General features: G+C 46.4%; 50 protein-coding genes, 1 pseudogene, 1 riboswitch and 1 other annotated feature (1 of these 53 running past the window's edge). Of the genes and pseudogenes, 19 read left to right on the forward strand and 32 right to left on the reverse strand.

Features of this window, described 5'->3' with window-relative positions; genetic code table 11:
- Positions 1-2,398: the 5' portion of a leucine--tRNA ligase gene (gene leuS, locus COP04_RS15760; protein ID WP_100489724.1), read on the reverse strand. Its footprint begins 26 nt before the window's first position; 2,398 of the gene's 2,424 nt are visible here — the first part of the coding sequence; the start codon lies at positions 2,396-2,398; its stop codon lies beyond the left edge, outside the window.
- Between the two features lie 74 nt (positions 2,399-2,472).
- Positions 2,473-2,710, reverse strand: a binding site (T-box leader).
- 173 nt (positions 2,711-2,883) lie between these two features.
- Here leuS and mnmL point away from each other — a divergent pair.
- Positions 2,884-3,834 (forward strand): tRNA modification radical SAM protein MnmL/YtqA, encoded by a 951-nt coding sequence (mnmL, locus tag COP04_RS15765; RefSeq protein WP_100488897.1) that lies wholly within the window; start codon positions 2,884-2,886, stop codon positions 3,832-3,834.
- A gap of 78 nt (positions 3,835-3,912) precedes the next feature.
- On the opposite strand, the gene COP04_RS15770 is transcribed toward mnmL, so the two are convergent.
- Entirely contained in the window at positions 3,913-4,980 is a 1,068-nt protein-coding gene (locus COP04_RS15770) for a tetraprenyl-beta-curcumene synthase family protein (protein ID WP_100488898.1), read from the reverse strand.
- A gap of 239 nt (positions 4,981-5,219) precedes the next feature.
- A complete protein-coding gene (gene metK, locus COP04_RS15775; protein WP_100488899.1) occupies positions 5,220-6,446 on the reverse strand; it encodes a methionine adenosyltransferase in 1,227 nt (408 codons plus the stop codon).
- 226 nt (positions 6,447-6,672) lie between these two features.
- Positions 6,673-6,780: riboswitch (SAM riboswitch) on the reverse strand.
- A 204-nt stretch (positions 6,781-6,984) separates the two neighbouring features.
- On the opposite strand from metK, the gene pckA reads away from it, so the two are divergent.
- Positions 6,985-8,565: a phosphoenolpyruvate carboxykinase (ATP) gene (gene pckA / locus COP04_RS15780; protein WP_100488900.1), complete on the forward strand. Its 1,581-nt coding sequence runs from the start codon at positions 6,985-6,987 to the stop codon at positions 8,563-8,565.
- Positions 8,566-8,620: 55 nt separating this feature from the next.
- Here the strand turns inward: pckA and ytkD are convergent, their stop codons facing one another.
- The 3 genes from ytkD to COP04_RS15800 form a co-directional block, all read right to left on the reverse strand.
- The gene (gene ytkD, locus COP04_RS15785) at positions 8,621-9,130 is read right to left on the reverse strand and encodes an RNA deprotection pyrophosphohydrolase (RefSeq protein ID WP_338062854.1); all 510 of its coding nucleotides are present in this window, start codon (positions 9,128-9,130) and stop codon (positions 8,621-8,623) included.
- A 639-nt stretch (positions 9,131-9,769) separates the two neighbouring features.
- Positions 9,770-10,564, reverse strand: coding sequence for a teichoic acids export ABC transporter ATP-binding subunit TagH (tagH, locus tag COP04_RS15795; RefSeq protein WP_100488902.1), 795 nt, complete (start codon positions 10,562-10,564; stop codon positions 9,770-9,772).
- 15 nt (positions 10,565-10,579) lie between these two features.
- Positions 10,580-11,401, reverse strand: coding sequence for an ABC transporter permease (locus COP04_RS15800; RefSeq protein WP_100488903.1), 822 nt, complete (start codon positions 11,399-11,401; stop codon positions 10,580-10,582).
- A 273-nt stretch (positions 11,402-11,674) separates the two neighbouring features.
- Between COP04_RS15800 and COP04_RS15805 the strand changes: the two genes are divergently transcribed.
- The 8 genes from COP04_RS15805 to COP04_RS20345 all read left to right on the forward strand — a co-directional run bounded on the left by COP04_RS15805 (position 11,675) and on the right by COP04_RS20345 (position 17,946).
- On the forward strand, positions 11,675-11,926 hold the full coding sequence (locus COP04_RS15805; protein WP_157800342.1) for a hypothetical protein: 252 nt from the start codon (positions 11,675-11,677) through the stop codon (positions 11,924-11,926).
- A 14-nt stretch (positions 11,927-11,940) separates the two neighbouring features.
- The gene (locus COP04_RS15810) at positions 11,941-13,461 is read left to right on the forward strand and encodes a spore germination protein (protein ID WP_100488905.1); all 1,521 of its coding nucleotides are present in this window, start codon (positions 11,941-11,943) and stop codon (positions 13,459-13,461) included.
- A gap of 33 nt (positions 13,462-13,494) precedes the next feature.
- Positions 13,495-14,607 (forward strand): GerAB/ArcD/ProY family transporter, encoded by a 1,113-nt coding sequence (locus COP04_RS15815; protein WP_157800343.1) that lies wholly within the window; start codon positions 13,495-13,497, stop codon positions 14,605-14,607.
- Positions 14,604-15,713 (forward strand): Ger(x)C family spore germination protein, encoded by a 1,110-nt coding sequence (locus COP04_RS15820; protein ID WP_100488907.1) that lies wholly within the window; start codon positions 14,604-14,606, stop codon positions 15,711-15,713. The genes COP04_RS15815 and COP04_RS15820 overlap by 4 nt, the downstream gene beginning before the upstream one ends.
- 92 nt (positions 15,714-15,805) lie before the next feature.
- Positions 15,806-15,988: a cold-shock protein gene (locus tag COP04_RS15825; RefSeq protein WP_100488908.1), complete on the forward strand. Its 183-nt coding sequence runs from the start codon at positions 15,806-15,808 to the stop codon at positions 15,986-15,988.
- A 265-nt stretch (positions 15,989-16,253) separates the two neighbouring features.
- Positions 16,254-16,808 (forward strand): ribonuclease FAU-1 family protein, encoded by a 555-nt coding sequence (locus COP04_RS15830; RefSeq protein ID WP_100488909.1) that lies wholly within the window; start codon positions 16,254-16,256, stop codon positions 16,806-16,808.
- A gap of 14 nt (positions 16,809-16,822) precedes the next feature.
- Positions 16,823-17,296 (forward strand): GNAT family N-acetyltransferase, encoded by a 474-nt coding sequence (locus COP04_RS15835; RefSeq protein WP_157800344.1) that lies wholly within the window; start codon positions 16,823-16,825, stop codon positions 17,294-17,296.
- A gap of 455 nt (positions 17,297-17,751) precedes the next feature.
- Positions 17,752-17,946, forward strand: a complete 195-nt coding sequence (locus COP04_RS20345; RefSeq protein ID WP_239984900.1) for a hypothetical protein — start codon at positions 17,752-17,754, stop codon at positions 17,944-17,946.
- Between the two features lie 183 nt (positions 17,947-18,129).
- Here COP04_RS20345 and COP04_RS15845 read toward each other — a convergent pair whose 3' ends face one another.
- The 11 genes and pseudogenes from COP04_RS15845 to COP04_RS15895 form a co-directional block, all read right to left on the reverse strand.
- Positions 18,130-19,449, reverse strand: a complete 1,320-nt coding sequence (locus COP04_RS15845) for a (Fe-S)-binding protein (protein WP_193437484.1) — start codon at positions 19,447-19,449, stop codon at positions 18,130-18,132.
- The gene (gene glcD / locus COP04_RS15850) at positions 19,449-20,882 is read right to left on the reverse strand and encodes a glycolate oxidase subunit GlcD (RefSeq protein WP_100488912.1); all 1,434 of its coding nucleotides are present in this window, start codon (positions 20,880-20,882) and stop codon (positions 19,449-19,451) included. Before glcD ends, COP04_RS15845 begins: the two co-directional genes overlap by 1 nt.
- A gap of 315 nt (positions 20,883-21,197) precedes the next feature.
- Positions 21,198-21,407 (reverse strand): copper chaperone CopZ, encoded by a 210-nt coding sequence (gene copZ / locus COP04_RS15855; RefSeq protein WP_100488913.1) that lies wholly within the window; start codon positions 21,405-21,407, stop codon positions 21,198-21,200.
- 27 nt (positions 21,408-21,434) lie between these two features.
- Positions 21,435-23,865: pseudogene (locus COP04_RS15860) on the reverse strand (heavy metal translocating P-type ATPase).
- 30 nt (positions 23,866-23,895) lie between these two features.
- Positions 23,896-24,192: a metal-sensing transcriptional repressor gene (locus COP04_RS15865; protein WP_239985003.1), complete on the reverse strand. Its 297-nt coding sequence runs from the start codon at positions 24,190-24,192 to the stop codon at positions 23,896-23,898.
- 290 nt (positions 24,193-24,482) lie between these two features.
- Positions 24,483-25,952 carry an aspartate ammonia-lyase gene (gene aspA / locus COP04_RS15870; protein ID WP_100488915.1) on the reverse strand — a complete coding sequence of 490 codons (1,470 nt, stop codon included), beginning with the start codon at positions 25,950-25,952 and terminating at the stop codon, positions 24,483-24,485.
- Between the two features lie 292 nt (positions 25,953-26,244).
- The gene (locus COP04_RS15875; RefSeq protein ID WP_100488916.1) at positions 26,245-27,939 is read right to left on the reverse strand and encodes a glycerol-3-phosphate dehydrogenase/oxidase; all 1,695 of its coding nucleotides are present in this window, start codon (positions 27,937-27,939) and stop codon (positions 26,245-26,247) included.
- Positions 27,940-28,116: 177 nt separating this feature from the next.
- Positions 28,117-29,646, reverse strand: a complete 1,530-nt coding sequence (glpK, locus tag COP04_RS15880; protein ID WP_100488917.1) for a glycerol kinase GlpK — start codon at positions 29,644-29,646, stop codon at positions 28,117-28,119.
- Between the two features lie 31 nt (positions 29,647-29,677).
- Positions 29,678-30,514, reverse strand: coding sequence for an MIP/aquaporin family protein (locus COP04_RS15885; protein WP_100489726.1), 837 nt, complete (start codon positions 30,512-30,514; stop codon positions 29,678-29,680).
- A gap of 263 nt (positions 30,515-30,777) precedes the next feature.
- Positions 30,778-31,341, reverse strand: a complete 564-nt coding sequence (locus COP04_RS15890) for a glycerol-3-phosphate responsive antiterminator (protein WP_100488918.1) — start codon at positions 31,339-31,341, stop codon at positions 30,778-30,780.
- A 694-nt stretch (positions 31,342-32,035) separates the two neighbouring features.
- Positions 32,036-32,599, reverse strand: a complete 564-nt coding sequence (locus tag COP04_RS15895) for a GDSL-type esterase/lipase family protein (RefSeq protein ID WP_100489727.1) — start codon at positions 32,597-32,599, stop codon at positions 32,036-32,038.
- A 259-nt stretch (positions 32,600-32,858) separates the two neighbouring features.
- Between COP04_RS15895 and COP04_RS15900 the strand changes: the two genes are divergently transcribed.
- The 3 genes from COP04_RS15900 (at position 32,859) to COP04_RS15910 (ending at position 36,051) form a co-directional block, all read left to right on the forward strand.
- A complete protein-coding gene (locus tag COP04_RS15900) occupies positions 32,859-33,653 on the forward strand; it encodes a COG4705 family protein (RefSeq protein WP_100488919.1) in 795 nt (264 codons plus the stop codon).
- 331 nt (positions 33,654-33,984) lie between these two features.
- Positions 33,985-34,995, forward strand: coding sequence for an aldo/keto reductase (locus COP04_RS15905; RefSeq protein WP_100488920.1), 1,011 nt, complete (start codon positions 33,985-33,987; stop codon positions 34,993-34,995).
- A 153-nt stretch (positions 34,996-35,148) separates the two neighbouring features.
- On the forward strand, positions 35,149-36,051 hold the full coding sequence (locus COP04_RS15910) for a YitT family protein (protein ID WP_100488921.1): 903 nt from the start codon (positions 35,149-35,151) through the stop codon (positions 36,049-36,051).
- A gap of 50 nt (positions 36,052-36,101) precedes the next feature.
- Here COP04_RS15910 and COP04_RS15915 read toward each other — a convergent pair whose 3' ends face one another.
- Complete coding sequence (locus tag COP04_RS15915; protein WP_100488922.1) at positions 36,102-37,322, reverse strand: multidrug efflux MFS transporter; 1,221 nt, start codon at positions 37,320-37,322, stop codon at positions 36,102-36,104.
- 205 nt (positions 37,323-37,527) lie between these two features.
- Here COP04_RS15915 and COP04_RS15920 point away from each other — a divergent pair, with 205 nt between their 5' ends.
- Positions 37,528-38,442 carry a LysR family transcriptional regulator gene (locus COP04_RS15920; RefSeq protein ID WP_100488923.1) on the forward strand — a complete coding sequence of 305 codons (915 nt, stop codon included), beginning with the start codon at positions 37,528-37,530 and terminating at the stop codon, positions 38,440-38,442.
- On the opposite strand, the gene COP04_RS15925 is transcribed toward COP04_RS15920, so the two are convergent.
- The 5 genes from COP04_RS15925 to liaF form a co-directional block, all read right to left on the reverse strand.
- Positions 38,439-39,140, reverse strand: coding sequence for a TerC family protein (locus COP04_RS15925; protein ID WP_100488924.1), 702 nt, complete (start codon positions 39,138-39,140; stop codon positions 38,439-38,441). The genes COP04_RS15920 and COP04_RS15925 overlap by 4 nt on opposite strands.
- Positions 39,141-39,209: 69 nt before the next feature.
- On the reverse strand, positions 39,210-39,887 hold the full coding sequence (locus tag COP04_RS15930) for a YjbE family putative metal transport protein (RefSeq protein WP_100488925.1): 678 nt from the start codon (positions 39,885-39,887) through the stop codon (positions 39,210-39,212).
- Between the two features lie 263 nt (positions 39,888-40,150).
- Positions 40,151-40,807 carry a response regulator gene (locus COP04_RS15935; RefSeq protein ID WP_100488926.1) on the reverse strand — a complete coding sequence of 219 codons (657 nt, stop codon included), beginning with the start codon at positions 40,805-40,807 and terminating at the stop codon, positions 40,151-40,153.
- Positions 40,794-41,843 (reverse strand): sensor histidine kinase, encoded by a 1,050-nt coding sequence (locus COP04_RS15940; RefSeq protein WP_162297114.1) that lies wholly within the window; start codon positions 41,841-41,843, stop codon positions 40,794-40,796. The genes COP04_RS15935 and COP04_RS15940 overlap by 14 nt, the downstream gene beginning before the upstream one ends.
- A gap of 5 nt (positions 41,844-41,848) precedes the next feature.
- On the reverse strand, positions 41,849-42,658 hold the full coding sequence (gene liaF / locus COP04_RS15945) for a cell wall-active antibiotics response protein LiaF (RefSeq protein ID WP_100488928.1): 810 nt from the start codon (positions 42,656-42,658) through the stop codon (positions 41,849-41,851).
- 252 nt (positions 42,659-42,910) lie between these two features.
- On the opposite strand from liaF, the gene COP04_RS15950 reads away from it, so the two are divergent.
- Entirely contained in the window at positions 42,911-43,345 is a 435-nt protein-coding gene (locus tag COP04_RS15950) for a ferritin-like domain-containing protein (RefSeq protein ID WP_100488929.1), read from the forward strand.
- Between the two features lie 85 nt (positions 43,346-43,430).
- On the opposite strand, the gene COP04_RS15955 is transcribed toward COP04_RS15950, so the two are convergent.
- Together COP04_RS15955 and COP04_RS15960 are read right to left on the reverse strand one after the other, a co-directional pair.
- The gene (locus COP04_RS15955; protein WP_100488930.1) at positions 43,431-44,660 is read right to left on the reverse strand and encodes an ABC transporter permease; all 1,230 of its coding nucleotides are present in this window, start codon (positions 44,658-44,660) and stop codon (positions 43,431-43,433) included.
- Entirely contained in the window at positions 44,648-45,400 is a 753-nt protein-coding gene (locus tag COP04_RS15960; RefSeq protein WP_100488931.1) for an ABC transporter ATP-binding protein, read from the reverse strand. The genes COP04_RS15955 and COP04_RS15960 overlap by 13 nt, the downstream gene beginning before the upstream one ends.
- Positions 45,401-45,702: 302 nt before the next feature.
- On the opposite strand from COP04_RS15960, the gene COP04_RS15965 reads away from it, so the two are divergent.
- From COP04_RS15965 to COP04_RS15975, 3 genes are all read left to right on the forward strand, one after another.
- Positions 45,703-46,137, forward strand: coding sequence for an HIT family protein (locus COP04_RS15965; RefSeq protein ID WP_100488932.1), 435 nt, complete (start codon positions 45,703-45,705; stop codon positions 46,135-46,137).
- 260 nt (positions 46,138-46,397) lie between these two features.
- Positions 46,398-46,943 carry a tryptophan transporter gene (locus COP04_RS15970; protein WP_100488933.1) on the forward strand — a complete coding sequence of 182 codons (546 nt, stop codon included), beginning with the start codon at positions 46,398-46,400 and terminating at the stop codon, positions 46,941-46,943.
- A gap of 241 nt (positions 46,944-47,184) precedes the next feature.
- Positions 47,185-47,589, forward strand: a complete 405-nt coding sequence (locus COP04_RS15975) for a YtxH domain-containing protein (RefSeq protein ID WP_100488934.1) — start codon at positions 47,185-47,187, stop codon at positions 47,587-47,589.
- Positions 47,590-47,789: 200 nt separating this feature from the next.
- Here the strand turns inward: COP04_RS15975 and COP04_RS15980 are convergent, their stop codons facing one another.
- Positions 47,790-49,022, reverse strand: coding sequence for an aminopeptidase (locus COP04_RS15980; protein ID WP_100488935.1), 1,233 nt, complete (start codon positions 49,020-49,022; stop codon positions 47,790-47,792).
- Positions 49,023-49,164: 142 nt separating this feature from the next.
- Positions 49,165-49,776: a YpmS family protein gene (locus tag COP04_RS15985; protein ID WP_100488936.1), complete on the reverse strand. Its 612-nt coding sequence runs from the start codon at positions 49,774-49,776 to the stop codon at positions 49,165-49,167.
- A gap of 339 nt (positions 49,777-50,115) precedes the next feature.
- On the opposite strand from COP04_RS15985, the gene COP04_RS15990 reads away from it, so the two are divergent.
- Positions 50,116-51,000: a peptidylprolyl isomerase gene (locus COP04_RS15990; protein WP_100488937.1), complete on the forward strand. Its 885-nt coding sequence runs from the start codon at positions 50,116-50,118 to the stop codon at positions 50,998-51,000.
- Positions 51,001-51,147: 147 nt separating this feature from the next.
- Here the strand turns inward: COP04_RS15990 and COP04_RS15995 are convergent, their stop codons facing one another.
- From COP04_RS15995 to COP04_RS16015, 5 genes are all read right to left on the reverse strand, one after another.
- Positions 51,148-51,441 carry a sporulation YhaL family protein gene (locus COP04_RS15995; RefSeq protein ID WP_100488938.1) on the reverse strand — a complete coding sequence of 98 codons (294 nt, stop codon included), beginning with the start codon at positions 51,439-51,441 and terminating at the stop codon, positions 51,148-51,150.
- Between the two features lie 90 nt (positions 51,442-51,531).
- Entirely contained in the window at positions 51,532-52,512 is a 981-nt protein-coding gene (gene yhaM, locus COP04_RS16000) for a 3'-5' exoribonuclease YhaM (RefSeq protein WP_100489728.1), read from the reverse strand.
- 117 nt (positions 52,513-52,629) lie between these two features.
- Positions 52,630-54,024: a HAMP domain-containing sensor histidine kinase gene (locus COP04_RS16005; RefSeq protein WP_100488939.1), complete on the reverse strand. Its 1,395-nt coding sequence runs from the start codon at positions 54,022-54,024 to the stop codon at positions 52,630-52,632.
- Positions 54,024-54,701: a response regulator transcription factor gene (locus tag COP04_RS16010; protein ID WP_100488940.1), complete on the reverse strand. Its 678-nt coding sequence runs from the start codon at positions 54,699-54,701 to the stop codon at positions 54,024-54,026. Before COP04_RS16010 ends, COP04_RS16005 begins: the two co-directional genes overlap by 1 nt.
- Positions 54,702-54,831: 130 nt before the next feature.
- The gene (locus tag COP04_RS16015; protein ID WP_100488941.1) at positions 54,832-57,639 is read right to left on the reverse strand and encodes an ATP-binding protein; all 2,808 of its coding nucleotides are present in this window, start codon (positions 57,637-57,639) and stop codon (positions 54,832-54,834) included.
- Positions 57,640-57,671: the final 32 nt, after the last annotated feature.

Genomic DNA, 57,671 nt, shown 5'->3' on the forward strand with positions numbered 1-57,671 from the left:
TATCCGGAACAGCAATGACTTTCCGAACTGTTTTTCCTTCAAGCCGTTCAATTACATTCTGCTCACTCATGGCCTTTTTCTCCAGACTGTCTCTTGATGTGCCCTTTTCGACCATCAGTCTGGCCCGGATTTTGCCGTTGATCTGGACAATGACTTCAATTTGTTTTTCAGCCAGTTTGCTTGCGTCATAGACCGGCCATGATGATTTTTCCACAGACTGTTGATGGCCGAGCAGCGACCAGATTTCTTCACTGATATGCGGTGCAACCGGTGAAAGCATCTGAATGAATCCTTCCGCCATTGCTGCAGGAATCTGCTCTTGTTTATAAGCCTCATTAATAAAAGTCATCAGCTGTGCAATACCCGTATTATAGTGCATGATCTCGAAATCTGCGGTGACCTTCTTGACAGTCTGATGGTACACTTTTTCAAATTCTGTGTCCGGCTGTGCATCGGGCGTTATTGATCCAGAAAGCTTCCCGTCCGCAGTGACAAACAGCCGCCAGATACGGTCCAGGAACTTGCGCGATCCGTCGATGCCTTTTTCTGACCAAGGTATTGCCGCGTCAATCGGTCCCATAAACATTTCGTAGAGCCTGAGTGTATCTGCTCCGTGTGAAGCGACAATGTCGTCCGGATTGACAACATTTCCTTTGGATTTGCTCATCTTTTCATGATTGTTGCCGAGAATCATACCCTGGTTCACCAACTTGTGGAACGGTTCCTTAGTCGGGACAATACCGAGATCGTATAGAGCTTTATGCCAGAAACGCGCATAGAGAAGATGGAGCACGGCGTGTTCGGCACCGCCGACATAAAGATCGACCGGCATCCACTTTTTCAGTTTTTCCGGATCGGCTAACTCTTTCTTGTTATGCGGATCAATATAGCGGAGGAAGTACCAGCTGCTGCCTGCCCATTGTGGCATCGTGTTGGTTTCCCTGCGTCCTTTCATGCCGGTTAGCGGGTCGACCACGTTAATCCAGTCCGTATCGTTGGCCAGCGGTGATTCGCCGGTACCTGAAGGCTTTATATTTTTTGTCTTCGGCAGGCGCAGAGGCAGTTCGTCCTCCGGTACGGCTTTCATTGTTCCATCTTCCATATGGATGATCGGAATCGGTTCACCCCAGTAGCGCTGACGGCTGAACAGCCAGTCGCGCAGCCGATAAGTCACTTTCCTTTTTCCGACTTTGTGTTCTTCCAGCCAGTCAACCATTTTCGAGATCGCTGCCTGTTTGCCAAGGCCGTCCAGGAATCCGGAATTAACATGTTTGCCGTCTCCGGTGTAAGCTTCTTTTGACGGATCGCCTCCTGAGACAACTTCAATAATTGGCAGTTCAAACTTCTGTGCAAATTCATAGTCACGGTCATCATGGCCCGGTACTGCCATGATTGCACCGGATCCGTAAGTGATCAGCACATAATCGGCGATCCAGACTGGAATCTTGCGGCCATTAACGGGATTGACCGCATAAGCGCCGGTAAATGCGCCCGTTTTTGTTTTATTGAGATCCGTCCGTTCAAGATCGCTCTTAGCAGCAACTTTCTTGCGGTAAGCATCGACAGCCTCTTGTTGTTCCTGAGTCACAATTTTATCAACAAGTTTGTGTTCCGGTGCAAGAACCATATAAGTAGCACCGAACAGTGTATCCGGCCGTGTCGTGAATACGGTTACCGATTCTTCAGTATGTCCGGCAACTTTAAAGACAACTTCGGCACCTTCAGAACGGCCGATCCAGTTGCGCTGCATCTCTTTGATGCTTTCCGGCCAGTCCAGTTCATCCAGATCTTTCAGCAGACAGTCGGCATAAGCCGTGATCTTCAGCATCCATTGTTTCATCGGCTTGCGGATTACAGGAAATCCTCCGCGCTCGCTTTTTCCGTCAATAACTTCCTCATTGGCAAGCACCGTTCCGAGCGCCGGGCACCAGTTGACCGGCACTTCGGCCTCATAAGCCAGACCTTTTTTATACAGCTGAAGGAAGATCCATTGGGTCCACTTGTAATACTCCGGGTCTGTCGTGTTAATCTCACGGTTCCAGTCGTATGAAAAGCCAAGCGATTTGATCTGTCGCTTAAAGGTCTGAACGTTCTGTTCTGTAAACTGAGCGGGATCGTGCCCTGTGTCCAGCGCATACTGCTCAGCGGGCAGCCCGAAAGCGTCCCAGCCTATCGGGTGCAGCACTTCAAATCCTTGCATCCGTTTCATCCGGGCAAGAATGTCCGTCGCTGTATACCCTTCCGGATGGCCGACATGAAGACCCTTCCCGGATGGATAAGGAAACATATCCAGCACGTAGTACTTCGGTTTATTTGAATCCTCATTCGTTTTAAATGTTTGATGATCGTCCCAGTATTTCTGCCATTTCGCTTCGATTTTATGATGATCGAAAGCCAGTCCCATGGCGAATGCCCCCTTTGAACACACTCTTCAAAATAATTAAAATAAAACCTCCCGCCCTTAACAGATCTGTCAGGGACGAGAGGTTGTTTACAATTTTCCCGCGGTACCACCCAAATTAGCCCGTGTTCCGCAATGAATGCGGACCCGTTGCTCGCTTGATCCCATAACGCGGGAGACGGCGGAACCATCCAGTCAAAGATGTCCTGCAGCTCAGGGGCGAGTTCACTTTTTTCCACTACTAGCTTGCACCTTCCGCCAGCTCTCTGCAATAGGTCCGAAGCTACTGTTCCCCGTCATTGCCCTTTTATTATCAAATAGGTCATTTAATTCATTTTATGTAATCTCCCGGTACATGTCAATATCAAGAGTATTCAGGCCAAAAAATCCGCCTATCCTATGAATCAATTTGTCCGGAAACTTTAAGTTTTTCCTTAACTCTGTTAGAATTTTTGTTAGATTACTGAAAGGGGCTCAGTCACATGCCCGACAGAAAGTGGCCATCCATCTATGGGCCGGACAAACGCTACTATTCATGGAATGCTTATCTAAGAAACCAGTTTGGAGAAAAAGTTTTCAAAGTGCCTCTCGACGGCGGATTTGACTGTCCGAACCGTGATGGAAAAGTGGCCTATGGCGGCTGCACGTTTTGCAGCCAGAAGGGGTCGGGGGATTTTGCCGGCGACCGCCGCGACGATCTCGTGACACAGTTTAATACTGTCAAAGAGCGAATGCTGAAAAAATGGCCGCATGCGAATAAATATATCGGCTTTTTCCAGGCTTTTACGAATACCTATGCACCGGTTGATGTGCTTCAGGAATGTTTTGAAGTCATTCTAGAGCAGGAGGGGGTTGTCGGACTTTCCATCGCAACACGTCCGGACTGCCTGCCGGACGACGTGGTTGACTATCTGGCAGATCTGAACACCCGGACCTTCCTCTGGATAGAACTTGGCCTGCAGACAGTACATGACCGGACAGGCCGCCTGATCAACCGGGCGCATGATTACCACTGTTTCGTTGAAGGTGTCGAAAAGCTGCGGGCACGCCATATTCCGGTCTGCGTCCATATTATTGACGGACTGCCGCAGGAAACCCCTGAGATGATGATGGAAACGGCACAGGCGGTTGCGGCGCTTGACGTTCAGGGTATTAAGATCCATCTTCTTCATCTGTTGAAAAAAACAGCAATGGTCAAGCAGTATGAAAAGGGAATGCTTAAATTTCTCGATTTCAAAACCTACGTGAATCTTGTCTGCGATCAGCTGGAAATTTTGCCACCGCAGATGATTATTCACCGGCTGACCGGTGACGGCCCCGCCGATCTGATGATCGGTCCGATGTGGAGCCTGAACAAATGGGAAGTCCTTGATGCGATCGATGATGAACTGAAACGCCGCAATAGCTGGCAGGGGAATTTATATCACGCATGAAGAGCCGGATGCACCCGCACCCGGCTTCTTCTTGGAATCGCGCATATTTTCCATTCACAACTCATCAAAATTTATTGGTCAGACACTCGGGCGCACTCTCCGGTAGAACCAGCTGGCAGTGAAAAAAAACATGCCGCAGCCACCAGAACGACGGATCATTTTTCTAGCCATAATCCGCACATTGCGCTGCCTGGCGACTTTTTTATCCGCGAGATAAGTACCAAGCAGGCCCCGATTGATCATTTTATGAAAATTGCGGTCAGGCATTCCGGAAATCGCCGTATCAGCTTCATCCATAAAGTGATCGAAGCGCTTCATCATTTCTTCTTCACTTCCGTAAAAGGCACAAAAGTTAAGATCGCCTTCGTCAATATCCTCCTGCTGGTCCACAAAATAATCCATCAGAATATGCAGGCCCTGCACCCATGGAAAATAGCTGCTTCTGATCATCCCGGCCAGTTCCTTCATCCCACGCCTTTCTGAAGCTGCGTAGGAAACAAGACAAAAAATGCCAAGAGTGGATCCGGAACAGGCGGCAAACTCATACCAGCTCATCGCCGGAAGCCTGTCTCTGTATTTTTCGAACCAGGCAACGAGCATAGGTACACGCTGATCTTTTTCAACATGTTTATATACCTGCAGATCACAATAGTATCCGGCCAGTTCCTGCAAATAGGGACTTATTTCTTTAAACGTTTGCAAATGTGAGAGAAGCGACTGGCAGGTTGTGACGAGATCCTGTAGATAGCCTCCATCAGATGTCACTTCACGCAATCTGTAATAATCGGAGTATTCCGTCCCGGGTGTCAGGGCATCCAGCATCGACTGATGCAGGCAGCGGAAATCTTTCGGGTCAAGAGAGCCGCTGCGGTCGCACAGGTTATCCAGATAATCGCTGATTGTCTGGTAGGCGACGATGAATGAAATCACTTCTGTCCTTCGATCACCTGCAAGAAGGCTGTAAATCGCACCACCTTCACAGTGAAATGTTTTCGCCTTAATGCTTGCAAGTGCCTGGTTGCGCAATTCCGGATCAGGAATTTTCTCTGCCTTCTGTTTCCAGTTTTCGAGTTCGCTATGTACACCGGGAAGTACTTTTCTGGAAACTTGAACGATCAGTTTTAATGGTTCGGATGGTACGGCCATAAAATCCGTCCTCTCTTATGTCAATACGACGCTACATCCTACAAACATTCGCTGCGTCTGACTGCAGTCTGCCTGCGCCAGCCCATTCTTAAAACTGTTTCTTACCGGGCCTCTCTTTCATTATACTCATATTGTCCAAAAAAAGTTTTCATCTTCTGTTCTAACCATCCTGATCCGAGAAAAAGCGCAAAAAACCCTCCACCAATTCAATTGATGGAGGGGTACAATGTCAAAAATTCTCAATTCTGACCGGCCTGGATTCCGGAGAGGATCTGCTGCTTCAATAATTCTGCTTTATCTGTTTTTTCCCACGGCAAATCAATATCAGTGCGTCCGAAATGACCGTAAGCCGCCGTCTGGCGATAAATCGGGCGACGCAGATCCAGCATCTTGATAATGCCTGCCGGACGAAGATCAAAATTGTTCCGGATCAGATTCACCAACTGCTCTTCCGTCGCTTTTCCAGTCTCGAATGTATCCACCGAAATAGAAACCGGCTGCGCTACGCCGATCGCATAGGCGAGCTGAACTTCGCATTTATCAGCCAGACCGGCCGCGACAATATTTTTCGCAACATAACGTGCGGCGTATGATGCCGAGCGGTCCACTTTTGTCGCATCTTTCCCTGAAAAAGCACCCCCGCCGTGCCTGGCGTATCCGCCGTAAGTGTCAACGATAATTTTTCGCCCGGTCAATCCGGCATCACCCTGTGGCCCGCCAATGACGAATCGGCCTGTCGGGTTTATGAAGAATTTTGTATTTTCATCAATCAGATTTTCAGGAACTGAAGGATTAATCACATACTGATGCACATCTTTCTTGATTTGTTCCTCGGATACGTCGGGATCATGCTGCGTGGATACAACAATCGTATCAATTCTGGCCGGATGTCCCTCTTCATCATATTCAACGGTGACCTGGGTTTTTCCGTCAGGGCGGAGATAGGTCAGTTCACGATTTTTCCGGACATCGGCCAGGCGCTTCGCCAGCTTATGTGCAAGGGAAATCGGCAGCGGCATGAGTTCCGGCGTTTCATTAACGGCGAAACCGAACATCAGCCCCTGATCTCCGGCCCCGATTGCCTCAATCTGATCGTCTGTCATTTTGCCTTCGCGCGCTTCGAGTGCCTGATTAACACCTTGAGCGATATCTGCTGACTGTTCTTCGATCGAGGTCAGAATTGCACAGTTTGACGCATCAAATCCGTACTTCGCATCATTATAGCCAATCTCCTTGATTGTCTGGCGGACAACCTTTGGAATATCAACATAAGTCGATGTAGATATTTCACCAGTGACAAGAACAAGTCCAGTATTTACCGCTGTCTCACAGGCAACCCTCGCGTTGGGATCGCCCCGCAGAATTTCATCAAGGATTGCATCTGAGATCTGGTCGCAAATCTTGTCCGGATGTCCCTCTGTCACCGATTCAGAGGTAAACAGCCGTCTTGAATACTTTTTCGTCATTTCACATTCACCCAGCCTTTCGAACATTATATGAGGTTAATTAAAGATTCGTCAAACGATGATCCACTACCGGTTCGCTGACGGTTTTACTTCGGAAACGCGGCGCCCGGCTAAAGATGCGCGAATCCCGAGGCAAGTTAACGGTACCCGATCCCTCTTCTTTTTGTTTTCAAGGCATGAAAAAAGCCCAGTCCTAATAAGGATAAGGCTAACTCTCTAAATGCGCCTCTTATTATCAGAAGAACAGAAAGTTCCTCTGCAGGTTAGCACCGTGCCATATCGGCCGGTTGCCGGGTTTCATCGGGCCTGTCCCTCCGCCTACTCGGAATAAGAGCAGCCGTATTATAAATCCTATGATAAAGCAGGGATATAAAAGTGTCAACTGATAGTCAGATTCTCGGAACCTCATAAGCATTATTTAATATATTGTACTATGAGAAAAAATTCACAAAAAGTCTTCCCCTGTTAGAAAAATATAATTTCAGTGTGCTATACTTAAGTTGTCAAATGGAATTCCAAATAGGAAGGGATGTTAGTGATGAATACAACCATCTCAAAAACGCCCATCTCTGAACTGTTGAAAGCAAGGAATACGTTTGTAAATTTATCTGCGGCGACGCTTATTGAGAAAGCGTTTTCTAAAAATGAAGGCGTTTTAACGGACAAAGGATCTCTGGCTGTGACGACTGGAAAATATACCGGCCGGTCACCGCTGGACAAATTTTTTGTAAAGGATGAGACGACGACAGACAAAATTGACTGGACGCGCAATCAGGCAGTCAGTGAATCGGTATTCGAAGGCCTTTTTCAAAAAGTTGTCCACTATTTAACCGAAAGGGAGGCTCGTTTTGTCTTTAAAGGTTTTGCCGGTGCGGATACGAAACATCGTCTGCCCATACAGATTATCAATGAGTACGCCTGGCAGAATCTCTTCTGCCGCCAGCTGTTTATCTCACCGACTGCAGACGAACTGAAGAACCATCATGCAAACTTTACCGTTCTTGCGGCTCCTGGCTTTAAAGCTGATCCGGCGACAGACGGCACCCGCTCGGAAGCATTTATTATCGTATCGATCACACACCGGACCATTTTGATCGGTGGGACGGAATATGGCGGTGAAATCAAAAAGTCAATTTTCTCAGTGATGAACTATCTGTTGCCGCAGGAAGGCATTATGTCGATGCATTGCTCCGCCAATCAGGGAAAAAACGGGAATGTTGCTCTTTTCTTCGGGCTGTCCGGAACCGGCAAGACAACATTATCCAATGTGCCTGACCGCGATCTGATCGGTGACGACGAACACGGATGGTCAGCGGACGGCATATTTAACATTGAAGGCGGCTGCTATGCCAAAACCATACGTCTCTCTCCAAAAAAAGAACCGCAGATCTATGACAGCATCCAATTCGGAACTGTGCTCGAGAATGTCATCGTCTTCCCCGACCGGTGCCCGGATTACGACAACGGCTCGCTGACAGAAAATACTCGCGCGGCTTATTCACTAAATAATGTGTCAAATGCACTGATCCCAAGTGTCGGCGGACATCCGACTGCCATAATCTTTCTGACAGCCGATGCGTTCGGTGTGCTACCGCCGATCAGCCTGCTGACACCGGAACAGGCAATGTATCAGTTCCTTTCCGGCTATACAAGCAAACTGGCCGGCACTGAACGCGGCGTTACTGATCCGGAAGCAACTTTCTCAACCTGCTTCGGTGCACCGTTCATGCCCTTGCCGGCGTCAGTGTATGCAGAGTTGCTAGGGAAGCAAATCAAGGCGCACAGCGTAAGCGCTTACTTGGTTAATACCGGATGGACCGGCGGACCATACGGAACGGGGAAAAGAATGGAGCTGGCCTACACGCGGCAAATGATACAGGCTGCCCTTGACGGGACGTTCACCCATGCAGAAACAACGACGGATCCTATTTTCGGGCTCCACATCCCAAAAACATGCCCGGGCATCCCTGACAATGTACTGATGCCATGGAAAACATGGAGCAATGCGTCCGAATATGATCGCTTTGCCCGCCAGCTCGCCCGGAAGTTCAAGGACAATTTCAGACATTTTCCGGAAGCTTCCGAAGACATCCGCTCGGCAGGTCCTGTTGCCAACTGATATAGACTGTTAACAATAATCCAGCACCGCCCCCGATCACCACGGAGACGGTGCTTTATTCTGTCAGATTTTCTATTCTGTGCTGGACAAGCCGGTGCATGCGGATGGCCTCTATTGCGCTGGTCAGCACACGGTCTTTCATCAGAAAACTATACCTTTTATCCGCCTGTACTTTCTCTGGAAGCCTGCTAATAAATACAGGACCTTTTGTCTCCAGATAATTATTTTTCAGATCAATCCGGTCAATTTCAGCATAGTAGATATTCTTAACAATTTGTTCATTCCTGCTGCTCACTTCATACTGGCCGACAAGAATCAGCCTCGCCACATGTCCGCCTGTTTCCTCAAAAACTTCTCTCTTCGCGGCGTCTTCAGCCGTTTCATTCAACTCAACTTTGCCGCCCGGAAATTCAAAACCGCGCCTGGAATGCATGGTCAGCAGCCACTGCTTATGAAAATGGCAGACCACCCACACATGTTTCGGGCAGCTTGAAAAGGGCATGCCCTGCAGAGAAAGTTTTACCAGATTGCCGTAATAGTCATAAAATGTTTCGATATCACTCAAATCTCAAACCTCCCCAACGTGCTGAGATTCCCCCCCTTGGAGATCACATCCACAGCATCGTCTCAGGCAAATACAAATGCCTGAGTTTATTTTAACACTTCTCCGGCCCGAACAAATTTTTCTAGCCAATATCTTTTCCCCGCCACTCCCGAAAATGCTTCCATTCATACTCAAGTTCGGACAGTGTCCATGTACTTAGCCTCGATGGATTATCGATTGCCTGATTATCTTTCAGGAGTTTAATCAAATGAGCTTTGCGTTTTTCCACTGCTGTTCTCAATAGGTTAATCCGATTCATCATCAATGCGGGACAGCGCCAAGTAATCGCTTACATTAAAAGGCGGCCAAACATCCCTTCCTCCCTTCTGAAACATTCTTTTTTGTTAAGCCAGTCATTGAGTGCAGTATGCACGAATTTTCAATAGTCTAATCAAAAGTTGTTAATCTTACTTTACTATACAATACAACAAAAGTGCGGAAAAGGATTCAAATAATTTAAAAAATGGAACTTTGGTCTGATGGAATTTTAGAAAGAGCTAAGGGAATTCAGCAAGGCGCCTGAATCCGCGTTTCCTTCTCTCTCAGCAATAAAACAAAACGGCCGCCATGGCCGCTCAGTCACTTGCATAGGATTGATTGTCAGGCGTTGACAGTACGTCTCTGCCGTATGTTCTCCTGAAAGGCTGCTTTTTCCTCTTTGGACATTTTCTTGTAGTCGCTGATAAACGCTTCGTACTTAGGCATAATTTCTTCCATGCTGCCATAGCCCTCGACCTGTCCGTACTGAATCCAAAGCGCTTTTTCACAGAACTTCTTCATCTGGCTGATGGAGTGGCTGATAAAAAAGATCGTCTTTCCTTCTTCCTTAAACTCGTTCATTTTATCCAGGCATTTATCGGCAAAAGTTTGATCACCGACGGATAGAGCCTCATCAATGATCAGAATATCCGGGTCAATATGAATGGAGATGGCAAAACCAAGTCTTGAACGCATTCCGCTCGAATATGTTTTGACTGGCTGATCGATAAAATCGCCGATATCCGCAAATTCAATGATATCAGGAGCTAATTCCTTGATTTTATTCTTATTGAACCCGAGCATCAGACACTTCAGCTCGATATTCTCCCTGCCGGTCAGTTCTCCCTTCAGACCCGAAGCAATGGCGATTAGCGCCGTTTCGCCCTCAACCGTTACCGATCCTGATGTGGGAGGTACGACACCCGCAATAATGTTGGACAATGTCGATTTTCCGGAACCGTTAACGCCGATTATTCCGACAACATCGCCTTTGTACGCGTCAAAACTGATATCCTCAATCGCATAAAACGATTTTCCATAACTTTTGGGAGAAATAAGGTCGAGAATTTTCTCAGAGTTTTTGCTATACATTTTATATTTTTTCGTGATGTGGCTTACGACGACTGATTTTTCCATAATGGCTTATCCACCTTACAAATAGTCTACGAAATGGTCTCTGAATTTCAGATGAACCACTGAGCCGAAAATAAACATTAGAATAACGACACCCCAAAAGTAAACCGTATATTTGAGATGCTCAATACCGTACCACGATACGCCGAGCAGTGACGCCCGGTATCCCTCGACGAGGTAGTACATCGGATTGAGAATCATAATATGCTGAACAACGGCAGGCAAGTTATACGGAGCCCACAGAAACGGTGTCAGATAGATCATCATCCGCATCAGTGAAATCAGCACTTGCTGCAAATCGCGGACAATGGTTGTAAAAGTCGACGTAATCAGTGACACGGACACTAGAAATGCCAGCGCCGCAAACATGAAATAGGGCAGCTGAATCATATAGATGCTGATCTTATATTGGGTAAACTGCAAAATCACAACGACGATCCCCGTCAGCATTAGATGCTGATAGAATTTTTCGAAGATGACATAACTCGGAATCGTACTCATTGGAAAATTCATTTTGGCAATAAACCAGATCCGTGAATAAATGGATCTTCCGCCTTCCATGACCGCCGAGTTGAGAAAAAACCAGAGAAAAATTCCCGAAATCAGCCAGATAACGTAAGGGACCGCGTCGCCGTTTCCCACGTATACTCTGGTGCTTCGATGCAAAATATAACCAAAAACAAACCAATAAATAAAAATCTGAATCGTTGGGTTAAGGATCACCCACAGCATACCTAAATAGTTGTTGTTATTCTCACTTTTCAGTTCGTAGAGCGACAGCCGCCTGATCAGATAAAAGTTGCTTAGTTGCTCCCTGATCACTTTCCAAGCAGATTTCATATTTTAATCCTTCCAAACATCCCAATAATGAGTGCCTTTTCAAAATAGGCCGAGAAAACTTCCATCAAATACTTTAACACAGCTTCGTCAAAAAAGAAAACCGTACTGAAGTTTTACCTGAACCTATTATAACAATGGGTTCCAGCTCCTGAATCTTGCAGAAACCAGGAATATTGGCCGATCGTATGATTCATATTTTTCGGGGCAGACTATCAACGGTTATCTGAATGCTTAAACCTTTCTCTTATTGAGGGTTTGTTCGAAGTACCCTCAATGACAAATTTACCGATTACCCCGGAGGAACGAACCTTGCTCAGCGTTCTGCTCTTTCTCAGCTATTTTCTGCTCTTATTTATATTTTTCGTCTGTGTGCTGCTTCGTATGGACATGTTTTCCAAAATAATGCTGTTTCTCTTAATAAGCTGGTCCAGCATCGTTCCCTTCCTTGTTGTGTTCCTTGAAGAGAGAAAAGATGAAACGAAAAAGAATCAGCTGCCTGGAAAGCAGCAAAAAAAGCCATCCTGAATCGAGGAAACGCCATGTTCTGGTACAAAAAAAAGAATCAGTCAATGAAAGAGGAGCAGAGTGCGGCACCTAAAACGATACAAGAGCTGTTTCTTCAGCTGAAAGATAATCCGGATTTTTCCCATTATCAGCATGATCAGGGATCTTTCCAATGCTGGATATCCTTTTTTAATTCACTCGTTAATTTGGAATCGGTCCATCGCGATGTACTCCCATTTCTTTATGATTCACAGATCCACAGTTTTTCTGATGTTCAGGAACGGATCCCTGTGGAAAAGGTGAGCCACGCGTCGGACCTCTACACCATCCAGTCAAAACTGATGGAGGGCTGCATCGTCGTCCAAGAGAAAGAAAGCAGCCTGAACTGCCTGATTGTCCCTACTGTTTCACGCGAAGGGCGACAGATTGAAAAACCTGAAATCGAGACAAGCGTCATCGGTCCGAAAGAAGCATTTGTTGAAGCAATCGATACAAATATCAGTTTACTGAGGAAGCGCATACCGATTCCCCAGTTTACGGTTGAACAGTTCCGGATTGGCAAAATCTCCAACACGCGTGTTTGTCTGGCCTACATTAAAGGCATTGCCAGCGAAGAAAATGTGAACACAGCCAGGCAGCGGCTGCAAAATCTTGAAATAGACCATCTCATTGATGCATCAACGCTCTCCCAGTTGATCTCAGATAACGCGAGATCTCCTTTCCCTCAATTTATTGATACAGAGCGTCCGGATCGCACGATTGCCGGACTATTTGAGGGAAAGATCACCGCTCTCGTTGATGGATCACCAAGCGCTTTGATTTTGCCGACATCATTAATCGAGTTTTTTCTTGCCTTCGATGATTATTTCATCGTCTGGCATTTCGCTACTTTCTATCGGTTGATGCGCCTGTTCGCCGTCGCCTTTTCCGTTTTCTCTTCAGCACTTTACGTCGCCGTGCTGACTTATCATTATCAATTAATTCCGACAGACTTGCTCGGCTCGCTGATCACATCCAGAAGCGTCGTCCCATTTTCTCCAGTGGCCGAAGCACTGGTTCTTGAAATCATGATTGAGCTTCTCCGGGAAGCGGGTGCCCGCCTGCCGACAAAAGTCGGCCAGACGATCGGTATCGTTGGCGGTATTGTCCTCGGAACGGCTTCTGTGCAGGCGGGGCTGACAAGCAATGTGCTGCTGATCATCGTTGCCATGTCCGCCCTGGCAGCCTTTACCACGCCGAATTACCGGATGGGCACAACCATTCGATTTCTGAGATTTCCATTCATTCTGGCGGCAAGCCTGTGGGGGCTGCTTGGTATCGCGCTTTGTTTTACTTTCTTTGTCTGTCACCTGTTAAGGCTTAGCTCACTGGGCAGGCCATATATCGAGCCTATTTTTCCACTCAGAGTTACTGATCTTAAAGACTCCTTTGTACGTTTTCCCTATTCGCTTCAGTCTGAGCGCCCGATGCTGCTCAGGCCCGAAGACACCGGACGTTTCAATAAAAAAAGAGTCCAAAAGAAAAAGGGTAAACCAAGCAATGATATTGATGAATAATCACGGATGAGTTGCTGCCAGGAGGTGGCCGTTTTGGAAAACGTAAAGATTGATGAAACACGCCAGGTCTCACCAGTTAATACCCTTTTTCTAGTTCTCGGCATGCAAATTGGAATCAGTATTCTGTCATTTCAGCGCGTTGCCGCCCAGAATTCGGGCTACGACAACTGGGTAAGTGTCGCACTGATGGGACTTAGCACTTTGGGTGTGATGTGGATCGTCCTCCGCCTCCTTCATAATGAAGAGAGCTATGGGCAGCCGGAACTTTTTTCCATGCAAAAACGCTTTTTCGGACGCTGGATCGGCACACTTTTAAATATCTATGTGATGAGCTACCAGTTTAGTGTGATTGTCATCTTTATGAGAGGTTATATAGAAATCATCCAGGTATGGATCTTTCCTCGCCTAGGCACGCTGAGCTTTGCCGCCATATTCAGTATCATCATCTGGTACACCGTCATGGGCGGCTTCAGAGCAATCACAGGAACCTTTTTCCTGAGCTTTGTCTATCTTGTACCATTGCATCTTCTCAACATTTTGGCGATCGGTAACGCGCATTTTTCCAACCTTCTTCCAATGTTTGAGCATTCGATAGGTGATCTCGCTCAGACATTTATGAAAATGGGGCCTTGCTTTATAGGCTTTGAAACGATCCTTTATTTTTACCCATTTATCAAGCGCCCGCAGCAGGCCGGAAAATGGTGCTATTTCGGGCTGCTGACCACGACCGCCCTGTACCTGACGTTATCGCTCGTTGCTACTGTTAATTTCAGCCCGGGCGAGCTGAAAACAGAAGTGTGGCCGGCCCTTTCATTCTGGAAAAGTATTCATTTTCCGCTGGTCGACCGGTTAGAATATATCGGTATTGTTTACTGGCTTTGCGTGCTTATTCCGAATGTCTCGCTTGGCGCCTGGATTGTCTCGCGGGGCATCAAAATTTCCATACCTTTGATCCGGCAGAAATATGCTCTTGTCTTTGTCATGTTGATGATCACCCTTTCCTGTGCCCTGATCCGGGACCGCCAGCAGTTTGACTGGATCAGCCATTGGATAGCAAATATCGGCCTGTTCTGCATGTACGTCTATATCCCTTTTCTGCTGTTCTGGCAGTGGCTGCTCAAAAAAAAGGGGGCAAAAAAGGATTGAAGATTAAAAGGTGCAGCATGATGCTGAGCTTTCTGCTTCTCAGCGGCTGCGTAGAGACAGATGTTATTGACGACATCCTGATGGCTGAGTCGGAAGGCTATGACTACATTGGAAACGATAAAGTAGTGGGAACGATTACGATGCCGAACTATGCTGAAGGCGGAGTCAGCGGTTCCGGTGGTGGCGGCCTACCATCGACAGCCGCGATGATGAATTCGGCAAGCACCATCACGTACGACGGAAGATCCCTTGTTGAAGTACTTCAGAAAGAGGGCCAGAAAACGATCACCGCCGGCAAATTGAGACTGATGCTTTTCAATCAGGCATACTTGCAGCATGGTCTTAACAAAGTGCTTCATTTCAGGAACCAGGATCCCGAAGTCGGCCGCGATCTTTTTTTGGCGATGGTCGACGGAAGCTGTTTTGATTTACTGACAGGAAGTTATTTGACCGCAATCCCCATTTCACGGTACGCCTATGATTTGATTTTTCAAAATGAGCAAAAAAATTTTCCGCAGACCAATCTTAAGTCTTTTTTTTACAACTATTATGGCTATCAAACGGATCCGTATATGCCGATCATCAAAAAAGAAAAACAGCACCTCGTGATTACTGGCGTCGCGCTGCTCAAGCATGACAAATACGCCGGAAGGATTGCCGGTGAAAACAATGTCTTTATCTTTAAAGCGCTCATGGAAACCTTTAAGTATGGATTTTACGACTATGAATTCAAACCCGGCGAACATATTGCCCTGGAAAACGTCAGTTCACAAATCAAGTATGCTGCTGAAGCGGGCAACAGCCCCGAACCGAGAATTACAGCATCGCTAAAAATCATCGGTTATATACGCCAGGGAAATCCACTGCTCACCACTCTGGATTACAATACCAGCATTAAAAAAAATCTGCAAAAAGAACTTGAAAGCAAAATGGAAACGATGGTCAGCCAGTTTCAGGAAAAAAGAATTGATCCACTTGGCCTGGGCGATCTCGTCCGCAGCTACACTCGGAACTTTAACAGTTCGTCCTGGAAGGACCGTTATCCCAATGCTCACTTCCGGGCACATGTAACCATTGATATAGCCGAAACCGGGGTATCAAAATGACAGAGAATCTGCCCAAAAGAAAGCATTTTCTTTTATTTAATTCTGAAAAAGGGGTATAATAGAAGGATTAACAGGAAAGGGGATTTTGATCTATGGGATTTAATCGCGGCCCGCAAGAACCGGTTCCTGAAGCGGAGACTGCTGTCTGGACATGTACAAATGAGTCATGTTCCGGCTGGATGAGGGATGCTTACTCATTTGACAGTCATCCGAAATGCCCGCTTTGCCATTCTGAAATGAAAAAGGAAACGAGAATGCTCCCGGTCATAGACTGATCATCTGCCTGCATTCTTCGCTATACAAACAACTATTTTTTGCATATTTATCAAAAATAGCAGGACGTTTCTTTTGGGCACAGTCGAAAAGAAACGTCCTGCATTTCTATATATGCGGCTGCAAAAATTGGGTCTGCCGGGATCCTGGCCATTAAAAGATCCGTCCATATATGATATATGATGAAATTTAACTAAAAAGAGAAACAGAATTAAATTTTGTATAAATTACGATACAATAGTAAGGGTAATTAAAGAAGGTGATCCCGTGAAACTGGATAAAATGAAAAGAAAATATGCCGACCGGCGTGGCTGGCGAAGGATCGTGTCCAGTCGGACAAAAGGAAAATCATTCATGTGGCCTTCCTTTCATGGTGACGCGGTCCTGCTGCATTTTGACGAAATCAAGGCACCGATGTCCGTCGTTTATGGAGGTACACGGACAAAAACAGTGGATCAGAATTATTCCTGGCTGCAGCTTTTTCCATGTGATCCTTCCGAATTTGTGCTGACAGCTATGTTCGACGACCGCATGCAATTAGTCCAGTGCTATTTTGACATCGTCAATGAGAAGGGACGGGATAAAAAGGGAGTCCTTTGGTTCGACGATCTGTATCTTGACTTGATTCTTTTTCCGAATCACGAACTTTTCCTCGTTGATGAGGATGAACTGAACGAAGCGCTGGATGAAGATATCATCACTGCTGCCATGCAAAAGAAGGCGTGGCGCACAGCCCATCGCCTGATGCGTTTAATCAAACGGGATCCCGATTTTTTTCTTGATCTCGTCCGCAAAATGCGTGCTACTTTTTCGACGAAATGACTGGAGGATTTCAAATGGAAAAAACCAGGATGATCAAAATGAACGAAGAAGATTTTGAACCCTACATGAAAAAAATGGTGCGGGAGTACGCCGATGAGAAGCAGAAAGCCGGTACGTGGCCAGCTGATGAAGCCCTGAAAAAAGCGCAAGAGGAAATAAAACGATTGCTGCCGGATGGATATCAGACACCAGGCCATTATTTCCTGACTTTACTGAATTCGTCTGGAGAAAAAATCGGCCTGTTCTGGCTGAATTACGCTCTAAATGAACCATCAAGAAGAGCCTTTATTTACGATTTCGAAATATTTGAGCCGTACCGGAACGGCGGATTCGGTCAATCCGCGCTGGACGGGCTATTTGAATACTGTAAAACTGCCAGCCTAAAAGAAATCAGGCTTCACGTCTTTGCACATAATGACCGTGCCATACATGTTTACCGAAAGCTTGGATTCCGGGCAACAGACATGATGATGACGAAACAACTTTGAACGTCTTCTCCTGACATTCAGCTGTTTCTATCACAACCACAGCTAAATAATGAAGAATTTTGCGGTGATCTAGTGATAAATCCGAAGATCAAATGCCCTGTATTTATTTGCCATTCATGATCACTTCTTTCATCAGCCATCGTCCTGTCATCCGTTTCCTCCTCTGAATATAATAAAGCAGGAGCTTCAGCGGCAGGTGGAAGTTGTGTGAACAGCATTGGAATGGCGAAAAATATTGCGTTCCTGTCTATTGCGGTCGGAAAAGTGATTGGCGCAATCAGTAGAACTAACAATTCAATTGAATAACGAGTTACGTGATCAGCTGCTGCTTTCCGGCAGTTTGATACAGTTTGGAGGGAGTGCATTACTGACCGAAATTCTTAGTGACGATCGTCCCTTCCAGCTCATTGTCAGTTTGAATTTTCTCTTTTGAAGATAAAGGTGATGATCCACCGTTGATCAGACAGGTTCTTTCCGCAAACATGAGAGAGTTTGTCACTGGGATGATTCTGCTCACAAATAGAAAAATCAGAAGCAAAGTCTATTCAACGCTAGGCGTAACGATGATCGCCCTCGGGCACTTCATCCAATCGCTGGGCAGGAAGGAGCATATTCGTCAAAAAAATTTTTTACTGAAGTTAATCAGTTGATAACGTCCGGTTCATGGATCGATGTTAGAGGATCTACTGCCATCCTGCTTGGGAGTCTGGAGGAGGAGATCTGATGAAACAGAATAAGAAAAGCCCGACTTTAATTTTCGCAGAAAAAGCCGGAATGAGGATGACCATCCCGGTTCTGCATATTTATGAGCAAAAAATGAGACCAGCTCTCACTCACTCCAGTGCTTCGAGCAGCAAATCAGCAATGTGAACGGCCCGCATTTCACCGGTTTTTCCGACACGTTCGATCCCAGCCTTCATCTCAAGCAGACAGCCCGGATTTGCTGTGACCACTGTCTTCGCCTGTGTTTTCTCCACTTTTTCCATCTTATGATCCAGAATCTGCATCGCCATCTTTGGCTGCACAATGTTATAGTCACCGGCTGAACCGCAGCATGTATCGGCGCCTTCCATTTCCTCATAGGTCACGCCCTCGATGGACTGGAGCAGCAGCCTCGGTTCGCTGAATGTGTGCATTACATTGCGCAGATGGCAGGAATCCTGATACGTAACAATTTGATCTGGAAGCTTCAGACGATGCCTATTTTGAAAGTCTAGTGCAACAAGAATGGCGGAAATATCTTTCAATTTTGAGACAAATTTTTTTGCGCGTTCAACCCATTCCGGTTCATCGGCCAGAATATGATCGTATTCGATCAAAAAAGCGCCGCATCCTCCGGCATTTGTAATAATATAATCCGCGTCTGCTGCTTCAAAAGCATCAATATTCTCTTTCGCCATTTCTTTTGCTTTTCCGAGCTCGCCGCTATGTCCGTGGAGTGCGCCGCAGCACAGCTGATTTTCAGGAATAACCACGTCACATCCCGCTTTTTGCAGCAGCCGTATGGTCGCATTATTTGTAGAAAAAAACATTGTATCCATCAGGCAGCCGGCAAATAACGCGACGGTCGCTTTCTTCTCGTTTTCGTGTTCAAAGAAACGCGGTCGCTGGCGGATTTCTTTTCTTTTCGGCACTTCGGGAAGCACTTTTTCCATCGTCGCCATACTTTCCGGAAACAGATTCATAAAACCGATTTTCCGGGCTACTTTAGGCAGGCCGCTGCGCTGATAAATTCCAAGAAGGCTCGTCGCCGTTTCCAACCGGTTTTGATGCGGAAACAGTTCATTGAAAATGCCCTTTCTCAGCATTTTTACCGGCACAGATTCTTTCTTGTGCTCCTGAAGAATACTCCGGGCATCTTCCAGCAGGTGGCCATATTGTACGCCTGAAGGGCAGACCGGCTCACAGGCCCGGCAGCCAAGGCAAAGGTCAAGCGAGTGAGCAATATCATCATCCGGTTCGACAATCCCGTCAGTGATCCCTTTCATCAGTGCAATCCGTCCACGCGGGGAATATTTCTCCTGATGCCCGGTTTCAATGTAAGTCGGGCAGGAAGGCAGGCAAAAGCCACAGCGCATACAGTTCAGCAATTCATCGTAATCCATTTTCTCTTTAAAATCGTGCTGAATCTTCTTCTTCTCCGTCGCAGTCATCATTTTGCAGCCACCGCCCTTTCCTTCGTTTTTTCAGCAAAAACTTTTCCTTGATTCATAATACCTTTTGGGTCAACCGCCTGCTTGATGCCCCGCATCACGTCAATCCCTGCTGCACCAAGTTTCCATTCCAAATAAGGCGCCTTGGTCATCCCCACACCGTGTTCCCCGGTCAGGGTACCTCCCAGTTCAATCGCCTTTTCAAAGATTTCCGCAAACGCCTCTTCTACACGGCGCATTTCGTCTTGATCGCGCGCATCAGTCAAACAGGTTGGGTGAAGATTGCCGTCGCCGGCGTGCCCGAATGTTGAGATCCGGACGTTGTACTTCTCCGCTATTTCCGAGATCGCCCGAACCATTGTCGCAATTTCAGAGCGTGGAACAGTGGCATCCTCCAGAATGGTCGTCGGTTTCAGCCTGGCAAGCGCACTTAATGCCGACCGGCGGGCTGTGGCCAGCTTTTCCGCTTCTTCATCGGAAGCTGCCAGCCGGACATCCACCGCATCCTCGCTGCGGCAGATCTCCGCAATACTATGAATATCGCGTTCAACGATCTCCCGCGGCCCGTCCTGCACGATTAGAAGAATTGCTTTAACATCTGTCGGCAGGCCGATGTGTGTAAAGTCTTCAACAGCCTTGATTGTATCCTGGTCAAGGAACTCCAATGTGACCGGGATCATTTTATGCGCGATGATTGTTGAAACCGAGCGTCCGGCCGCTTCGATATCCTGATATAGGGCAAGAATTGTTTTCTGTGATTCCGGCTTGGGAATCAGTTTCAATGTCGCCTCCGTTATAACGCCCAGCGTTCCTTCCGACCCGACAAACAGGCGTGTCAAATCATAGCCGGCGACATCCTTTGTCAGTTTTCCGCCGGTTCTGATCAGTTCTCCGTTTGGAAGCGCAATCTGAAGCGCCATCACATAGTCTCGCGTGACACCGTACTTAAGTCCTCGCAAGCCACCAGAATTTTCGCTGAGATTTCCACCAATCGTCGAAATTTTCATGGAACTCGGATCAGGAGGATAGAATAAACCCTCTTCTTCAACCATTTCGCTGATTTCTTTAGTAATGACGCCCGGCTGCACCGTAATCGTCAGATTTTCTTTATCAAGTTCAAGAATCTGATCCAGGCGTTTTAAAAGAAGAACAATGCCGCCATTCACCGGGCACGTATCAGCGCAAAGATTGGTTCCTGAACCTCTCGAATAGACAGGTGTTTCTGTTTCACTGCAAAGCTTCAGAACAGATGCTACTTCTTCTGCATTACCCGGTGACACGACAAAATCGGGCATCGCCTGGTAATTAGGAGTGGCATCATATGAGTATACGAGCCGTCCGCTTGATGAATCATCCACATTTTTCTCACCGACAATAGAGGTGAGTTTTTCCTTCAAAAGACTTAATTTCTTCTTTACTTTTGCAGCAGACATGATCTCTCCCCCAATCTGTGCCAATGCATTTTTAAGCGCTTACTTAAATTCTATTATAGTGATTACCCTCAAATTATTCTACAAAAAGGGCGGATAATCTGCCAATAAAACTGCATCAAGGCTGACATGAATACCTCAGTACAGTATTCTGAGACAATTTATTCAGGATGTTGCCCAACATAAGGGCAATTGAAGTGCATATATGAATCACACGGCAGTTTTAAATCATCATTGCCACCGACCTTTTATAAGAGAAAACAAAAAATCGGGCATACACAGATGCCCGACCGGTCAAGCTATTTTATTTTTGTCCATTTATTTCACAACATCGTAACCCTGTTCTTCAACAGCATCTTTCATCTGATCAAAGCCTACTTTGGATTCATCGTAGTTAACATCGACTTTGCCGGTTGAGAGATCCACAGCAACGTCGGACACACCATTCAGGCCCTTCAATGCTCCGGAAACTGCCATCTTGCAATGGCTACAGCTCATTCCCTTAACTTCCAGTGTTCTTTCCGCCATATTCTCACCTCCTTCAAAAGTGAAACATTAGAATTTAACCCTTTTCAATCTCAGGCTGTTGGCAACAACCGATACAGAACTGAAAGCCATGGCCGCGCCGGCGACCCAAGGTGCGAGTAGTCCGAGCGCTGCAACCGGAATACCGACAGCATTGTAAAAAAGTGCCCAAAACAGATTCTGCCTTATATTACGCATCGTTTTCCTGCTCAGGTCAAGCGCCCGCGAAACATGAGTCAGATCCCCTCCGACGAGCGTCACGTCGGCTGCCTCGATAGCTACATCGGTTCCCGTGCCGATTGCCATGCCAATATCGGCAACGGCCAGCGCCGGCGCATCATTGATACCATCCCCGACCATTGCAACCTTCAACCCCTGCTTCTGAAGCTCCCGAACCTTATTCGCCTTGTCTTCAGGCAGTACTTCCGCGAATACATGATCAATACCGGCCTTGCGGGCAATGGCCTCTGCTGTCCGTTCATTGTCTCCAGTAATCATGTAGACACCTAAACCTCTTGCTTTCAGTTCTTCAATTGCCTCTCTTGATGTAGCCTTGATCGTATCGGCAACGGCAATCATGCCCTGAAGTTTCCCGTTCACCGCCGCAAACATCACTGTTTTGCCATCGGATTCAAGATTTCTCGCCTCGTTCGAGGCTTCGCGGATATCAACGCCTTCCTGCTGCATGAGCTGCCTTGTCCCAATCGCAAACCTCACCCCGGATACTTGTGCAGTGATACCTGAACCGGTATGTGACTCAAAGCCACTGACAGGGAGCTGTTGTTTAAGGACCTGCATCTCCCCGTAGGCAACAACGGCAAGTGCAAGCGGATGCTCACTTTCGTTTTCAGCAGCCGAAGCAAGACGGATCAGTTCCTCTTTGTCCATCTCTCCAAAAAGAATAACGTCTGTTACTTCCGGTTTCCCGTTTGTGATCGTTCCGGTCTTGTCAAGCATAACCGACTGCAGATTTTGCGTAGCTTCCAGATACTCACCGCCTTTGAAAAGGATACCGTTTTCCGCACCTTTTCCCGTACCTACCATAATAGAAGTTGGCGTTGCAAGTCCAAGTGCACACGGGCAGGCAATCACGAGTACGCTGATCGCTGCTCTCAGAGCCGGAGCCAGCTGACCCGGATGTACCCCCGATATCCAGGCCACGAAAACAAGTACGGCAATAGAAATAACTATGGGAACAAAAATACCGGAAATGCTGTCAGCAAGTCGCTGGATCGGCGCCTTGGATCCCTGTGCCTCTTCGACAATCCGGACGATGCCGGCCAGTGCCGTGTCTTTTCCGACTTTTTCAGCCCTTATGATCAATGAACCGTTTACATTAATCGTGGCTCCGATAACTTTGTCATCCGCTTGCTTTGTAACCGGAAGAGATTCACCTGTGATCATCGACTCATTGACTGATGAGCGCCCTTCAACGACTACACCATCCGTCGGTATTTTCTCACCCGGTTTTACTCTCAATAAATCCCCCGGTGAANCACCCGGTTTTCAATAAATCCCCCGGTGAAACGGCGTCAATCGGCACTTTTGTTTCTATGCCGTTTTCGATGCGTGTCGCTTCCTTGGCCTGCAGATCCATCAGTTCCCTGATTGCTGTTGTTGTCTGGCGTTTCGCACGCGCTTCAAAGTATTTTCCGACCAGCACGAGCGTAATCAGAATCGCACTTGTTTCAAAATAAAGATCCGGATGCGCGAGTCCGGCAAACTGAGAGCGGAAGGCTTCCACGACGCTGTAAAAATAAGCGGCACTTGTCCCTAGTGCAACGAGAACATCCATGTTGGCGCTTTTGTTAAGCAGTGCGCGGGTCCCCCCCAGATAAAAAGGCCAGCCAATATAAAACTGGACAACAGTTGCCAGAACGAGCTGGAACCATGGGTTCATCAGCAGCATGGGCAAGGGCAGCCCCGTGTAAAAAGGGAGATGAGCAATCATTGTATAGAGAAGCGGGAGGGACAAAACAACAGAAAGAATGAGCTTGTTCTTTTTCCTGCGCAATTCTTTTTCCTTTTCATCATCTTCAAATGTGTCCTGAGCAACAGCATTGTAGCCCAGTTTCCCGACTTTCCGGAAAATAGCATCAGGTTCTGAAATACCAGGTATATAAATTACCGTTCCGGATTCGGTAGCAAGATTCACCCGTGCTGATACAATCCCAGGCATCCGGTTCAGACCCTTTTCAATTCTCGCCGCGCAAGAAGCACAAGTCATTCCGTTAATCGCCATATCCAAGCGTTTCTGCCTGACTCCGTAACCTAATTTTTCAATTCTTTCAACAATTTCCTGCGGTGCGGCCTGATCTTCCTCCAGTATCACTTTTGCGTTTTCAAGCGCAAGATTAACATTAGCAGAAACACCATCCATTTTATTGAGTACTTTCTCAATTCGATTGGAGCAGGCAGCACATGTCATTCCTGTGACACCTATCGTCATTTCCTTCTTCATTTAATGGCTCCCCCATTCGATCTCTGATCTCTATTTATAAAACTGACGCAATACCTTCAGTAATTCGTTAATCTGTTCGCTTCCATGTCCCTCTTCAATCGCCTGTGAAACGCATGACTTTGTATGGCGTTCCAGTACAGAAAACCCGATTTTTTGCAGTGCCGCCTGAGCAGCCGACAGTTGAATTAATATATCAACACAATAGCGGTCGTCTTCTACCATCTTCTGAACACCCCGGATCTGGCCTTCGACCCGTTTCAACCGATTGACGATCTTTTGTTTTTCTGCTGAGGTTCTCGGCTCCGCCGGAGACTTTTCTGGTTGCATCTCCAGACCGAGTTCATCCGAAATGCAATGGCAGTTCTCTTGTTTAGTCATCGCCTGTTTCCTCCTTTATAGCCTTATTATACCCCTATAGGGTATACAAATCAAGTCATCTCTTCAAAACGGCCAAACGCCCGCATGTACCTTTATGCGAGCGTAATCAGTGATTATTCATTTATTGAGGGAAAACCGTTTGAAAAAGCACCAATATCAGGCTGCCTTCCAAACTTCGTATTCAGTGGCGCCGCCGGTCCGGAAACTCAACCCTATCCCGTTTTTAGTCAGTCGAAACACTACTGATCCTTTTGACCAGATTCCTGATTGATTTGTTTCCATGAGGACTCACCCCTGGCCAAGCCTTCTGCCGCAATTCCCGGTTTTGTCATTTCATAAGGATCAAGGACCTGACTGAGTTTCTCTTCAGAGAAAAGGTGGCGCCCAAGGCACAATTCACGAACCGTTTTTCCTGTGGAAAGGGCCTCCCGTGCTATGCTGCCCGCCTCTTCATAACCGATATAGGGACTGAGTGCTGTCGCAACCCCCACGCTTTGATCAACGTATTTTTTTAACGTTTCAGTGTTAGCCGTGATGCCAATGAGACAATGCGCAGTAAAGGCAGAAAAGGCGTGATGCATGATGTCAATGGATTGAAGCAGGTTGAAAACTAGAACGGGTTCCATGACATTTAATTCAAACTGTCCGGCTTCAGAAGCCATCGAGATTGTGTGATCATTGCCGATCACCTGAAAGGCGACCTGATTAATTACTTCAGCCATTACCGGATTTATTTTCCCCGGCATTATTGAGGAGCCGGGCTGACGCTCGGGAAGAACGATTTCGCCCAGTCCTGCTTTTGGCCCGGAAGCCATCAGTCGAAGATCGCTGGCAATCTTCGACATATTGATCATACAAATTTTGAGTGCGGAAGAAACTTCAGTATACGCGTCCGTATTTTGCGTCGCGTCGACGAGATCTTCCGCTCTTTCCAGCTCAAGCCCGCTGATTCCGGCCAGATGTTCCATAACCTTCTTCCTGTATTCAGTATTCGCATTTAATCCCGTTCCTACAGCTGTAGCCCCCAGACTGATCTTATGAAGCTGTCTTTCTGATTCCGCAATTCGCCTGATATCCCGCTCAAGTACGTGGACGTAAGCCGCGAACTCCTGCCCGAGCCGGATCGGGACGGCATCCTGAAGGTGCGTCCGGCCAATTTTGACGATTGAATCAAACGCTTTTGCTTTTTTCTGAAAAGCACTGAGCATATCGCGCATTGTGCGCTGCAGGCGGCGCAGCATTTTTATGGAAGCCATCCGGGTTGCAGTAGGAAAAACGTCATTTGTGGATTGAGACTTGTTGACGTGATTATTTGGATTGATTGAAACATAGTCTCCCTTTTGTTTCCCTATGAGTTCAAGCGCCCTATTTGCCAGAATCTCATTAGCGTTCATATTGATTGAGGTCCCGGCACCTCCCTGGATCGGATCGACAATAAACTCATCGTTCCACTTGCCTTCAATCATTTCGTCCGCAGCATGTACAATGGCGCGGCCAACAATCGGACTAAGCAGGTTCGCATCAACGTTGGCGAGTGCCGCCGCTTTTTTAACCATCGCTATCGCTTTGATCAATTCTGTGTGAATGCTGTATCCCGTAATTGGAAAGTTCTCCGCCGCCCGCAGTGTCTGCACCCCATAATACGCATCGGCCGGGACTTCTTTCTCGCCCAGCAGATCATGTTCCATTCTCATCAGGATGTTTGCCATCTCCCTCACCCTTTCATTAATCTTGCCACTAGCACTATACGCAGAACTGCGGGCCCCGGTGTGGTTCCAAATCTAATGCGTGCTAAAAAAGCGTGCTTATTTGATAACAGATAAGTGTGTCACAAATAAAATGCGAGCCGCAGTTCGATAAAGAAAACTTGCCGATTGGCAAGCCTTTAGGCGATGCCAGAGGCCTAATTGCACTTACATTTTAATCCTTGAAATTTTTATACTTTCTTAAAGTGTGAAAAAAGCGCCCGAAAGTCCGGGCGCATTCATCGATGCTGCGTATTCAAATATTTTCCACCGGTTTTGAGTCGATCTGGCTCTTCCGGATCGCCGCTTCGGCAAATGATTTTTCGAGCTCTCGTTTGTACTGTTCGGACTGTTCTCCATTCCACGACAGACGATGTGCCATATAGTCCAGAACAGGCTGTTTCCATTTTTCCGCCCACTGGATGTCAAACAGGGTTTTTCCCGTTCTTCGGGTAAAGTAGTCGACCGGCGAAACGGCCATTTCATAAATCAGGGCATATTCGACTGTCGCATAAATAGGAGGCGGCAAATGATTTTCTTCCGCTTCATCCCTGTTCGCACGGATCAGTTCGTAAACGCTGCCGGTATTCGTGCCATATTTTTTGGCTAATTCTTTAGCTTCTTTTTCCGTCAGTCCAAGCTGTACGCCTTCGGTAACTATTTGCCGTACATAATCAGAATAGTGTGCGGAACCGCCGAAGTGACCACCGGAGAGTTCGGCATGAATGGTTTGGCAGGCGGGGTACGCCTTACCCGTTTCCGCGGCCAATTCGGAAGTGACTTCATTAACGACGCGCTCCGCCATTTTACGATAACCGGTCAGTTTCCCCCCCGCAATGGAAATCAGCCCCGACTCCGATACGAAGATTTCATCCTTCCGGGAGATCTCGGAAGGAGATTTCCCTTCTTCCTGAATCAGCGGACGAACACCTGCCCAACTGGATTCGACATCCTGAGGCATCAGGTGAACACTCGGGAACATTCCGTTGATAGCCTCAAGAATATAGTCCCGGTCTTCCGCGGTCGGTTCCGGATCAATCGGGTATTTTGTGTATGTTGTATCAGTCGTGCCTGCGTAGACTTTTCCATCGCGGGGAATGACAAAAATCATTCGCTTATCCCCGTTAGTCGTATCGAAATAAAGCGACTGTTCCATAGGAAAGCGTTTGCCATCAATCACGATATGCACCCCTTTTGTCAGGTGCAAATATTTGCCTCTCTTTGAATGATCCATCTCACGTATCGTGTCTACCCATGGTCCCGCAGCATTGACAATTTTTTTGGCAAAAATACTATAGGATTTCCGGGTCAGCCGATCCGTCACCCGAACACCTGTCAGGCGACGGCTGTTATCATAGATCAGGCTCTCAACTTTAGCATAATTGACGGCCAGCGCTCCACGCTGAACAGCCTCCTTCATCGTTTCAATCGTCAGACGTGCATCATCCGTGCGATATTCGACGTAATACCCGCTGCCTTTCAATCCTTCTTTTTTCAGAAGCGGTTCTTTTTTAAGCGTCTCTTTACGGCTGAGCATCACGCGGCGTTCAGACCGTTTGACACCGGCCAGATAATCATATAGCTTGAGACCCATGGATGTTGAAAGCCTGCCGAATGTCCCATTTTTATAAATAGGCAGCAGCATTTTTTCCGGACTGGTCACATGCGGTGCATTTTCATAAACAATCGCCCGTTCCTTGCCAACTTCCGCAACGATTTTAACTTCAAATTGCTTCAGATAACGCAGGCCTCCATGCACCAGCTTGGTTGAGCGGCTGGATGTTCCGCCTGCGAAATCCCGCATATCGGCCAGGCCGACGCGAAGGCCGCGCAGCGTCGCATCGAGAGCAATACCCGCTCCTGTAATGCCGCCTCCGATAATGAAGAGGTCGAGCGGCCGAGCGGCCATTTCTTCCAGATAGCGGCTTCTTTCCAAAACTGAAAATGACATCATTCATTCCCCCTGGTTAGCCCGGCCATACTTGTAAAAAAAGGACCGCCAATACATGCCGGTATGTGCGGAAAAGCGCAGATATACAGGGTCATTGGTTGGTCCCTTCCTCAGTCACGACCAGCTATGAACTTATTTGTACATTCAGATCTCCTTCACATTGTGGTTCATCCACCGTCAGTCAGCATCCAGAACCGGACTGGATGCCTGGGATACCGGTTTAAACGCGCGTGCTGCCTCTACAGCTTTCGTCCATCCTGAATAGAGCTGGGATCTTTTTTCAGCATTCATCTTTGCCTGATATGATTTTCCAAGTTCCCATATCTGAGCCACTTCTTCCCTGTTTTTCCAGACACCCACTGCAAGACCGGCAAGATACGCCGCACCAAGCGCAGTTGTCTCGCTGTTCGTTGGCCGTTCGACTGGAACACCAAGGATGTCGCTCTGAAACTGCATCAGAAAGTCATTCATTGACGCACCGCCATCCGCGCGGAGTGTGCTCAAAGTAATGCCCGAATCTTTTTCCATTGCGTTCAGAACATCTTTCGTCTGATAGGCCAGCGACTCAAGTGTTGCCCGGATAAAGTGCTCTTTTGTCGTTCCCCGCGTCAAACCGAAAATGGCGCCGCGAGCAGCCGTATCCCAGTATGGTGTGCCTAGCCCGACAAAAGCGGGGACAAGATAGACACCTTCCGTTGAGTCCACACGGATCGCATAATTTTCACTTTCCGGAGAAGTTCTGATCATGCGCAGCCCGTCACGAAGCCATTGAATCGCGGAACCGGCCACAAAGATACTGCCCTCCAGCGCATAAGTGATTTTCCCATCGAGTCCCCAGGCGATGGTCGTCAGAAGCCCGCTCTTGGATTCAACAGCCTTTTCCCCTGTATTCATCAGCATAAAGCATCCTGTTCCATACGTATTCTTGACCATTCCTGCCTCAAAGCAAGTCTGACCGAACAATGCCGATTGCTGATCGCCTGCTACACCGGCAATCGGCACTTCTTCACCGAAAAAGTGATAATTAATTGTTTTCGCGTAGATCTCAGAAGATGCGTGCACTTCAGGAAGCATCACCCTCGGTACATCCAGCATGGCGAGCAGTTCATCGTCCCACTTAAGGTCATAAATGTTGTACATCAATGTCCGCGAAGCGTTCGTATAATCTGTGACATGAACTTTGCCACCGGAGAGCTTCCAGATCAGCCAAGTATCAATTGTTCCAAACAGCAGATCACCTCTTTCCGCTTTTTCACGGGCACCTTCTACATGATCCAGGATCCATTTCACCTTTGTTCCTGCAAAATAAGGATCAATCAGCAGGCCGGTCTTGCTGCGCACCAAATCCTCATAACCTTTTTCCTTCAGTTCACGACATATTTCATCCGTTTGGCGTGATTGCCAGACAATGGCATGATATATCGGGTGTCCGGTGTGCCGATCCCAGACGACCGTTGTTTCACGCTGGTTCGTTATGCCGATTCCTGCCACATCACTGGGCGCGATCTCACTTGTGGACAGCGCGTCGGCAATAACAGCCAGAATGGAAGCCCAGATTTCATTGGCATCCTGTTCCACCCAGCCCGGATTTGGAAAAAATTGTGTAAATTCTTTTTGTGAAGTCTGAACGATACGTCCTTTTTCATCAAAGATCATCGCTCGAACGCTGGTCGTCCCTTCATCCAACGCTAAAATATATCTTCCCATTTTTCATTCTCCTCTCCATTTTTCAATTCATTTATTCTGACGCAGCCTGTTCCTGCGTAGTGGAAATTCTTTGCGTAGCATGCTGACGTTCACCCGCCAGGGCTAAAACAATCACGATCAGGATCAGCGCACCGAAGACCCAGAAAGCGGTCGTGATCTGTCCGGCAAAAAATGTTTTGTAGAAAAGGGAGCCAAATACACCACCAAGAATAGGCCCAACGATTGGAATCCAGGCATAACCCCAGTTCGATCCGCCCTTTCCCGGAATCGGGAGTAAAGCGTGCGCAAGCCGCGGCGCCAGGTCCCGGGCAGGATTAATCGCGTAACCTGTTGTTCCGCCGAGCGACATGCCGATCACAACAATCAGAAAACCGACAATCAGAGGATTGATCCCCTGTGCGAATTTATTGGCGCCAATGGCAAGAATACCGACGACGAGAATAAACGTGCCAATGACTTCGCTGAGCAAGTTGGACCAGCGATGGGGAATGGCCGGACCCGTGCAGAAAATGCCAAGCTTTGTTGCAGGATCTTCCGTTTCCCTCCAGTGTGGAAGGTAGTGTAGAAAAACAATGCAGACACCAAGGAAACCGCCGATCAACTGACCCGCAATATAAACCGGAACCTCCCGCCACGGAAAATCACCTGCAGAAGCAAGCGCAAGGGTCAACGCCGGATTCAAATGCGCGCCGCTGATTCTGCCGACCGCATACGCCCCAACGGCAACAGCCAGCCCCCATCCCATCGTAATCACAATCCAGCCTGAATTTCCGGCATAGGACTTTTTCAGGCTTACACCGGCGCACACCCCATCTCCAAGAATAATCAAAATCATCGTGCCGATCAGTTCCCCCAAAAAACCGGACATCTGCGATTCCCCCTTTTTCGGTTTCATTGCGGACCTTGCAACTGGCATCTTTCCCTTACCCGCCCCCGCCTGCTTGCCATGCGAGCAAAAAAAAATCCACCATGGGCATGACCGGATAAACATATAATGTCCGATCAGCTCTGAAGTGGAAGATCCAATCTCAGCATCCAAAAACATTAACTTGATGCTTTTGATCTTACGTGATAATGAAAGCGTTGTCAATAATTTGTCACAAAAAAATCGATTTTTATTCACAATTCAGTTCACGAAGAAAATTTCCACAACTCTCTGTTAGAAGTTGAAACAGCAGCAGCTCCCGCCGCAAATGCATGATTAATTTCTTCTTTGGTACGTATCAATCCACCGGCGATTACCGGAATTCCCGCTTTTTCTCTGACTTCACGAATCATTTCAGGAATCAGGCCGGGCAAAAGTTCCACTAAATCCGGATGGACCTGATCCAGAAGTCGATAACCGGTTTCTATCGACCGTGAATCAAGTAAAAAGATACGCAGCACGGTGACCAACCCTCGCTTCTTTGCCACTTCAAGGACGTTTGCCCGTGTGGAAATAATCCCATACGGACGAATATTCTGGCAGATAAATTCAGCTGCGTACAAGTCATTTTTCAGCCCCTGTATTAAATCCGCGTGCAAAAAAACGGATTTATGGTGCTGCCTGGCCATCCGGGCAATCGCATCGATCTGTGAAAGATGGCTGTCCAGCACAATGACCGAGCGGGCTGGCGTTCCGAGCAGTTTTTCAAAATCTTTCATATTGTTAACAGCAGGAATGACACTTTTCGCATTCGCAGCAAACTGAACCATATGGACACCTTCTTCATCTGAATGCAGAAATCCTGTATCACATCTTTCTCATCATAACCCAGAATCGGACTAAAGAAAACGTTTTCAAATAAACTTTTTCCACGCAAAAAAGCAGCCCAGGCAGCTGCTTTTTCACGTAAATGAGTGAGGAGAGGTGTCTTGCGCCCAAAGTACAAAGCCCGGCGCCGGGGCCCTATACTTAGGAAAAGGATTTTAACCAATTAGGAAATGAAAACTGACGCATTGCACGAGTAAAGTATCTAGACAGCCGACCGGTCTGAAGGCAGGTCCAGTTCCGGTTATCACCCGTTTAGACCGCCATATACGCCATTATTTTTGGGCGAACCATGCCTTGCTGCAGTCAAATGACGGACAAGCCCGGCATTTCAACGGCAGCATGCCCCCGAGCGGCATACTTGCCCTAAAACGATTTGCGCCCTTGAAGGTAAGGGTACCGAATTAAAACAACATTACAGCACTGGTCTTAATTTCCGGAACCTGAACCTGTTAAGCTGACCGCGATACTGTTTGGCTCTGCCTCGCAGTTATCTCTTCCTGCTTTTTCATCATATTGGACGGACGAGCTTACTGCAAAAATTGAAATCGACAAAAAGTAAAGATTTTACCGTGGATTTGACGTGTTTTTTGCAGAATCAGTAATACAATCCGGCAAAATTTACAAAAAACAACTATTTTAGTGCTCTTCCGATTTTTTTACCTGTCTGATGATTTCAGTTGCTAGAAAATCATACCCCATGTTTGTGAAATGCAGTCCGTCATGAAGCAGCATCCCCTGATAATCAGGCAAACGGAGCATCTCACTGTGCAAATCAATCAATGGCACCCCGGTTTCCTTTGCCGCATTAAGAACGGCCTCTGCATACAAAGACACACGTTCATTCATTCTTTTACCCTTCTGTTTCTTGTCAACAATGGGCGACGGCGTGATAAAGATTGCTTTTTGCGGCGAAACCGCACGGGCCATAAAAATCAGGTTTGTTTTAAACTGTTTTAGAGGTATACCTTTATGAAGGGAAGAATCATTGGCGCCAAAAAAAATAGTAATTCGGTCAAATGGGCATTCAAGAACATCTTTATTCATTCTTGTCAGGGCCTGTTCCGTATTTTCCCCCGGCACGCCTGCATTCGTCACAATCCATCCAAGTCCTTCGGAGAGCCTGTCCGTCAGCCGCCGGGTTTCTTGGTGCCCGTCCCACCCAGCTGTAATGCTGTCTCCGAAACAAATCAGCCGTTTCAACTTATTTTCCCTCTTTCTGATCGGATCTGGAATCGTTCTTCTGCTCCAAAACATTTTACTCCTTTCCCAAAAGAATGGCAGTGGATTGGAGATTAAAAAAAATTTCATACTAAACGGGAAGGGTTTCTAAAATACGGTCACAGGGCCATCAGGCCATACGATTATTAGTAATGCACAAAAACAATGTTTATCATGTATTCTGGTAGATCGCTCTTTTTTAAAAGGCTTGTAGAACAGCCATTTCAGGAGGATAAAATTGATGAATAAATCTTTATCTGCAATCATGAGTGAGGATCATGATCTTTTTACCAAAGTGCCGGAAATCACTGCTCTGTTTTGGATTACAAAGGTACTGACAACCGGAATGGGGGAAGTGTTCTCCGACTTTCTAGTGACGCAAATGAATCCGGTCATCGCTGTCCTTCTGGGGGGCGCCGGGCTTCTTGCAGCTATAGCGCTTCAATTTTTTGTGAGACGCTATATTGCATGGATCTACTGGCTGGTCGTCGTCATGGTCAGCATATTCGGCACGATGGCCGCCGATGTTTTGCATATTGTGATCGGCGTTCCGTATTTTGTATCAACGATTTTCTTCGCTATTATATTGGCCGTTGTCTTTACTGTCTGGCTGCGTGTTGAGAAAACTTTGTCTATACATAGCGTTTTCACGTTTCGCCGCGAAGCATTTTACTGGATGACTGTGCTGGGTACATTTGCGCTCGGTACAGCTTCCGGAGATATGACAGCCACCACCATGCATCTGGGCTACTTCTCTTCCGGAATACTTTTTTCGCTCCTGCTTGCAGTGCCGGCAATCGGCTATTGGAAGTTCGGCATGAATCCAATTCTTTCTTTTTGGTTCGCTTATGTTATGACCCGCCCTGTCGGTGCTTCATTTTCAGATTGGCTTTCCAAACCGCACAGCCTTGGCGGGGTCGGATTGGGTGATGGGCTGGTCAGTTTGGTGCTGACAATCATCATCATCATCTTGGTCGGATACTTGCAGATCACTAAGATTGATGCCCAGAATCGTACCGCAGTACATGCACATTGATCATTGATCATTGATTCAGGAAATTCTGATCAGCAGACAATTAGTATAACATTGATGGGTAATATTCGTTTCATTAAAAATATTTCCTGCTTTATAGTTGTCAGCTCTTCCATTTTTCTCCCTTCAAACAGGTTTTGAAATCTGCCAGAAAGGAGAATTTTTGTATTCAGAATGAAGCATCAGAAGCTTAAAATAGCCCTTGATAAGACGGTGCTGCGCGGTCTGTCGCAACAAAATTTGTAAAACACCGTGCCATTTTTTTGATTTTCCACGAGTTTGTTCTTTATAATTAAAGATGGAGTTTCAATTAAAATAACGAGGCGATCATTCAATGGAAACGACAACCATTAAGGGCACGGATCTTCATCCATCACGCATTGCACTCGGTACGTGGGCGATCGGCGGCTGGATGTGGGGCGGCTCTGACGACAGAGAATCAATCAGAACTATCCATCAGGCTCTTGACAGCGGGATCACGACAATCGATACGGCACCCGCATACGGGCAGGGCCATGCGGAAAAAGTCGTGGGTCAGGCACTCAAAGAGTATGGCAAGCGCAGTGAGATTGTGCTGGCTACAAAGGTTTGTCTGGACTGGATCGGAACGGATGTCTTCCGCAACGGCTCAAAGGAACTGATCCACAGACAAATTGAGGATTCTCTCAAACGGCTGGGCACGGACTATATTGACATCTATCAGGTACATTGGCCGGATCCGCTTGTTCCGATTGAAGAAACGGCTGAAGCAATGGGTGAGTTGTACAAAGAAGGTAAAATAAGGGCCATCGGCGTCAGCAACTTTACCGTTGACCAGATGGAAAGGTTCAACAAAGTAGCTCCGCTGCACACAGTCCAGCCTCCATACAATCTTTTCGAGCGGGACATTGATCAGGACGTACTGCCATTCAGCAAAAAGAACGGCATTGTCGCATTGTGCTACGGAAGCCTGTGCCGGGGGCTGTTGAGCGGAAAGATGACTGCGGACCGCAAGTTCACCGGCGATGATCTGCGTCTCTCCGATCCCAAATTCAAAGCGCCGCACTTTGCACATTATCTTGCGGCAGCCGACGAACTCTCACAGCTCGCTAAAGACCGCTATGGAAAATCTTTAAGAGCGCTGGCTGTCCGCTGGATTCTTGAACGGACCGGGGACGGCATTGCACTGTGGGGAGCAAGGCATCCTGATCAGATTGCAGCCGCAACGGAAGTTTCGGATTTTCATATTGATGACCAGACACTGAAGGATATTGACAGCATTCTGGTGAAACATATTGAAAATCCGATTGGGACGGAATTCATGGCTCCACCGACCCGCAAGGAGTATGAAGAGCAGAAAAACTGAGCTGATCCTGATCCACCCAAAGCCATTTGAATAATCATGCCAGCCCTCCACGCGAGCCCGGGCAGTCCTTATGTCGGCAATTACGCTGCTTTTGAACATGCTTTTTGCCGACTTTTTTTAGCCAATAAAACAGGGAAAGGTTGAGATAAGTTTATGGAAAGTGAAGCATCGAATGTGCCCGCGGGTCTGGAGAAAAAAAAACACAAGGGCCTGACTGTTCATCAATTCATCATCCGTATGCTTCTCATCGGTATCGGTATCACGCTCGAAGCCACTGCCCTTGAAGCATTTCTGGTCCCTAATAATATTATTGACGGCGGTGTAGTCGGTATCTCAATTATGGTCGCACATAAAACCGGATGGGCGATCGGTATTTTCCTGATACTGATCAATTTCCCTTTTTTCGTGGTTGGGTACAAGCAGATGGGAAAGACATTTACAATAACATCCGCTTGCGGTGTCACACTGCTCGCCGTTCTGACCACTTTGTTTCATACCATCCCGCCCTTTACCAATGATCTCCTCCTGGCAGCAGTATTCGGCGGAATCATCATGGGGATCGGTGTCGGACTGGTGATTCGAAACGGCGGATCCTCTGACGGAACCGAAATTCTTGCCGTGCTCCTCAATGAAAAGACACCTTTTTCAGTCGGTGAAATTGTGCTGTTCATCAATATTTTTATTCTTGGATCAGCAGGATTTGTTTTTGACTGGAAATACGCCATGTATTCGCTGATTGCCTACTTCATCGCATTCAAGATGATCGATGTCGTCAGCGAAGGGCTGGAATCCTCAAAAGCGGTATGGATTATCAGCGACTTCCATCAGGAGATCGGCGATGCGCTGAACGATAGGCTCGGCCGCGGTGTTACGTTTCTGAATGGCGAGGGCGCCTATACAGGTAATGATAAAAATGTGATTTTCACCGTTATCAGCCGTCTGGAAGAGGCAAAAGTAAAAAATATTGTCGATTCAATAGACAAAAATGCTTTTCTTGCCATCAGTGATATTCACGACGTTAAAGGCGGCCGGTTTAAGAAAAGGAGCATCCACTAATCAGCGGCTTAATAACCACCGTCCGTTAGCTTAAGCAGGCACTGCCTGCCTTACCGGGCATGAGCCCCAACTCTCTGTTTGCTTCTTCTTGCAAGGAGCGTGGAAACAACGACCCAAATGGCGTTGATGAAAATCAGAAAACTGGTTGAGAAAAAGACATACTTAATTCCGAGCGCTGCAGCCATGTGCCCGCCAAGTAGCGCACCACCCAGAGTGCCGAGAAATTGTGCGGATTGATTATAACCGAAAAGATGGCCGGTGATCCCGGACGGAGCCATTTTTTTGACAATTGTATTGATCGACGGCAGAATCCCTGCGATCGCCAGTCCCATTAAAAAGCGGAGCCCCATCAACTGCCACGGGCTGGAAACAAAAGCCTGAGGAATAAATACAAAACCTATGAACAGCAATGCGCAAAGCAGGATGCGGCGCGGACCGATTCTGTCGGAAAGTTTGCCGAGAAGCGGTGCAGAAATCACGCTCGCGAGTCCGGCCGCGGCAACAACAATGCCCGAAATTATTTCAAGATTCTGTGCGGAGGGCGCGAGAATCTTCACGTAAACAGTAATAATCGGCTCAATGGACATATTGGCCAGCTGGACCATAAATGTGGTGACAAACATTGCCACAAACATACCTGGATTGGGAACCAGGCTCCAGACCTCGCGAAATGATGGCGATTTTTTTTCAGACTTGACAAACTTTTCTTTGATAAAAATCAAAGATGCTAGAAACGCACAAAAAAGCAGGACACTTGTGTCAATGAAAACCATGCGCATCCCCATGAACTGCGATAGAAAACCTCCAAGCAGCGGGCCAATCAGCGAGCCGCTGATCCCGCCTGTCGACAGCATGCCAAGTGCCCACCCTGAATGGCTCTTCGGAGTCTGAGTGGCCACAAGAATAATAGACGCGGGAATAAACCCGGATACTGTTCCCATAATCATGCGCAGAGCAAGTAGTTCATAAACGTTTTGAACAAACGCCATTGAAAAAACGACAAGGCTCATGCCGAGACCCGCGCGAATCAGCATTGGTTTTCGCCCATACTTGTCGGCCAGGGATCCCCAAAGCGGTGAAACAAGAGCGGATACTAAGAACGTTGCACCGAAGACCAGTCCGGCCCACTTTTCAATATCTGCGGTGTTCTGAACCCCAAGCTGTTCAATATAAAGAGGCAGGAAGGGGATAATCTGACTCATCCCCGCGGCCGTTGCAAAGGCGCCAAACCAACAAACATAAAGATTTCTTTTCCATAAAGGAAGTGACACAAAACACACCTTACTTTTTATAAAAAATTAATTTTAAACGAAAGAAAAGCGCCCGTCAAAAATCAGGCGCATTTTTTCACAACCCCTATAATAGTTGTATTTGTTCATTTTAACAAATATATATATTATTATAAATGGATAGGTTAAAACCTATGATAAAACTTTTTTAGTTTTATGTCATAATCAATAAAGGGGAGTCTATACAATGGAGCTGCTTCAGCTAAAATATTTTCAAACGGTTGCCCGTTTTGAACATATGACGCATGCCGCACGGGAACTGTCTATCGCCCAGCCTTCGCTCAGCCAGACTATTAAAAGGCTTGAGAACGAGATCGGCGTGCCTCTGTTCGACCGGAGAGGACGGAAAATCAGACTCAACCGTTATGGAAAGCTTTTCTTAAAAAAAACCGAGGCGGCTCTTTCCATCCTTAGAGAAGGGGAACAGGAAATATCCGAACTCGCTAAGGTTAATGAAAACTGCATATCCCTGGCGGTGATGAGAACACCGATTATTCCCGATCTGCTCAGCAGTTTCCGCAAGTCACACCCGCTTGTCCGCTTTCGCGTTAAGCAGATTTCCCGAAATGCGATCAGTCACCAGCTGGAAAGCGGCGATATCGATCTGTGCATTACGCCTTATAGCCGTACAGAAGAAAACCCTTTTAGCTGGAAGCTGCTGATGAATGATGAAATATATCTTGCCGTGCCGCGGACACACCGGCTGGCAGCACGTTCAAATGTCGATCTCCATGATATTGCACATGAACCGTTCATTTTAAAAGCAGGCGGCGCATTTCGCGAAACAACGGATATTTACTGCCAAATGTCCGGATTCCAGCCAGATATTGCTTTTGAAGTTGATGATTCACAATCCATCCGCGGGCTTGTCCGTGAAGGGCTCGGCGTTGCCTTCTTCTCATCGCTTACATTGCGAACGGTCAAAGATGCGTCGATCATTCCCCTAAAAATCATCCGACCTCATTGTTTTCGTACGATCAGCCTGGTCTGGAACAAAGATCGCTACCACTCGCCCATTGCGGCAGAGTTTTACCTTTTTGTCATCGCTTACTTTCAGCAACTGAACCAACAGAAGGCGACGATTAATACCCAGTCTTTTTAAACCGCTTGATCCTGTCCCCTGCTTCTGCCGCTCTTTCTCCGGCCGATCCAGCCCAGATACAGGACAGCAGCGATAATGGCAGGCACTGCTGTCCATTCCGCCCAGGCGGCTTCACCAAGCCATTTCGCGATCAGCGGTTCGGAAAAAAGCATTTTTCCGGCAGTCATCGCCAGAATTGCCGATCCAAGATAAATAAGCCATGGAAACCTGTCTGTCAGTTTCATAATGATGGCACTTCCCCCCATCAAAAGAGGCACACTGATCAAAAGTCCGAAAATGACAAGCAGAGGGTCATTTTGTGCAGCGCCGGCTACAGCTAACATATTATCCAGACTCATCAGTGCGTCGGCAAGAATAATTGTACGTACCGCTGCCCAAATACTCATCGCTGCTTTAATCGTTTTTGTTTTATCTGTGCTGCCTTCCGGGCGAAGAAGACGGTACGCGATCCAGATCAAAACAGCCCCGCCGGCAAAATGAAGGCCTGGAATCAGCAGCAGATAGACAACGGTTACTGTACAGAGCACGCGAATAATGACTGCCCCGACTGTTCCGTAAAGAATAGCTCTCGTCCGCTCATGATTAGGCAGCCTTCTCGCGGCCATCGCAATAACGATCGCATTATCTCCCGCTAGAAACAAATCAATGCCGACAATGACCAAAAACGAAGACCAAAATGCAAGTGTAAATAATTCCATGAAAAAGTTAGTCCTCCTGAACTGTAAAAAATCATTAAAAGAAAGTCTCTCCAAGGCGAGTGTGGATTTTCAGACTGTTTCTGCCCGTTCGTCATCGGCAGATCCTCTTTTTTCTTTTTTCCACCCGAAAAAAAGTACAGCAACAATAATCAGGGCGATAACTGCCCACTTGATCCATGCAAAACCTGAAATCCCATTCATTACAAAAGACTCAGCAAAAATCATTTTTCCAGCAGTAAAAGCAAGAATGGCGGATCCGGCGTATGTGATCCATGCATGCCGAACAACGAGATTTAGGAAAATAGCGCTCCCGCCCATCACAAGCGGAACGCTGACCAGCAGTCCAAGAATGACAAGCAGATAATTCCCGGATGCCGCTCCACCGATGGCAAGAACATTGTCAAGTCCCATCAAAGCGTCAGCTATGATGACCGTCCCAATCGCTGCCCCAAGGCTCGTCTTCGCTTCAATCTTTTTGTTCGACTGACGATTTTTCAGAAAACTATACGCGATCCAGGCAAGGAGCAAGCCGCCGGACAAGTGCAGCCCCGGAATTTTCAACAGCCAGACTACAGCGAGAGTAGCCATGGCACGGATGACGACCGCACCCAATGTTCCATAGAGAATGGCGCGCTTTCTCTGGGGATTCTGGAGCCGGGCCGCCGCAAGCGCAATAACAATGGCATTGTCTCCCGCCAGAACCAGATCGATGCCGACAACCAGCAGAAGCGAAGTTAGAAATTCCATTCCAGCATCCTCCTAAAATAAGAATGATGAACTTACACTGTTTAATGGCAAAATAAAACAGCCCCTCCAACATTTGAATGGAAAGGCTGTTTGTATTAAAAACCTTTGCCTTTTTCATACGTTCGAGGCAAAGGTCTCGCCAGCAGTTTGAACTGCCAGAGAAAGCCGGGGATCACTCCCGTAATGACGGCACTTCTCTTTCGGCTACTCCCCTTTAGGAAGCTATTAAACTAATTAAATTTTAGAACAGTTACAGCGCTCTGTCAACGGGAATGATCATCATTCACTTCAGAAAAAAGATGATTCTGATAGGCATAAACCGCTGCCTGTGTGCGGTCGGCAACATCCAATTTGCTGAATATGCTGCTGACATGGGTTTTTACGGTTTTTATTCCGATAAATAATGTTTCAGCGATTTCGGCATTGCTTTTACCTTCGGCAATCAACTTTAATACGTCTTTCTCTCTCGACGTCAGCTGATCAAAAAGCTGGGGCTCCCTGTGCATACCGGAAACAAGTTTACGGGCGACCTTGCCGTCAAGAACTGTGGTGCCCGCGCGCGCCTTGTGGATGGCCTGGATAATCTCATCCGCGGATGCCGTTTTCAGCAAATAACTCATTGCTCCAGCCTCAATAGCAGGAAACACCTGCTGATCATCGTAGAAACTTGTCAGAATAATAATTTTTCTGGAGGGATTCTTTTCCATGATCTTTTTTGTAGCTGCAATACCATCCCCGTTTTCCATAATCAGATCCATCAAAATAACTTCAGGCTTGAGTTCACCGTCCAGCTTAACCGCGTCATTTCCGCTGGATGCTTCCCCGACAACAGTTATGTCGTTTTCCGTTGCCAAGTAGGCTTTCAATCCCTTTCTGACCATATCATGGTCATCAACGATCATTACTTTAATTTCCGTCATGATTTTCCGCCGCCCCCCTGTGAATCGGCACACGAATGTTCACCGATGTTCCTTCGCCCTTATGCGTTGTCAAAAGAAAATGTCCGCCGATTTCTTCAGCGCGTTCACGCATCGTCTTCAAACCATAAGAAGCTATTTTTTCCTGTTTCAGATCAAAGCCGCGTCCATTGTCAAATACGGTCAGTGTAACAAGCTGATCCCTTTCATGAAGAGACAGGACAACTCTTGTTGCTTCCGAGTGCCTTAATGCATTAGATAATGCTTCCTGGCTGAGTCTGAACAAGTGATTTTCAACACCCTTCGACAGTCCTGCGACAGGATCAATGGATGCCTCAAATTGGATCACCGTTTTTCCATCCAGTTCCCGGATCAGACGTTCCAATCCTTTATCAAGCGATTCGTTATTCAGGCGCACCGGACGCAGGTGAAGAAGCAGCGCCCGCATTTCTCCCTGTGCTTTTCTAGCAATGTCCGAAACATCGGCGATATTTTCGGCCGCTAAATCCGGATTCGTGTGAATCGTTTTCTCAGCAGCTGAAGCGAGCATAGAAAGTGCAAACAGCTGCTGGCTGACCGCGTCGTGAAGATCTCTCGCCAGACGCTGCCTTTCTTCCGTCACTGCCTCGTTTTTGATTTTGGCATTCATTTCAATGTTCTCATCAACCAGACGCTGAAGCGATTTGACTTGGGTATCTATCTTGTCTGCCAGCTCATTCAAGGACTGCTCGACACGATTAATTGTCCCGGAGTTCTCCACTTTGATGCGCGCAGACAGTTTTCCGGCCGACAGTGTCTTAATAAACAAATCAATGCTTTCCAGTTGATTTCGAGCTGTACGGTAATTCTTTATGAGAAAATTCATTTCTATTGCAAAAAAAACCGTAAAGCTGAAAGCAAAAACCAGACTGCTGATCAGCAGACCATGCCGGTCAGGCACAAAGAAAAAGAAAATTTGCAGCAGCGCGAAGAGCATCACTGAGGAAAAAAAGCTGATAACCGCCTGAATTTTGATGACCCTAATCCGATAATTAACCATAAGCATCATACCTGATCAATATTTAAATCAATGACCTGAAAATCAAAAGCAAAATCAATTTTCCGCACAGCCTCATCGTAATTGCCCGTCTGATAGCTGACATTTCTCAAGATGCCGCTATGTTTCTCTTTTCCTATTTTAGCGTCACCCACTTTAGCTCTTAGATCCACACGGTAGGCAAGATCATCCGGCACAGTAATTTTAATATCGCCTACCCAGCCTGATAAAGTGATTGGGATCGTCTCTTCGGGAATAAATGCTTTCGTAAAATCGAAATTGTAATCTGCAATTCGTACACGTTCATGCATCGGCTTCACCATCCAGTTTTCATGTTTGTAAGACGATTCATTGACAAACATATACGAATCTTTCTGGCCGCTGTCTTCTTTTGCTTCATCCCCATTCCATATAAACTCTACGTGACTTTTATCTTTTTTTTTCTTTTTACCATGGTCGAAGTTGCCTGAAAGCGAAACAAACAGATTTTTGCCGAAAAGCATATCAAGTCCAAAATAGATGATAATGTACGGCCACAGTTTCCAAATATCCTGCCAATGAAACACCAGCATGCCGTGTTTGTCTGCCAGAAGCAGACCGCCATAAATCAGAAAGAACAGGCCCCAGAAAAATCCCGGTTTTTTTCTTTTGATTATCGGAGAGAGGATTAAAAGAGCCCCGAGCAGAATAACAAGATAGGGTAAACACTCGCCAAAAAGCGACATTATTCCCGGGGAAATAATATTGAGACTGTCCATCAGCCAGTATAAGCCCAGAAAAACAACGCTCAGGGCTATTAAAACTTTTCCAAGGGACATTAGAATTCATCCTTTCTTCTCTATCAGTCATTGATCATCTGCACTAAAACATGGAATTATTAATTCTTACATTTTTACTATACAGAGTACGGAGATACATTTCCATAGACCGGAATCGGTTTTTCCATCGGTCTCTGGACGGATAACGCGTCAATGGGAGAATGAAAACTTTTCACTGTTGCTGGAACGAGTTTATAACAAACATGAGTAGGGTATTCTGATAATAAAGCGTTAAAAGAAAGGATGAGCAAAATGGATAAAATGCTTCAAGAATTAATCAACGGTTTAAACGAAGACCTAGCTGGAGAATATACAGCAGTGATTCAGTACAATTACTACGCAACGACTGTATCCGGGCTGAATTATCAGATTCTGAAGCCCTTTTTTGAAGCAGAAATCCCCGACGAACTGGGCCATGCAGCATATCTTTCTGAAAAAATTGCCAATCTTGGCGGTGAACCGGTAACAGCCCCTGTTCCTGTCAGCAAGGTGGCGGATGCTAAAGCAATGCTTGAAAATGCGCGAAAAGCTGAAGCCGATACACTTGAAAATTACCAAATCCGCCGCAGTCAGGCTCAGGAGCTGGGTATGATCGAACTCGTTGTCAAATTAGAAGATATGATTGCTGATGAACAAAACCATTTGGAAAAACTGACAAAGACGTTAAAAGATCCTATTTTCTCCTGATTAATCTGCACCGTTTCCTGTAAAACTGCGAAAGCCGGAATGATCATTCCGGCTTTTTTTACGCACCTTTTTCCCTTTTGGCGGATTAATTTCCTTCTTTTATCTCTCCGGCCACACGACGTTCCACATATACAAATGTAAACAGGACAGAAACAGAAACGCCCGCCAGGAGGAATAGAAGGAGGCTGATCAGGCTTTTGGATCCTGCCGCACCTGCCACGCTGATAAAAACAGTCTGCGTAATCAAAAGAATAAAAACGAGCCGGATAAAGCTTTGTTTACGTAAACTATCGGGCACTGGATACATGCCGGCCAGTGCCTGCGGAAACGGATGCATCCACAACGGAAACAGCTGAAGACCGGTCAGATAAACAGCCGAAGCGACGACAAAGGCCGTGTAAAAGCCAATATTGATAAAATAACAGGCAAGCATGCCGACCACCGTCAGCCGAATATATAAATTGAAATAGTCATCCGCTCGAATGAACGTCTTAATAAAGAGCTGCTGATAAACACCCTTTTGACTGAAGGAGCGGATCGGGAAGAACGCGCTGACCGATCTTCTGGCATGAATATGATGTTTTAGACGTGGCACATCGGTAAACAGATTGGCAAATCGAAGAAACTGCAACGCCTGTCTGTCTTCCATTTCAACAAGGCTTCCCCAATTTAACAACCCTGTATGTGATTGGCGGTGAAACAGAAAAATTGACGCAATCAGCATGACGGCTGCGCAAGCAACCAAAGAATAAACCGTGAATCGGCCCGCTGTTGCGTAAAGAAGCAGGAGAGATAACGTGAAGCGAAGAATTTTTAACGGCTTCACATCATCAATCGATTGTTCCTGCCAATGGCTGTCAATATTCCACCACTTCAGCGCAACAGCAACACCGGCAAGTGCAAAATAAGCTGGCCCATCGCCTCCGCCAGTTCGGAAGTAAAGCGGGGCGCATACCATCAGCACAATAATCAGAACGATACTTTGCAGACAGAAACTATAGAAACGGCTTTTCCTGAAATATGAGCCGAGTTTCGCCTCCGCGGGGAGAAGAAAGACCAGATCGGCCCGTTGCATGAATGTGCGGATGGGTGAACGTACCACGAATAAAGCCAAAATCAAACTGATCAAGAGCACACCCGGAAAATGCTGCGGTAACACGTCCAGCCATTTTTTATAATAAAACCCACCGATGATAATCATTGCGTACAGAAAAAACATCAGACCGCTGTTTTTCCCGATCAGGTTCCAGTAGCGCAGTTCCATTTGAAAGTGATCGCTACAGCGCTTGCTCCAGAGCCGATTTAATGGATCCATGCCGTTTCGCCCCTTGCCACTGCCAGATAAATGTCATGCAATGATGCCCGCGGATTGCCATATCTATTCCTGATCTCTTCCAGCGTCCCCTGTGCCGCAATTTTTCCTTCGTGAAGAATGATAAAGCGGTCGCAGTACTGTTCAGCTGTCGAAAGAATATGCGTGGACATGAGGATGGCAGCGCCCTCCCGCTTCATTTCGACCATCAGATCAAGCAGGGATTGGATGCCCATCGGATCCAGGCCGACAAATGGTTCGTCAACAATATACAGATCGGGGGAAACCAGAAAAGCACACATAATCATGACTTTCTGCCGCATCCCCTTTGAAAAATGGGTGGGGAACCAGTGTAGCCTCTTCTCCATTCGAAACATCTGCAGCAGTTTCATGCTTCTTTCCTCAAATGTTTTTTTGTCCAGGTGATACGCCATGGCTGTCAGTTTCAGATGTTCCTCAAGTGTCAGCTGTTCATAAAGTTCAGGCATTTCCGGTACATAGGCCAGCTGCTGACGATAAGCAAGCTTGTCCTCTCTTATGGTTTTCCCCCCGATCCGGATTTCACCGTCAAAGGGATCCAGCAGTCCAAGAATATGCTTGATCGTTGTGCTTTTTCCTGCCCCATTCAAGCCGACAAGGCCGACAAGTTCACCAGGGTTTATATCAAAAGAAAGATCATGAAGGACCGGGTGCTGCCGCGTGTAACCGCCGCTAAGACAATTAACAGATAAAATAGAAGCCATTTTATTCACCTGCACTTTCCAATGCGTTTTAAGTACTATTTTTTATTTTGACCGGATCAATTACATGTTTCACTCATTAACAAACGATGTGAGGCGTGTCACATGCGTACATTTTAAACAAGTACGGACACTCACAGTTTCTATTCTACTTAAAAAGAGAGACCTCAGGCAAGAATTCGTCTTTAAAACTGAAGATAAAGGAATGCAGGTTGTGTAAATCGTCTGTCCGTTATTATTCGGAGTTGTGATAAAATAGAGTCAATTCATGAAAAGTCAATTGGAAAACAGAGAGGATGAACGTTATGTCAGAAGAATCAGACTGCATTTTCTGCAAAATTATCCGTGGTGAAATCCCAAGCGCAAAGGTATACGAAGACGAAGATGTTTTTTCCTTTCTTGATTTGAGCCAGGTGACAAAGGGACATACATTAATTATTCCCAAAGTTCATCAAAAAGACATTTTTCATCTGGATCCGGAAATCGCCGAAAAATTGTTCAGGCGCGTTCCCATAATTGCTGCCGCTATCAACGATGCCTTTCATCCAGTTGGCCTGAACCTTTTGAATAACAACGGCCCTCTGGCAGGACAAAGCGTTTTCCACTATCATCTGCATCTGATTCCACGCTATGGCGCGTCAGATACTTTTTCATTCAGCTTTCAGTCACATGCGGATGACTATACCAATGAGCAGCGGACGGAAATGGCTCAGGCTATCAATAAAAATATAAAGAAATAAATTTAGGGGAAACAGATGGATTTTTTAGAGGATTAGGAGCGTTGGCCTCCGTCCTGAGGGAGGAGGCCAACGCCCAGTCAATCTGTACCCTTTGTGACAGCTATCATCGGCTATTTACTTGAGGCTCGGTATTTTAAGCCGATTGGTTCACAATTGTTTGCTTTTTCACAAAAATGAGTGTATATTAATTTTACACCTCGCAGCGGGTCGGTAGGGCACTACTGGAGGAAAATATGAGCATTAGATGAGGAGAGATCAGGATGAAGCTTAGGAATTTAGTTATTATTGCAGTATTTTTGGCCATTGGTGCGGTGTTGCATTTGATAGTGCCGGGATTTTTCTTCGGAATGAAGCCGGACTTGATGTTAGTCATGATTTTCCTGTCATTGTTCTTCTTTGCGGATTATAAATCTTTTATTGCCATCGGGCTGGTTGCCGGGATTTTGGGGGCATTGACAACTTCAATGCCCCTTGGACAGTTGCCTTCAGTCATCGACAAGTTTACTACAACTGTTGTCGTATTCCTCGCTTTCAAGTTAATTGCCGGAAAGATGTCCGGTTTGCCAAAATATATCACTGGTATCGTGCTGGGCTTTTTGGGAACTGCATTGAGTGGGGCCATTTTTGTTGGCAGCATGATCGTTCTGGTCCATGCACCTATGCCATTCTTTAAATTTTTTCTTGCACTTGTATTACCAACGGCTGTGTTCAATGCGGTATGCGTTGCAGTCCTTTATCCAATCGTTGAAAAAATTGGTGAGCGGAGCGGATTTATCCGGGCAACACCAAAACCTTCAATCCGTTAACAGTAAATAAGAACAAGCCTTGCCTAAAATGGCAGGGCTTTTTTATTATCAATTTTTCTTCTGCCATCTGTTCGATCAAGTGATAAGCGCGACGGTCTGGGGTATAATAGTATTAGAATCTGTTCAAAAGGTGACGAAGGAGAAACATGACAACGATGAGATTCGCCGCTCATCATTCAGTGACTTTTTGAACACCAACTATTAATTGAAATGAATTTCGAAAGAAGAGGTGGACGATATTATGGGCAAATTTCTTTCATACACAATCGGCGCGATTATCGGCGGTATTGTTGGTGGAACAGTGGTGCTGCTAACAACACCCAAAAAAGGCGAGGAATTCCGGCAGGATATAAAGGACAAAGCTTCATCCATTCAACAGCCGATTAAGGATGCTGCAAATAATCTGAGTGTGGTAAAAGACCGGGTGCTGGCATTGAAGGACGAAAGTGTTCCAGTTTTAAAGTCCACTGTTTCTGATCTGGGCAGCCTGCTTAAAGAATGGAAAGACGACATTCAACCTTATCTGACAAAAATAAAAAATAATGTGGTTCAGCTGGAAGCGGCTAAAGAAAAATTAACAAATAAGTTGAAAACCGATACTCCGGAAAAGAAGCCGGGCGAAGAAGAAACCCCGCCATCGCTTTAATAGTTTTTTAATAATCGAAAGACTTTGCTGAATAAAAAAACAGGATGAATTTCCTGTTTTTTTTATATAATCCTGTTTATAAGTTATTGAGTCAGCCCGAGCCCTTTTCACAAATGTATAGACATTAAAAAACAAAGGCAAAAGCTCCGTGAACGGAGTGGCTTTTGCCTTCATTGATGTTCAATAAAATATGGTCCAACTTAGAATACCCATTTGCCTTTTCGGAAAACAGGTTCCCAGCGGCCATCCCCAGTCTCGCCATCAATGTCCAGTTCTGCTGAACCGACCATAAAATCTACGTGAACGAGACTATCATTGGCGCCGTGCCTGTTAAGTTCCTCACGCGACATGTCGGTTCCGCCATCAAGGCAAGTAGGATAGGCCTTGCCAATAGCCAGGTGGCAGGATGCATTTTCATCAAAAAGCGTCGTATAAAATGTCAGTCCGGACGCAGATATCGGTGAATCGACCGGCACAAGAGCGACTTCACCAAGATAATGCGAGCCCTCCTCAGTCTCAATCAAACGTTTGAGAATTTCTTCTCCCTTTTCCGCTTCATACCGGATAATTCTTCCGTTTTCGAAGGTCAGAGAAATTTTCTCAATGAGCGTTCCGCCATAATTCAGCGGTTTTGTACTCGTGACTGTTCCGTTGACGCCGGTCCTCAATGGCAGCGTGTAGACCTCTTCGGTGGGCATATTGGCCACAAACCTTGTGCCATTGCTGTTTGTTGAAGTGCCGGTATCCCAATGATAAGCGGGATCAAAGGCGATTTCCAGATCTGTCCCTGGTGCCTGATAGTGCAGTTTCCTAAATTTTTTCCCGTTAAGGACCCGCTTTTTTTCCGCCAGCGTGTTCAAATGATCTTCCCAGGCTTGGACAGGATCGTCACGATCAATCCGGGTCATTCTGAAAATTACATTCCAGAGATCCTTTACAGCCAGCTCTCTGATTTTCCCGGGAAACAGTTTCTTCGCCCATTCCACCGTCGGATAAATCAGTATTGTCCAGCTGACCCTGTCGGACATGCGGTAGTCATAATAAGTATTCAACGCCTGCCACGCTACTTCCTGATCGATGGCGGCCTTGTGCGGATCGATTCCATCTGTCATGCCGACGCCTGTCGTACGAATGTCGATACAGGCAGCCCCACGTTTAACCAATGCTTCAAGCATGTCCGCTTTCCAAACAGGATAATCACGGATTACGTCTTCTGAAGCATATATGAGACGCAGCCGATCCAGACCGTCATCTGTCCAATTGAAATAAACGCGCTTAGCGCCCGCCTGATACGCCTTTTCTGTGACAAGCCGAACCAGTTCCCCCGCATCAACCGGGGCTTTGACAATCACTTCCTGGCCCTTCTGCACATTTGCGCCGACTTTTACAGCCAGCTCAGCATATTTGTCCAGCATCTGAGCAAAAGTTTTCATAATCTATCCCCCCAAAAAGTGCCTGTCAGTTTCCAAGTGATCCATCTTTTCAAAGATTTCTTCCGGATTTATTTTATCACTTTCAAACGATCACTGTGCAAACGTTATCTCCAGTGCTCATAATACCCCAATTTACATTCTGTTATTTACCGCGATGCACAGTAAAAGAAACAATATTTTTTGGAAGATCAATTTTTTCAGCCTGCAGATAGAGGCCTTGCTGGATTTGAACAGCAGTCAGATTAATATAGATCTGACGCTTGTCCGGCTGAATGATCACCCATTTTGGAAACTGGCTCCCTGCCTTTAAAAAACTAAGAACCTGTTTATCAGGAAGCCTTATACTGCCCAGCTTCACTTCCGATTCTTTAAGGATGATATCCCCATGGCTGACAACCGGATTAAAGGTCAGGGAAAAGGGAATTCCGGTAAACAGCAGACGATAGTTTCCATTCAGTGCCACCTGATCGCCAATAGCTACACGGTAGGATAGCCGTGCATTTTTATCTGTATGAATCTGATCATTAATCAATGTCTCTAATTGTTGTTTATTCGCCTGTACAGTAAAAATAGCTGCATTTTTACTTGAATTCTGCATGATACCCGGCGCAGGCGAATGACTGGAAAACCCTCCAGTCAGCAGTCCGAACAAAAGAATTAAAGTCAGCAATACAAGTATCAGAAGCGACAGAAAGGCTGCCCTCCAGATATTTTTTCTTCCCGTTCTTAACAGTGCCCGCCTATTTTTTTCCAATGCTCTGCCTGCCCCTCTCTGCTACAGTTTGATCAGATTAATTTGAGCTATCCTGCTTCAATTCTTTTTATAGAAACTAATTATAGCGCATTTTTGACACGCTGCGAACAGGCGATCAGGTTCCGGATTATATTAATTTGTCAGTTTGATCGGATTCGCTGTAAGAAAGGAGGTTGTCTCGACAAGCACGCTTGTTTTGGTTAAAATGTATAGTGTTGGTATTTATCGCTTACAAATTAATCCTTATCCATCTTAATTTTTCAGGTGAGAGACGGATAAATTCTCGTTTCTTCGAAGATTTTAATAAATGGGAATTAAACCTAAATAGGAGTGGACGCAGTGAAGAGATTAATCATGATCCTGGCCGCAGTACTTGTTATGTCAAGCCTTGTTGCCTGTGGAAATGGCAGTGGGGATAATGCTGCTGTTGTAACAACGAACAGCGGCAACATAACGAAGGGTGAATTCTACAACGAGCTGAAGAATACAAGTGGCCAGCAAGTACTTCAGAATCTTGTTTACGAAAAGATTCTTGAGAGTAAGTACAATGTTTCCAGCAAAGCGGTCAACGCGAAATATGATCAGGTCCGCAAGACATTTTCCAGCCAGGCACAATTTGATCAGGCGCTCGCGCAGAACAATATGACGGATAGCCAGTTCCGGCGTCAGATCAAAGATTCACTGATGCTGGCAAAAGCACAGATGGCCGGAATTAAAGTGACAAATCAGGCACTCATGGACTATTACAACAAAAATAAAGTCCAGCTTACAGAGTTGAAGGCAAGCCACATTCTCGTTAAAACCAAGAGCACAGCGGACGACATTCTGAAACAGCTGAAGGCCGGAGCGAACTTTGCGACGCTTGCCAAAAAGTACTCGATAGACACGGGATCAAAGGCAAAGGGCGGCGAACTTGGCTGGTTTAAGCAATCAGCAATGGTTCCTGAATTCAGCAATGCTGCCATGAAGCTGAAGGTCGGTCAGATCAGCAATCCCGTCTATTCAAGCAATGACGGCGGATACCATATCATTAAACTTGAAGGAAAAAGAGACGATTACAATTCTCTGAAATCCTCTGTCAAAGATGCATACATCGCTAGTAAAGAAAAATCTCAGACTGAAGTCATGCAGACTCTAATCAAGAATGCCGATATTAAAGTGCAGGATAAGCAGTTCAAAGATTTGTTCAATACTTCAGCGTCCACGACGACTACACAGCCGTAATACTGTTTGTCATTCATTACAATTTTTCGCAGACCATGTTTTTCATTCCACAACTAAAAGAGAGCGTTCTGCCATCGGTTAATAATGGCGAAGCGCTCTCTTTTTTGCGGTCTCCAGGAAGTTCAAAAAAAGAATCCGCGCCCGCATTCATTGCATGGCTTTCGGATTCTTTCCATTGCGGCGTTTTTCTTTTTCCGCATTCATTCTTTTTATAAAAACATTGCCCTGCTGCTCATTCCACTCCTCATCAATTTCTTTGTCCTGACGGGAAAGTGAAAAAGCCTGATAACCACTGAAAAGAATTCCGGCGATAATAAGATAGATCCACCAGGGCACGCTTTCCAATTTCGAGATAATGGGATCGATCATGCCGAATTGCTGCATCATGAAAAGCAAGAAAAGCAGCGCAACCGCATAAAGTGAACGTTTTGCTTGTTTCATGTATAAACCTCCCCGATAAATTCCTTTACAGGCGCTTTTGATGGCCTGTACCCATAATTTATGCGGAAGGCTGGACAGATAGACCGATTCTTATTTGTCCTCTTTATCCGAAATGTCCTGATCCTCTATATGATCGAATGACGGGCGGTAAAGCGAGCGGTTATCCATGGCAAAAATACGCTCCGAAAATTCGCCGGGCCTGGTTTTTCTGACTGCCCGTGTCATAATATTGATCTTTGCGTCCATGTCATCAAGAATGTGGAGAATCTCAGCTTCTTTGAACATAGGCGGCTTGGGGCTACCCCATTCCGGGTGCTCATGATGACTAAGGATCATGTGCTGTAGCAGAAGCACCTCTTCACGGTCGTCGATTCCGAGCTCTTTAGCGATTTCTCCAATTTCATCAACCATTATAGAGATATGCCCCAATAGATTTCCGGATAGGGTGTAATTTGTTGCCGTAACGCCGGATAGCTCCTTCAGCTTGCCCATATCATGCAGAAGAATGCCCGCATAAAGCAAATCACTGTTGATTTCCGGATACAGCCTGACCACTTCTTTGGCCATGTCCAGCATGCAGCAGACATGAAAAGCAAGGCCGGAAAGAAAATTATGATGAATGCTTACCGCTGCGGGATACTCAAAAAAAGCCTGATGATGTTTTTTTAAAAGCGCCCGCGTCAGTCGCTGAATCACCGGATTCTTAATTTCAAAAAGATATTGTGTCACTTTCTCTTCTAGTTCAGAAGCCGAGAGCGGTGCTGCCATAACCAGCTCTGCTTTATCAATGGCCTCATGTTCTTCTTTCAAACGGATATTCCGGATCTTGAACTGGTTTCTCCCTCTGAATGTCGTAATATCACCTTCAGCAAGAACGATTGCTCCAGTTACATAACTTTTCTCGTCTTCCGGGGAAGATCCCCAGAGTTTTGATTCAATATCTCCTGTCTTATCCTGAAGGATGATTGTCAAAAACGGTTTTCCGTTGCTCGCCGTTCCCCGGGTGACTGATTTAATCAACAAAAAATCATGGACATGCTCTCCTTCTTTATAAAACGCAATTCCCTTCAAATGATCGCTTCCCTTCAAAATAGCATTTAATTTGCCTTTTTGATGCAGCGGATACCCGATCTGCGAAGTCCTACCCTGCACTGTAAAACCGAGAATCTCCCGAATTAGAGATACGCTTTACTCGCTTACGTCAATATCAGGCGGGAGTTTTTCTTCAGGCGGAGCGGGGAGAGAAATAACGAAAGCTACTCCATTCCGGCGATTTTCAGCCCGAATTTCGCCAGAGTGGGCACGGACAATACGTCTGACGATTGCCAACCCAAGTCCGAATTGTCCTTTGCTCCCTTTTTCAAACGGTTCAAACATCGCCGCCTTCTCATCATCCGGTATTTGATTTCCATCATTTTCAATCGTAATAATGTTCCAGCGTTTTTTTTGCTCAGCAATCATCTTCAGTTGTTTTTTTGCATAGCGCAAACCGTTCTCCACCAGATTTTCAAGAACGGTCTGAAGCTGCTCCCGATCTCCCCATATTATGGTTTCTTCTCCCTCAATATGAATGGAAATATCCTGTCGCTGCGCTATGAGACGCTCACGTATAAAAAGGGCAAGATCGCCAAAACGGATCAGCTGATACTTGAGTTTCCGGTCATTCAATGAATCATATCGGGTAAAATAAAGCAGTTTCTTCACACGTTCTTCCATCTGCTCTGCTTCATGAATAATCACATCGATTGAATCGTCAAGATCGCCCTTTGGATAAATACGATCTTTAACAGATTGTGCATAACTGTGCACAACCATGATTGGTGTTTTCAGTTCATGGGAAGCCTGCTGAAGAAATACTTTCTGCGATTGATCATACTTGATCAGATTAAGCCTCATCTTCTCAAACTGCGCGGACAGGCGTTCGAATTCTTCATCGCCTCTCCACTCAAAAGGCTTTTCCCAATGGAGCCTTGAGATTTCTTCAAAACGCCGTCCCAGGATATCCAATGGACGTTTCAGATATCTGGCTAGCCAAAAGGCAATAAACAGGCTTAAAATACTAACTGTGATAAAAATATAGATCATGCGTGTCCAAAGCTTTTGCATCAATTCATTGGGATAAGTATCCCACATATACGAAACGAAATAACCATTACCTAAATTGGTATAAACCTTGCTTATAACATAGTATAATGTAGCTCCTCGATATTCCAGTTCATACCGCTTGGACATGGATTTTTGACTGGCCATATCGTGGACCATCGGCTTATAGATCGCCGCCTGCTTGATCAGATTGCCGTCAACCTGGTGATAATTCCCGTCCACGAACACATTGCCAACCGCCTTGGCGGAACGCTGCGCATTAAGTTCAGCCGTTGAATCACCAAGTCCGTAATTTCCCTGTCCCTGATACAGTGTGCTCTGGACATACTCAATAGTATCATACGAATCCTCGCGCAGCGCACTCTTGATCATGAAAGGATAAACAAGTGACATGATGATGCCGATCAGGAAAATCAGCAGGGCAAAGGACAGCCAGATCCGTTTCGTCAGTGTCCATTTAAAGCGAATAAGCCGAAACATCACGAAACTACCCTGTATCCGGACCCATAGACCGTTTCAAGCGAAAGCCGGCTCAGCTTTCTCCTGATTCTGCGGACAACATCATCGACTGCCCGGTCCGAACCGACATAATCTTCTCCCCAGACTTCATTCAGAATTGCTTCACGGGATTTGGCGACATTTGCATTTTCCACAAGATAAAGCAGTACATCGAACTCCTTGGTTGTCAGTTCAATTACTGTTCCCTCTTCATCAAACACTTTCCGGCGGACAACATCTATTTGGTATTTCGAGATCACCATCCGGCTCTCGTGAATACCGCCTCCGTATACCCGATGGAGAAGCTTCTTCGCGCGTATCACCAGTTCTTTTGGAAGAAAGGGTTTAGCCAGATAATCATCACTCCCAAGTTCCAGGCCAATAATCTTGTCCAAATCCTGATCGCGAGCTGAAATAAAAATGACCGGCTGTTCAGAATGATTCTCTTTTATTTTTTTCAGTAAGTCGTACCCGGACATCCCGGGAAGCATAATATCAAGAATCCACAAATGAACACCGTTGTGCATGTATTCAGCCGCATCTTCAGCTGTATGGAAAACAGAGACATTCCATCCTTCTTTTTCCATATAGGCTTTCAAGATGGACGCCAGGCTTTCCTCATCTTCTACGAGATTCACTTTAAATTCCGTTTCATCCATATTGATCCATCCTTATTTAAATTGTATCACTAAAATTATAGCATGAGGACTTGCGAATGAAGGGAAATGAAACAATTTCCACATTGTTTTCAATGCAATATAAAGAATCGGCCATTGTTTTGGGAAAAAATTAACGAAATGCTTTGGAAAGTGTGATCACCGATTCAGAAGATGCACATTTAAGGACAGAAGGTTGGCAAGTGAAAAGGATAACCTGACGCTCTTGAGAAACCTCCTTAAGTAGTGATAGAACTCGGTCTGTACGTCTGACGTCAAAGTTGACCAGGCCTTCATCAATAATCAAAGGCAGCTTTTCGCCCGGGCAGATTCGTTCAGCCAGTGCAAGCCGCAAAGACAGGTACAACTGTTCAGCGGTGCCCCGGCTTAATTCATCGGCACTGAAATGCCTTCCATCGTTTCTTCCGGCAATGAACCCGCCTGCCTGATCCAGCTGAAGTGAAACATACTCGCCTGATGTTATGTTCTCGAAATAATCTCTCGCCCGATTGAGAATTCCCGGCAGTCTCTGTCTGCGGTACTGATCCTTTGCCCGGTCAATGGCCCACTGAGCCGTTCTGTATACTGCCCACTCCCTGGATTTACTGTTTGCTGCCGTAAGCAGCTGCTGATAGTTGTCCAATGCATCACGGTACGTATCGCTTTCTTCCATATTGCGGCCCTCTGCCTGCTCTTCTGTCAGGCGGTCACGTGCCTCTTTGATTTTTCCATCCAGCTCCGACAAACTGTTTTTGAAATCATTCTCATCTACCCCCTCCCAAATACCGTGGTCAAGATCTCCGCTGAAGTGTTTCAGCTTGTCCTCTCCTCCTGATATTTCAATCATCTGCAGCCATCTTTCGTCCCGTTTCTCGAGCAAACTGCTTAACCTTTCAAAGTGATCAGCCTTTTCAAGAAACTGCAAACGATTTTCCACTTCGGCCTGTTCAAACAGAGAATGCTGTTCTTCATTTAAGCGGTATAGTTTCTGATTAAGGCGTTTTTCCTGCCGCCTGTAGACATCCCGCTTGCTTTTTAACGCATGAAGATCCGCTGCTTTTTCTTTCTCCATGTTAAACTGCTGTTCGATGTATGACGTATCTCCATCGGGCAAGGATAATTCTTCAGTGAGCTGCTGCTTTTCACTAATAAACTGATCATGATCTGCCCTGCGTGCCTCAAGCTCCGTGCCCATTCCGTCAAGCCTGCTCAGCAGTGCACGTGCATCACCGACAAGTCGCGCAGTTTCTTCAGCTAAACCGACGTTATCTATAGCATAACCGTTTTCCCGCATCCATTCCTTCAGCTGATGTTCAAATCCTTCAAGCTGATCCTTACAGTGTTCACGCATTCGCATTTTTTGCTCGTATTCCCTTTTCGCTCCGGACAACTGTTCTTCAGTGAGACTGGCCTCCGCCGCACGCCGATGATCTGCTTCATTAATTCCGGTTTTTTGCCCCTGCTGGTGGGATCTCAGCGCTGCCCAGCCATAAAATGCAGTAAGTGTAAGGCCAAGCGCCAATACAGGCAAGGCGGCATAAAAAGTAAACAGAAGTGCAGAGAATGCGGTAAACAGGATCGTCATCAAGAGCACAGAAACAAAGACAAGCAGCAAAGAAAAAGGATTTTCTTTCTGCTCTGGAGTCGTGCGGCGGACCGTGCGCAAACTATTGACATCCACTTCATTCCTAAGCCCTGTCAGTTGCTTTAACCGCTGTTCCAGCTGAACAACAGATGCATGTTGCACGCTTAGGGCATTCTCAGCGTTCTTCTCTTCTGAGACCAGCTTCATCCAAATCTCGGTTTTTTCCCTGAGCTGACGTATAAAAGAAAGATCTACAGAAGCCTTGAGTATTTTCCCCGGACTCCATTCAGTCCCAAGGCGCTCAGCCATTGCCTCATACGCAGCCTGTCCTGCCGCCAGCTCTTTACCGAGGCGGTCGATTTCCCGCAAATCCTGATCATCCCTGGCAGCCGAACGAAACCATGCGGAAAGCTTTCCCTCCGCACGAATCCATTTTTCCCGGACTGGTTTTGCAGCTTCGGCTTCGTCCAAAAAACGGATCTCATCTTTCAAATCCGTCATTTCTTTTTCGGTTTCTGCAATCTGTTTTTCCAGATCACTAAATCGGGATCGTCCATTTTCAGGAAATGAACTTGTCTTCCCCGCAGAACTGATTTCTTCTTCCAAAACGTGATAACCCGCAATCAAAGGTCTGACCGATGAAAATGCCGACCACTCCATAAAGCGTGCCTGAACGTTTTTTCGCTCATCCTCCAGCATTTGAATTTTTTTTCGAGTTTTGGCAATCTCCTGCTGGAGTTCATGGAAAGCATCCAGCTTTCTCTCCCATTTCCTCAGATCAGTCCCCGATTGATCCAGTTTTCGGAACAACTGATTCATCTCCGGATTTTTACCGCCCTTCTTAAAAATCAAACCCGTTTTTTTGGCCAGGGATTGTTCGAGTTTTGTCAGCTCGCTGCTGCCGATCATGCCTGCTCCAAGAAGCAGGTCATTTAGATCTGAAGGTTTTGTTTTTTCAATACCGCTAAGACCGTCAAGATCAAAGCAGAACACACTTTGATATAGCATTCGGTCGATGCCGTGAAGTATCTTGTGGATGGAGCCCCTTTCACTGTTTCCAATAAAAAGTTCAGGCTGATCGTTTCTGGCATACACTCTTTCAAGTCTGTAATCTTGTCCATCGTCACCGGTAAAAACCAGTGATCCTCCGAGGCGGTCCTCAGCTCCGCCGTTCACCCATTTTCTCAATCCACTTTTCTGAGGATATCCAAACAGCGTACAAAGAATAAAATTCATGATCGTAGATTTTCCAGCTTCATTTTCACCGTAGATCACAGTAAAAGGCATCTCCGGCAATTCTATTTTTCGGTTCTCGAAACGCCCGAACTGATTGATTTCCAATACTCTGATTTTCATTTTTATTCAGCGGTTCGCGTACTTGTGACGCG

Source organism: Sporolactobacillus pectinivorans (genome assembly GCF_002802965.1).
GTDB lineage: Bacteria > Bacillota > Bacilli > Bacillales > Sporolactobacillaceae > Sporolactobacillus > Sporolactobacillus pectinivorans.

What these genes read in the sequence shown, in the direction of transcription:
- COP04_RS15955 (WP_100488930.1), bottom strand. Translation starts at nt 44,660, where the DNA reads ATGGATCCATTAAATCGGCTCTGGAGCAAGCGCTGTAGCGATCACTTT.
- COP04_RS15940 (WP_162297114.1), bottom strand. Translation starts at nt 41,843, where the DNA reads ATGGTTAATTATCGGATTAGGGTCATCAAAATTCAGGCGGTTATCAGC.
- COP04_RS15885 (WP_100489726.1), bottom strand. Translation starts at nt 30,514, where the DNA reads ATGTCCGGTTTTTTGGGGGAACTGATCGGCACGATGATTTTGATTATT.
- COP04_RS15930 (WP_100488925.1), bottom strand. Translation starts at nt 39,887, where the DNA reads ATGGAATTTCTAACTTCGCTTCTGCTGGTTGTCGGCATCGATCTGGTT.
- glpK (WP_100488917.1), bottom strand. Translation starts at nt 29,646, where the DNA reads ATGGGAAGATATATTTTAGCGTTGGATGAAGGGACGACCAGCGTTCGA.
- COP04_RS15770 (WP_100488898.1), bottom strand. Translation starts at nt 4,980, where the DNA reads ATGGCCGTACCATCCGAACCATTAAAACTGATCGTTCAAGTTTCCAGA.
- mnmL (WP_100488897.1), top strand. Translation starts at nt 2,884, where the DNA reads ATGCCCGACAGAAAGTGGCCATCCATCTATGGGCCGGACAAACGCTAC.
- glcD (WP_100488912.1), bottom strand. Translation starts at nt 20,882, where the DNA reads ATGTCTGCTGCAAAAGTAAAGAAGAAATTAAGTCTTTTGAAGGAAAAA.
- tagH (WP_100488902.1), bottom strand. Translation starts at nt 10,564, where the DNA reads ATGGAAAAATCAGTCGTCGTAAGCCACATCACGAAAAAATATAAAATG.
- COP04_RS15935 (WP_100488926.1), bottom strand. Translation starts at nt 40,807, where the DNA reads ATGACGGAAATTAAAGTAATGATCGTTGATGACCATGATATGGTCAGA.
- COP04_RS15975 (WP_100488934.1), top strand. Translation starts at nt 47,185, where the DNA reads ATGGGCAAATTTCTTTCATACACAATCGGCGCGATTATCGGCGGTATT.
- COP04_RS16010 (WP_100488940.1), bottom strand. Translation starts at nt 54,701, where the DNA reads ATGGATGAAACGGAATTTAAAGTGAATCTCGTAGAAGATGAGGAAAGC.
- COP04_RS15825 (WP_100488908.1), top strand. Translation starts at nt 15,806, where the DNA reads ATGGGATTTAATCGCGGCCCGCAAGAACCGGTTCCTGAAGCGGAGACT.
- COP04_RS15920 (WP_100488923.1), top strand. Translation starts at nt 37,528, where the DNA reads ATGGAGCTGCTTCAGCTAAAATATTTTCAAACGGTTGCCCGTTTTGAA.
- COP04_RS15950 (WP_100488929.1), top strand. Translation starts at nt 42,911, where the DNA reads ATGGATAAAATGCTTCAAGAATTAATCAACGGTTTAAACGAAGACCTA.
- COP04_RS15900 (WP_100488919.1), top strand. Translation starts at nt 32,859, where the DNA reads ATGAATAAATCTTTATCTGCAATCATGAGTGAGGATCATGATCTTTTT.
- COP04_RS15875 (WP_100488916.1), bottom strand. Translation starts at nt 27,939, where the DNA reads ATGTCATTTTCAGTTTTGGAAAGAAGCCGCTATCTGGAAGAAATGGCC.
- COP04_RS15980 (WP_100488935.1), bottom strand. Translation starts at nt 49,022, where the DNA reads ATGAAAACTTTTGCTCAGATGCTGGACAAATATGCTGAGCTGGCTGTA.
- metK (WP_100488899.1), bottom strand. Translation starts at nt 6,446, where the DNA reads ATGACGAAAAAGTATTCAAGACGGCTGTTTACCTCTGAATCGGTGACA.
- pckA (WP_100488900.1), top strand. Translation starts at nt 6,985, where the DNA reads ATGAATACAACCATCTCAAAAACGCCCATCTCTGAACTGTTGAAAGCA.
- COP04_RS15805 (WP_157800342.1), top strand. Translation starts at nt 11,675, where the DNA reads ATGACAAATTTACCGATTACCCCGGAGGAACGAACCTTGCTCAGCGTT.
- COP04_RS15970 (WP_100488933.1), top strand. Translation starts at nt 46,398, where the DNA reads ATGAAGCTTAGGAATTTAGTTATTATTGCAGTATTTTTGGCCATTGGT.
- COP04_RS15995 (WP_100488938.1), bottom strand. Translation starts at nt 51,441, where the DNA reads ATGAAACAAGCAAAACGTTCACTTTATGCGGTTGCGCTGCTTTTCTTG.
- COP04_RS15965 (WP_100488932.1), top strand. Translation starts at nt 45,703, where the DNA reads ATGTCAGAAGAATCAGACTGCATTTTCTGCAAAATTATCCGTGGTGAA.
- COP04_RS15800 (WP_100488903.1), bottom strand. Translation starts at nt 11,401, where the DNA reads ATGAAATCTGCTTGGAAAGTGATCAGGGAGCAACTAAGCAACTTTTAT.
- COP04_RS16005 (WP_100488939.1), bottom strand. Translation starts at nt 54,024, where the DNA reads ATGTTTCGGCTTATTCGCTTTAAATGGACACTGACGAAACGGATCTGG.
- COP04_RS15925 (WP_100488924.1), bottom strand. Translation starts at nt 39,140, where the DNA reads ATGGAATTATTTACACTTGCATTTTGGTCTTCGTTTTTGGTCATTGTC.
- COP04_RS15960 (WP_100488931.1), bottom strand. Translation starts at nt 45,400, where the DNA reads ATGGCTTCTATTTTATCTGTTAATTGTCTTAGCGGCGGTTACACGCGG.
- COP04_RS16015 (WP_100488941.1), bottom strand. Translation starts at nt 57,639, where the DNA reads ATGAAAATCAGAGTATTGGAAATCAATCAGTTCGGGCGTTTCGAGAAC.
- COP04_RS15810 (WP_100488905.1), top strand. Translation starts at nt 11,941, where the DNA reads ATGTTCTGGTACAAAAAAAAGAATCAGTCAATGAAAGAGGAGCAGAGT.
- COP04_RS15905 (WP_100488920.1), top strand. Translation starts at nt 33,985, where the DNA reads ATGGAAACGACAACCATTAAGGGCACGGATCTTCATCCATCACGCATT.
- COP04_RS15865 (WP_239985003.1), bottom strand. Translation starts at nt 24,192, where the DNA reads ATGCAACCAGAAAAGTCTCCGGCGGAGCCGAGAACCTCAGCAGAAAAA.
- copZ (WP_100488913.1), bottom strand. Translation starts at nt 21,407, where the DNA reads ATGGCGGAAAGAACACTGGAAGTTAAGGGAATGAGCTGTAGCCATTGC.
- COP04_RS15890 (WP_100488918.1), bottom strand. Translation starts at nt 31,341, where the DNA reads ATGGTTCAGTTTGCTGCGAATGCGAAAAGTGTCATTCCTGCTGTTAAC.
- COP04_RS15910 (WP_100488921.1), top strand. Translation starts at nt 35,149, where the DNA reads ATGGAAAGTGAAGCATCGAATGTGCCCGCGGGTCTGGAGAAAAAAAAA.
- COP04_RS15845 (WP_193437484.1), bottom strand. Translation starts at nt 19,449, where the DNA reads ATGACTGCGACGGAGAAGAAGAAGATTCAGCACGATTTTAAAGAGAAA.
- aspA (WP_100488915.1), bottom strand. Translation starts at nt 25,952, where the DNA reads ATGGCAAACATCCTGATGAGAATGGAACATGATCTGCTGGGCGAGAAA.
- COP04_RS15835 (WP_157800344.1), top strand. Translation starts at nt 16,823, where the DNA reads ATGGAAAAAACCAGGATGATCAAAATGAACGAAGAAGATTTTGAACCC.
- liaF (WP_100488928.1), bottom strand. Translation starts at nt 42,658, where the DNA reads ATGTCCCTTGGAAAAGTTTTAATAGCCCTGAGCGTTGTTTTTCTGGGC.